Here is a 45,770-nt window from a genome sequence, read left to right as displayed (position 1 = left end):
GGATATCCCCTAAGTTGAAAGCCGGTGAGGCAAAAACAAGCGGCCATTGTAGCGACCAGACGCCGACTTATCCACACGTAGGTGGTTCATCGGCCAAGAAGAATCGCCGTGTTATACGCAAAAAAGACGACCAGTGGTCTGTGCATAAGCTCTGTGGATAACCGGGGTTAAAGTCATTGCACAAGTGGGGGCGAAACTCGGTGGATAACCAGCCTGTGGATAAACCAGCCTTCCACACACAGGTTATCCGACAGCGCAGCACAGGCTGAACACCGTTTTCCACTGTAGTTGTCATTCTCTGTACAGTAGGTAAAACATGGCCTGAATCGACTTATCCACAGAAGGGCGCGAGCCTAGCTTTTATAAGCTTTACAGAAAAGCTTTAAATACTTTCCTTTCTTATTTTTATATTTGCCGACGGTTCGTTCAGCGCAAAACGTCTGGAGATCTATTTATAAGGAAACGCTGGTTGGAAATTGACCTGAAGGCTTGCTTTCTCTAGAATCCCCGGTCTCTTAAAACGGGGGCCATTCCGGCCCGTTGTGGACGAACCAGGTAACACGACAATGAAACGTACTTTCCAACCAAGCACTATCAAACGCGCTCGTACCCACGGTTTCCGTGCTCGCATGGCTACCAAGAACGGCCGCGCAGTCCTGTCGCGTCGTCGCGCCAAAGGTCGTGCGCGTCTGGCAGTTTGATAAGCCGGCACTGGAGGTGAGTCAGGACTTCAGTCGGGAAAAGCGTCTGCTTACCCCCCGGCATTTCAAGGCAGTCTTTGACTCCCCTACCGGCAAGGTTCCGGGGAAAAATCTCCTGCTCCTTGCGCGCAACAACGATCTTGATCACCCCCGTCTCGGGTTGGTTATCGGGAAAAAGAGCGTAAAGCTCTCCGTCGAGCGCAATCGCCTCAAACGTCTGATGCGCGAATCGTTTCGCCTGAACCAGGATTCACTGGTCGGTTGGGACATCGTTATCGTCGCGCGCAAAGGTTTGGGTGACGTAGAAAACCCCGAATTGATTCAGCATTTCGGCAAACTCTGGAAACGTCTGGCTCGCAGTTCGCCGGTACCAGCAGTCAAAACCGAAACTGTAGGGGTAGACAGTCCAGATGCGTAAACTGGCACTCGTTCCGATCCAGTTTTATCGCTATGCCATTAGTCCTCTGATGGCCAGTCACTGTCGTTTCTACCCCAGTTGTTCCTGCTACGCGTTAGAAGCCATCGAAAATCATGGCCTTCTTCGCGGTGGCTGGCTGACCTTTCGTCGTTTAGGTCGCTGTCATCCGTGGAATCCCGGTGGTTATGACCCGGTTCCACCTATCCCTACCTCCCGTTCTTCTTCGATGGCCGAGTAATCATGGATATCAAACGCACGATCCTGATCGTCGCCCTGGCAATCGTGTCCTACGTTATGGTTCTTAAATGGAACCAGGACTATGGCCAGGCTGCCCTGCCGACTCAGAATGTTGCCACCAATACGACTGCATCGGGCCTGCCGGATACGGCTTCTGGCTCCAACGCTTCCGCCAGTGACGACATTCCACGTGCTGCAAGCGACACCAGCGCACCTGCCGAAACGCCGGTAGCTGTGAGCAAGGACCTCATCCAGATCAAAACGGATGTACTGGACCTGGCTATCGACCCACAAGGTGGCGATGTTGCCCAACTGACCCTGCCGCTGTATCCGCGTCGTCAGGATCACCCGGAAATTCCGTTCCAGCTGTTCGATAACGGCGGCGAACGTACTTATCTGGCGCAAAGTGGCCTGATCGGCAGCAACGGTCCGGATGCCAGTCCGGCCGGTCGCCCGGTTTACTCCGCGGAGAAGAAGGTTTTTCAACTGGCTGACGGTCAGGACCAATTGGTCGTGGACCTGAAGTTCAGCAAGGACGGCGTCAACTACATCAAGCGTTTCACCCTGAAACGCGGCCTGTACGACGTAACCGTTTCCTACCTGATCGACAACCAGAGCGCCCAGCCCTGGACTGGTGCGATGTTCGCCCAGTTGAAGCGTGACTCCAGCGCCGATCCTTCGTCGACCACGGCTACCGGCACCGCGACTTACCTGGGCGCTGCCCTGTGGACAAGTTCGGAGCCGTACAAGAAAGTGTCCATGAAGGACATGGACAAGGCACCGCTCAAAGAAACCGTCACCGGCGGTTGGGTTGCCTGGTTGCAGCACTACTTCGTGACCGCATGGATTCCGGCCAAGGGCGAAAACAACGTCGTCCAGACCCGTAAAGACAGCAAAGGCAACTACATCATCGGCTACACCGGCCCATCGATGAGTGTTGCGCCAGGTGCCAAGGCCGAGACCAGCGCTGTTCTGTACGCCGGTCCGAAAAGCCAGGCCGTGCTGAAACAGTTATCCCCAGGTCTGGAACTGACGGTCGACTACGGCATTCTGTGGTTTATCGCCCAACCGATCTTCTGGTTGCTGCAACACATCCACGCCATTGTGGGTAACTGGGGCTGGTCGATCATCTTCCTGACCATGCTGATCAAAGGGATCTTCTTCCCGCTGTCGGCTGCCAGCTACAAATCCATGGCGCGCATGCGTGCAGTGGCACCGAAACTGGCTGCGCTGAAAGAGCAACATGGCGATGACCGGCAGAAAATGTCGCAAGCCATGATGGAGCTGTACAAGAAAGAGAAGATCAATCCGCTGGGTGGTTGCTTGCCAATCCTCGTGCAGATGCCGGTTTTCCTCTCGCTGTACTGGGTTCTGCTGGAAAGCGTCGAGATGCGTCAGGCGCCGTTCATGCTGTGGATTACCGACCTGTCGATCAAGGATCCGTTCTTCATTCTGCCGATCATCATGGGTGCAACCATGTTCATCCAGCAGCAGTTGAACCCGACTCCACCGGATCCGATGCAGGCCAAGGTAATGAAGCTGATGCCAATCATCTTCACCTTCTTCTTCCTGTGGTTCCCGGCGGGTCTGGTGCTGTACTGGGTAGTGAACAACTGCCTGTCGATCGCCCAACAGTGGTACATCACTCGTAAGATCGAAGCGGCTACCAAAGCAGCTGCCTGATTTACACTGTGGATAACCACTCAAAACGCCCCCTAGTGGGGCGTTTTGCTATCTGTCACTTTTGTCTGGATACCGGTTTATGAGCGTTCCTCGTGAAACCATCGCCGCCGTCGCCACCGCTCAAGGTCGCGGTGGTGTAGGCATCGTGCGTATTTCCGGGCCGTTGGCCAGCGTTGCAGCCAAGGCCTTCAGTGGTCGCGAGCTCAAGCCGCGATTTGCCCACTATGGCCCGTTTCTCAGTGAAAACGACGAGGTGCTGGATCAGGGCATCGCACTGTATTTTCCTGGGCCAAACTCGTTCACCGGCGAAGATGTGCTGGAACTCCAGGGTCATGGCGGCCCGATCGTTCTGGATATGTTGCTCAAGCGCTGCCTGGAACTGGGTTGCCGTCTCGCCCGACCGGGGGAATTCAGTGAGCGCGCCTTCCTCAATGACAAACTGGACCTTGCTCAGGCCGAGGCGATTGCCGACCTGATTGAAGCCAGTTCCACCCAGGCTGCGCGAAACGCATTGCGCTCCCTGCAGGGGGCTTTTTCATCACGTGTGCATAACCTCACCGAGCAACTGATCGGCCTTCGAATCTATGTCGAAGCGGCCATCGACTTCCCGGAAGAGGAAATCGACTTCCTCGCCGATGGCCACGTCCTGAGCATGCTCGACAAAGTGCGCGACGAGTTATCCACCGTCATGCGCGAAGCCGGGCAGGGCGCCTTGCTGCGAGACGGTATGACCGTGGTCATTGCCGGTCGTCCGAATGCCGGTAAATCCAGCCTGCTCAATGCACTGGCCGGGCGTGAGGCGGCGATCGTGACCGAAATCGCCGGCACCACCCGGGATGTGCTTCGGGAACATATCCACATCGATGGCATGCCGCTGCACGTGGTGGATACCGCCGGTCTGCGCGATACCGATGACCATGTGGAAAAAATCGGCGTCGAGCGAGCCTTGAAAGCCATCGGCGAAGCGGATCGGGTGCTGCTGGTGGTCGACGCCACGGCACCGGAAGCCCTCGATCCGTTCGCACTCTGGCCGGAATTTCTCGAAATCCGTCCAGATCCCGCGAAAGTGACCCTGATCCGCAATAAGGCCGACCTTACGGGCGAAGCCATTGCCCTGGAGGTCAGCGACGATAGCCACGTCACCATCAGCCTGAGCGCCAAGTCCGGTGGTGTCGGCCTGGAGCTGCTGCGCGATCACCTGAAGGCCTGCATGGGCTACGAACAAACGTCCGAAAGCAGTTTCAGTGCTCGCCGGCGACACTTGGAGGCGCTAGGTCATGCCAGTGCCGCTCTCGAACATGGTCGCGCCCAATTGACCCTGGCTGGTGCTGGCGAATTGTTGGCCGAGGATTTGCGCCAGGCTCAGCAATCCCTGGGAGAAATCACCGGCGCCTTCAGCTCTGACGATCTGTTGGGGCGGATTTTCTCCAGCTTCTGCATCGGCAAGTAGCCCTCCAGTTGTTCACAGACAGGCCATTCGCGCCTGTCTGCTCCCTCCTTTTCTGAATAAACCTTCCAGTGCTGGGCGGACTTTGTCTGCCTGAGCGGAATTCCTGCACCTGAATTTCGCGCAAACGGGGCTTTTCTGTGGATTAAGCCCTGTGAATAACCACCGCTAAGGTCAGTTGATAACAGGGCCCGAAAACTGAACATAACCGCCTCTGTGGATAACAGCCCCTTTCATCCACAGGCTTACACCGGTTATCCAAGGGCCTCATTGGCACATGAACACAGGGTTTTGAATCTCTGTACACATTGAAAATAAAGGGCTGTGTTAATCTATCCACAGAAAGGCATGTGCATAGAAATAAACATAAAAACAAAGATTTAATAAATTTCTCTCTTTTTAATTTCTATAACTCCGACTTTTCCACAGCTGGTTAAATTTTGTGCAAAGGGTTCTTTAGGAAGGGCGAAGTCCCTATACTTGTCGACCAGGTCCGAAAACCTGAGCTCAAACTATTCCTGAATTACCTACTTAAGCAGGCACGAGGTGCGTGGTGGATTTCCCTTCCCGTTTTGAAGTGATCGTCATCGGCGGCGGTCATGCCGGTACCGAGGCAGCACTGGCCTCAGCACGTATGGGGGTTAAAACCCTGTTGCTGACGCATAACGTGGAAACCCTCGGTGCCATGAGTTGCAACCCGGCCATTGGCGGGATCGGCAAAAGCCACCTGGTCAAGGAAATCGACGCCCTCGGTGGCGCGATGGCCATCGCTACCGATAAAGGCGGTATCCAGTTTCGCGTGTTGAACAGCCGTAAAGGCCCCGCTGTGCGAGCAACCCGCGCACAGGCAGACCGGGTTCTGTACAAGGCCGCTGTCCGCGAAATCCTGGAAAACCAGCCGAACCTGTGGATATTTCAACAGGCTGCAGACGATCTGATCGTCGAGCAGGAACAAGTCCGTGGTGTTGTCACCCAAATGGGCCTGCGGTTCCTCGCGGATTCGGTGGTGTTGACCACCGGCACGTTCCTCGGTGGACTTATCCACATCGGTTTGCAGAATTTTTCTGGCGGTCGCGCCGGTGATCCACCATCGATAGCTCTGGCTCACCGTCTGCGTGAGCTGCCATTGCGTGTGGGTCGTTTGAAAACCGGTACTCCGCCGCGTATCGACAGCCGGTCTGTGGATTTCTCGGTGATGACCGAACAACCGGGCGATACGCCGATCCCGGTGATGTCGTTCATGGGCAACAAGGAACAGCATCCACAGCAGGTCAGTTGCTGGATTACCCACACGAATGCGCGCACCCACGAAATCATCGCCGCGAACCTCGACCGTTCGCCGATGTATTCCGCTGCCGGTGAGATCGAAGGCATCGGCCCGCGTTACTGCCCGTCAATCGAAGACAAGATCCATCGCTTTGCCGACAAGCAAAGCCACCAGGTCTTCATCGAACCGGAAGGCCTGACGACAAACGAGCTGTATCCGAACGGGATATCCACATCCCTGCCGTTCGACGTGCAACTGCAGATCGTGCAATCGATTCGCGGCATGGAAAACGCACACATCGTGCGACCGGGCTACGCCATCGAGTACGACTACTTCGACCCGCGTGACCTGAAGTACAGTCTGGAAACCAAAGTCATCGGCGGCCTGTTCTTCGCCGGGCAAATCAACGGCACCACCGGTTACGAAGAAGCCGGTGCCCAGGGTCTGCTGGCCGGAACCAACGCTGCACTGCGTGCACAGGGCAAAGAAGCCTGGTGCCCGCGTCGCGACGAGGCCTACATCGGCGTATTGGTCGACGACCTGATTACCCTCGGTACCCAAGAGCCGTACCGGATGTTCACGTCCCGTGCCGAATACCGTCTGATCCTGCGTGAAGACAACGCCGACCTGCGCCTGACCGAAAAAGGCCGCGAACTGGGCCTGGTGGATGACGTGCGCTGGGCGGCTTTCTGCAAAAAACGCGAAAGCATCGAACTGGAAGAGCAGCGTCTGAAAAGCACCTGGGTTCGCCCAGGTACAGAACAAGGCGATGCCATCTCCGAAAAATTCGGTACGCCGCTGACTCACGAATACAACCTGCTCAATCTCTTGAGCCGTCCGGAAATCGACTACGCTGGTCTGATCGAAGTGACCGGTGGCGGGGCAGAAGATCCACAGGTTGCCGAGCAGGTCGAGATCAAGACCAAGTACGCCGGTTACATCGATCGTCAACAGGACGAAATCGCCCGCTTGCGAGCCAGCGAGGACACCAAACTGCCTGTGGATATCGATTACACGAATATTTCCGGTCTCTCCAAAGAGATCCAGAGCAAGCTCGGTGCGACCCGTCCAGAGACTTTGGGCCAGGCCTCGCGTATCCCGGGCGTAACGCCGGCAGCCATTTCGCTGTTGATGATTCATTTGAAAAAACGCGGCGCGGGCCGTCAGTTGGAGCAAAGCGCTTGAGTTCGTTGGTCACTTCGCAACATGCAGAAGAGTTATCCACAGGTGCCCGCCAGCTTGGCGTCACGCTGACAGAAGCCCAGCACGCGCAATTGCTGGGTTATCTGGCCCTGTTGATCAAATGGAACAAGGCTTACAACCTCACCGCCGTGCGTGATCCGGACGAAATGGTGTCCCGTCATCTGCTCGACAGTCTGAGCGTGATGTCATTCATCGAAAACGGACGCTGGCTCGACGTCGGCAGCGGCGGCGGCATGCCTGGCATCCCGCTGGCCATCCTGTTTCCAGATTCCCAGGTGACATGCCTGGATAGCAACGGCAAGAAAACCCGCTTTCTGACTCAGGTCAAACTCGAACTCAAACTGGATAACCTGCAAGTTATCCACAGTCGCGTCGAAGCGTTCCAGCCTGCCCAGCCATTCAACGGGATCATTTCCCGTGCGTTCAGCAGCATGGAAAACTTCAGCAACTGGACTCGCCACCTCGGCGATAACGAAACACGCTGGCTGGCAATGAAGGGCGTTCATCCGGCCGATGAGCTGGTAGCATTGCCGGCAGACTTCCACCTCGATAGCGAACACGCCCTGGCCGTACCTGGTTGCCAAGGCCAACGCCATCTGCTGATACTGCGCCGCACGGCATGATTGGGAACACAAGCAAGAATGGCTAAGGTATTCGCGATAGCGAACCAAAAGGGTGGCGTGGGTAAAACCACCACCTGCATCAACCTCGCAGCATCCCTGGTCGCGACCAAGCGCCGGGTGCTGTTGATCGACCTTGATCCACAGGGCAACGCCACCATGGGTAGCGGTGTGGATAAACATGGCCTGGAAAACTCGGTCTACGACCTGCTGATCGGCGAATGTGATCTGGCCCAGGCCATGCACTTCTCTGAACACGGTGGTTACCAGTTGTTGCCGGCCAACCGCGACCTCACCGCGGCCGAAGTGGTGCTGCTGGAAATGCAGATGAAGGAAAGCCGTCTGCGCAGCGCGCTGGCGCCGATCCGGGAAAACTACGATTACATCCTGATCGACTGCCCGCCGTCGCTGTCGATGCTGACCCTCAATGCACTGGTTGCCGCCGACGGGGTAATTATCCCCATGCAGTGCGAGTACTTCGCACTCGAAGGCTTGAGCGACCTTGTGGATAACATCAAGCGTATCGCTGAACTGCTGAACCCGAACCTCAAGGTCGAAGGCCTGTTGCGTACGATGTACGACCCGCGCCTGAGCCTGATGAACGATGTCTCGGCGCAGCTCAAGGAACACTTCGGCGAGCAGCTCTACGACACCGTCATTCCGCGCAACATCCGTCTGGCCGAAGCACCAAGCTACGGCATGCCGGCGCTGGCGTACGACAAAGCATCGCGAGGCGCCGTTGCCTATCTGGCATTGGCGGGCGAAATGGTTCGTCGTCAACGAAAAAACTCACGCATCGCCGCAGCTCAGGCAACTTAAGGAATCCCCATGGCCGTCAAGAAACGAGGTCTCGGACGTGGACTGGATGCTCTGTTGAGTGGTCCGACTGTCAGCTCGCTGGAAGAACAAGCGGCGCAAGCCGATCAGCGTGAGCTGCAACACCTTCCCCTGGATCTGCTCCAGCGCGGCAAATACCAGCCGCGACGTGACATGGACCCACAGGCGCTCGAGGAGCTGGCGCAGTCGATCAAGGCCCAGGGCGTCATGCAGCCCATCGTGGTTCGCCCGATCGGCAGCGGCCGTTTTGAAATCATTGCCGGTGAACGCCGCTGGCGCGCCAGCCAGCAAGCCGGGAAGGAAACCATCCCGGCGATGGTGCGCGACGTACCCGATGAAACCGCGATCGCCATCGCCCTGATCGAGAACATCCAGCGCGAAGACCTGAATCCGATTGAAGAAGCGGTAGCCCTGCAGCGCTTGCAGCAGGAATTCCAGCTGACCCAGCAACAGGTTGCAGAAGCCGTGGGCAAGTCCCGGGTGACCGTGGCCAACCTGCTGCGCCTGATTTCCTTGCCGGAAGTCATCAAGACCATGTTGTCCCACGGCGACCTGGAAATGGGTCATGCCCGTGCTTTGCTCGGTTTGCCGGACAATCAACAGGTTGAAGGGGCGCGACATGTTGTCGCACGCGGGCTGACCGTGCGCCAAACCGAGGCACTCGTCCGCCAGTGGTTGAGTGGCAAACCGGAGCCTGTCGAACCGGCAAAACCAGACCCGGATATCGCCCGTCTCGAACAGCGCCTGGCCGAGCGCCTAGGCTCTGCGGTGCAGATTCGCCACGGTAAGAAGGGTAAAGGGCAGTTAGTGATTGGATATAACTCCCTGGATGAACTACAAGGTGTACTCGCACATATTCGCTGAAACATTTCCTCATGTAGCGCGCAATCGGAAATCACTACCTGACAGTTGAATAGGGGCCGAACCGCCCCTATACTCTGCGCGCATTTTGTCGGCACAAATTATGCCAAGTTATTGAATTTCGGCAGCCGGCCATTGGAGAGTAAAAGTGATGGAAACCCGCACGCCAAACCGCTTGCCATTCCATCGCCTGGCAGTTTTTCCGGTGTTAATGGCTCAATTTGTCGTTCTGCTCATTGCCGCTTTGGCGCTCTGGCAACGGTATGGAGTCGTTGCCGGGTACTCGGGACTTTGCGGAGGCCTGATAGCCTTGCTTCCCAATGTTTATTTCGCTCACAGGGCATTTCGGTTTTCCGGCGCCCGGGCAGCTCAAGCCATCGTCCGGTCATTTTATGCCGGCGAGGCGGGCAAACTGATTTTGACGGCGGTGCTTTTTGCATTGACGTTCGCAGGTGTGAAGCCATTGGCGCCGCTAGCTGTATTCGGCGTCTTCGTGCTGACCCAACTGGTCAGCTGGTTCGCTCCCCTGCTGATGAGAACAAGACTTTCGAGACCTTAGGGCGTTTGAGGCAACCATGGCAGAAACAACCGCTTCGGGCTATATCCAGCACCACTTGCAGAACCTGACCTTCGGTCAGCACCCTACCGGCGGCTGGGGCTTTGCCCACACCGCAGCAGAAGCCAAGGAAATGGGCTTCTGGGCTTTCCACGTCGATACTCTCGGCTGGTCGATCGCATTGGGTCTGATCTTCGTTCTTCTTTTCCGCATGGCGGCCAAGAAAGCGACTTCCGGTCAGCCAGGTGCTTTGCAGAACTTCGTTGAAGTTTTGGTCGAATTCGTCGATGGCAGCGTGAAAGACAGCTTCCATGGCCGTAGCCCGGTGATTGCACCGCTGGCACTGACCATCTTCGTCTGGGTGTTCCTGATGAACGCCGTCGACCTGGTACCGGTCGACTGGATTCCTCAGCTGGCCATCCTGATCTCCGGCGACCACCACATCCCGTTCCGCGCCGTGTCGACCACCGACCCGAACGCTACCCTGGCCATGGCCTTCACGGTGTTCGCGCTGATCATTTTCTACAGCATCAAGATCAAGGGCCTCGGCGGCTTCATCGGCGAGCTGACCCTGCACCCGTTCGGCAGCAAGAACATCTTCGTTCAAGCCCTGCTGATCCCGGTGAACTTCCTGCTGGAATTCGTGACCCTGATCGCCAAGCCGATCTCCCTGGCTCTGCGTCTGTTCGGCAACATGTATGCCGGTGAGCTGGTCTTCATTCTGATTGCTGTGATGTTCGGCAGCGGTCTGCTCTGGCTCAGCGGCCTGGGCGTTGTTCTGCAGTGGGCGTGGGCTGTGTTCCACATCCTGATCATCACCCTGCAGGCGTTCATCTTCATGATGCTGACCATCGTCTACCTGTCGATGGCACACGAAGAAAACCATTAAGACCAGTTTCGACTAGTCTGATGTCCCTCCCCGTTAAACGGGAGGGGGCTCTTAACGGGGCCTCTGAAACGATTTGTTTTACCGCTTTAAATTAAAAAAACCTAAACCATACGACGTAAAAGTCGGGAGGAAAGATGGAAACTGTAGTTGGTCTAACCGCTATCGCTGTTGCACTGTTGATCGGCCTGGGCGCACTGGGTACCGCAATTGGTTTCGGCCTGCTGGGCGGCAAGTTCCTGGAAGGCGCAGCGCGTCAGCCAGAAATGGTTCCAATGCTGCAAGTTAAAATGTTCATCGTTGCCGGTCTGCTCGACGCCGTAACCATGATCGGTGTTGGTATCGCTCTGTTCTTCACCTTTGCGAACCCGTTCGTTGGTCAAATCGCTGGCTAATTACTCGGATCTTCCGGGTAATTTGGTGTGATGGACAACGTAACTGCGAGGTGTTGGCGTGAACATTAATGCGACCCTGATTGGCCAGTCCGTTGCGTTCCTGATTTTTGTACTGTTCTGCATGAAGTTCGTATGGCCTCCGGTCATCACGGCACTGCACGAACGTCAAAAGAAGATCGCTGATGGTCTGGACGCTGCCAGCCGAGCAGCTCGCGACCTGGAGTTGGCCCAAGAGAAAGCGGGTCAGCAACTGCGCGAAGCGAAAGCTCAGGCAGCTGAAATCATCGAGCAAGCCAAGAAACGCGGTACCCAGATTGTCGACGAAGCCCGTGAACAGGCTCGCGTCGAAGCTGACCGTGTGAAGGCTCAGGCTCAGGCCGAGATCGAACAGGAACTGAACAGCGTCAAAGACGCGCTGCGCGCCCAAGTGGGTAGCCTGGCCGTTGGCGGTGCTTCGAAGATCCTGGGCAAGGCAATCGATCAAAACGCGCACGCAGAGCTGGTTAACCAACTGGCTGCTGAAATCTAAGCGAGGGCGATCATGGCAGAACTGACCACGTTGGCCCGACCTTACGCTAAGGCGGCCTTCGAGCACGCTCAGGCCCACCAGCAACTGGCCAATTGGTCAGCCATGCTCGGCCTGGCTGCAGCGGTGTCGGAAGACGACACCATGCAGAGCGTGCTCAAGGCCCCGCGACTGACGAGCGCAGAAAAGGCCGCCACGTTCATTGACGTGTGCGGCGACAAGTTCGATGCCAAGGCACAGAATTTCATCCACGTTGTTGCCGAAAACGAGCGCCTCCTGCTTCTGCCGGAGATCGCCGCTCTGTTCGACCTGTACAAGGCCGAGCAAGAGAAATCGGTAGACGTAGAAGTGACCAGTGCTTTCGCATTGAACCAAGAACAGCAAGACAAACTCGCCAAGGTTCTCAGTGCACGACTCAACCGGGAAGTGCGCCTGCAAGTCGAGGAAGATTCATCCCTTATTGGGGGTGTTGTCATCCGCGCCGGCGACCTGGTTATCGATGGCTCGATTCGCGGCAAAATCGCGAAACTTGCCGAAGCATTGAAATCTTGAGTTTGAAGGGGCAGCAGAGCAATGCAGCAACTCAATCCTTCCGAAATAAGTGAAATTATCAAGGGCCGCATCGACAAGCTCGATGTGACCTCCCAAGCCCGTAACGAAGGCACTGTCGTCAGCGTATCTGACGGCATCGTGCGGATTCACGGTCTGGCCGACGTTATGTCCGGCGAGATGATCGAGTTTCCGGGCGGCGTCTACGGTATGGCCCTCAACCTGGAGCAAGACTCCGTAGGTGCCGTTATTTTGGGCGCATACCAGTCTCTGGCTGAAGGCATGAGCGCCAAGTGCACCGGCCGTATCCTGGAAGTTCCGGTTGGTAAGGAACTGCTGGGTCGCGTAGTCGATGCACTGGGTAACCCGGTTGACGGCAAAGGTCCGCTGAACAACACCCAGACCGACGCGGTCGAGAAAGTTGCTCCAGGCGTGATCTGGCGTAAGTCGGTAGACCAGCCTGTACAGACTGGCTACAAGGCTGTCGATGCCATGATCCCTGTCGGCCGTGGCCAGCGTGAGCTGATCATCGGTGACCGTCAGATCGGTAAAACCGCTCTGGCGATCGACGCGATCATCAACCAGAAAGACAGCGGCATTTTCTGCGTCTACGTAGCCATCGGTCAGAAGCAATCGACCATCGCCAACGTGGTTCGCAAGCTGGAAGAAAACGGCGCACTGAAAAACACGATCATCGTGGCTGCCAGTGCTTCGGAATCTCCTGCGCTGCAATACCTGGCACCGTACGCCGGTTGCACCATGGGTGAATTCTTCCGCGACCGCGGTGAAGACGCGCTGATCGTTTATGACGATCTGTCCAAGCAGGCAGTGGCTTACCGCCAGATCTCCCTGCTGCTGCGCCGTCCACCAGGCCGTGAAGCTTACCCAGGCGACGTGTTCTATCTCCACTCCCGCCTGCTGGAGCGCGCATCCCGCGTTTCGGAAGAGTACGTAGAGAAGTTCACCAACGGCGCAGTGACCGGCAAAACCGGTTCCCTGACCGCACTGCCGATCATCGAAACCCAGGCTGGCGACGTTTCCGCGTTCGTTCCGACCAACGTGATTTCCATCACCGACGGTCAGATCTTCCTGGAATCGGCCATGTTCAACTCGGGCATCCGTCCTGCTGTGAACGCCGGTGTTTCGGTATCCCGTGTGGGTGGTGCCGCTCAGACCAAGATCATCAAGAAGCTGTCCGGTGGTATCCGTACCGCTCTGGCTCAGTACCGTGAACTGGCGGCATTCGCCCAGTTCGCTTCTGACCTGGACGAAGCGACCCGTAAGCAACTTGAGCATGGTCAGCGCGTTACCGAGCTGATGAAGCAGAAGCAATACGCGCCAATGTCGATCGCCGACATGTCGCTGTCGCTGTATGCCGCTGAGCGTGGGTTCCTGACTGACGTTGAAATCACCAAAGTCGGCAGCTTCGAGCAAGCGCTGATTGCTTACTTCAACCGCGATCACGCCGAATTGATGGCGAAGATCAACGTGAAGGGTGACTTCAATGACGAAATCGATGGCGGCCTGAAAGCCGGTATCGAGAAGTTCAAGGCCACCCAAACCTGGTAAGCCGCAGCGGGAGTCGCAAGGCTCCCGCTTGCTAACCTGATAGGTGTTACATGGCAGGCGCAAAAGAGATTCGCAGTAAGATTGCGAGCATCAAAAGCACGCAAAAGATTACCAGCGCCATGGAAAAAGTGGCGGTCAGCAAAATGCGCAAGGCACAAATGCGCATGGCTGCTAGCCGTCCTTATGCGGAGCGCATCCGCCAGGTTATTGGCCATCTGGCCAACGCTAACCCGGAATATCGCCACCCGTTCATGATCGACCGTGAAGTAAAGCGCGTCGGTTATGTCGTAGTGAGCAGTGACCGTGGTCTGTGTGGTGGCTTGAACACCAACCTGTTCAAGGCTTTGGTCAAGGACATGGCGGTAAACCGCGAAAACGGCGTCGAGATCGATCTGTGTGTAGTTGGTAGCAAGGGTGCGGCTTTCTTCCGCAACTTCGGCGGTAACGTCGTTGCAGCTATCAGCCACCTGGGTGAAGAGCCGTCGATCAATGATCTGATCGGCAGCGTCAAGGTGATGCTGGATGCCTACCTGGACGGCCGTATTGACCGCCTGTCCGTGGTGTCCAACAAGTTCATCAACACCATGACACAACAGCCTACCGTGGAGCAGTTGATTCCACTGGTGGCAACCCCGGATCAAGAACTCAAGCACCACTGGGACTATCTCTACGAACCGGATGCCAAGGAGCTGCTCGACGGCTTGATGGTCCGTTACGTGGAGTCGCAGGTCTACCAGGCGGTGGTCGAGAACAACGCGGCTGAGCAAGCTGCGCGGATGATCGCGATGAAGAACGCTACCGACAACGCCGGTGATTTGATCAGCGATTTGCAGCTGGTCTACAACAAGGCGCGTCAGGCTGCGATCACCCAAGAGATCTCGGAAATCGTCGGCGGCGCTGCCGCGGTTTAACGGTTCAAATATTCAGAGGATCCAGCTATGAGTAGCGGACGTATCGTTCAAATCATCGGCGCCGTTATCGACGTGGAATTTCCACGCGACAGCGTACCGAGCATCTACAACGCGCTGAAAGTACAAGGCGCGGACACTACCCTGGAAGTTCAGCAACAGCTGGGCGACGGCGTAGTTCGTACCATTGCGATGGGTTCCACCGAAGGCTTGAAGCGCGGTCTGGACGTTGTCGACTCTGGCGCTGCCATCTCCGTACCGGTCGGTAAAGCGACCCTGGGCCGGATCATGGACGTACTGGGCAACCCGATTGACGAAGCTGGTCCAATCGACACCGAAGAGCGCTGGGGCATTCACCGTCCTGCGCCATCCTTCGCTGAACAAGCGGGCGGCAACGACCTGCTGGAAACCGGCATCAAGGTTATCGACCTGGTTTGCCCGTTCGCCAAGGGCGGTAAAGTCGGTCTGTTCGGTGGTGCCGGTGTAGGCAAAACCGTAAACATGATGGAACTGATCCGTAACATCGCCATCGAGCACAGCGGTTATTCCGTGTTCGCCGGTGTGGGTGAGCGTACTCGTGAGGGTAACGACTTCTACCACGAGATGAAGGACTCCAACGTTCTGGACAAAGTGGCACTGGTTTACGGTCAGATGAACGAGCCGCCGGGAAACCGTCTGCGCGTAGCCCTGACTGGCCTGACCATGGCCGAGAAGTTCCGTGACGAAGGTAACGACGTTCTGCTGTTCGTCGACAACATCTATCGTTACACCCTGGCCGGTACCGAAGTATCCGCACTGCTGGGCCGTATGCCTTCGGCAGTAGGTTACCAGCCGACCCTGGCTGAAGAGATGGGCGTGCTGCAAGAGCGCATCACTTCGACCAAGCAAGGTTCGATTACTTCGATCCAGGCCGTATACGTACCAGCGGACGACTTGACTGACCCGTCGCCAGCGACCACGTTTGCTCACTTGGACGCCACCGTCGTTCTGTCCCGTGACATCGCTTCCCTGGGTATCTACCCGGCGGTAGACCCACTGGACTCGACTTCGCGTCAGCTGGACCCGAACGTGATCGGCAACGACCACTACGAAACCGCTCGCGGTGTTCAGTACGTGCTGCAGCGTTACAAAGAACTGAAGGACATCATTGCGATCCTGGGTATGGACGAGCTGTCGGAAGCCGACAAGCAGTTGGTAAACCGTGCTCGTAAGATCCAGCGTTTCTTGTCGCAGCCGTTCTTCGTGGCTGAAGTCTTCACCGGTGCATCGGGTAAATACGTTTCCCTGAAAGACACCATTGCTGGCTTCAAAGGCATCCTCAACGGTGACTACGACCACCTGCCAGAACAAGCGTTCTACATGGTTGGCGGCATCGAAGAAGCGATCGAGAAAGCCAAGAAACTGTAATCCCGGCGCCCGGCAACGGGCGCTAATTTAGGTTGAGGCAATCAGATGGCTATGACAGTCCATTGCGATATCGTCAGCGCGGAAGGAGAAATCTTTTCCGGTCTGGTCGAGATGGTGATTGCGCACGGTGCACTGGGTGATCTTGGTATCGCCCTGGGTCACGCGCCGCTGATCACTAATCTGAAGCCAGGTCCGATCCGCCTGGTCAAGCAGGGCGGGGAAGAGGAGGTGTATTACATCTCCGGTGGTTTCCTCGAGGTTCAGCCGAACATGGTCAAGGTTCTTGCCGACACCGTGCAACGTGCTGCCGACCTGGACGAAGCCGCAGCTTTGGAAGCCGTTAAGGCTGCCGAGAAAGCCCTGCATGAGCGAGGCGCGGAATTCGATTACGGTTCTGCTGCCGCACGTCTGGCCGAGGCTGCAGCTCAGCTGCGCACCGTCCAGCAGATCCGCAAAAAGTTCGGCCACTAAGGCCGCTCTTGTTGTGTGATTGATTAAAAAGGGTAGCCTCGGCTACCCTTTTTTCTTTTCCGATTTTTACAACCCGGTCGCAGCCGCTGACCACCCAGGATTGGTAGCCAGTCATGTCTCTCGAAATCGTTATTCTCGCTGCTGGCCAAGGCACGCGTATGCGTTCTGCTTTGCCGAAAGTTTTGCACCCGATTGCCGGCAACTCCATGCTCGGTCATGTTATCCACAGCGCCCGGCAACTTGATCCACAGCGCATTCATGTGGTGATCGGCCATGGCGCCGATGCCGTACGCGAACGCCTGGCGGCGGATGACCTGAACTTCGTCCTGCAGGATAAACAGCTGGGCACCGGTCACGCCGTTGCTCAGGCAGTGCCGTTCATTCAGTCCGACACCGTGCTGGTGCTCTACGGCGATGTGCCGTTGATCGAAGTCGAAACCCTGCAGCGCCTGCTCAAGCAGGTGGGGCCGCAGCAGTTGGGCTTGCTGACCGTCGAACTGGATGACCCGACCGGTTACGGCCGTATTGTTCGTGATGCCGCTGGCAAGGTTGCGGCCATCGTCGAACAGAAAGATGCCAATGACGCCGAACGCCAGATCACCGAAGGCAATACCGGCATTCTGGCGCTGCCTTTTGTCCGCCTTGGCGACTGGATGAGCCGTCTCTCCAACAACAACGCCCAGGGTGAGTACTACCTGACTGACATCATTGCTATGGCAGTGAGCGATGGTCTGGTGGTGGCCACCGAGCAACCGCACGACGCCATGGAAGTGCAGGGCGCCAACGACCGCAAGCAGCTTTCCGAACTGGAGCGGCATTATCAATTGCGCGCCGGTCGCCGTTTGATGGCTCAAGGTGTGACGCTGCGCGATCCGGCTCGTTTTGACATTCGTGGTGAAGTCACGGTCGGGCGCGACGTACTCATCGACATCAACGTGATTCTCGAAGGCAAGGTCGTCATTGAGGATGACGTGGTAATCGGCCCGAACTGCGTGATCAAGGACAGTACCCTGCGCAAAGGCGTGGTCATCAAGGCCAACAGCCATATCGAAGGTGCCATTCTGGGTGAAGCCAGCGATGCCGGTCCGTTCGCTCGTCTGCGTCCAGGTACAGTGCTCGAAGCCCGCGCGCATGTGGGTAACTTCGTCGAGCTGAAAAACGCCCACCTCGGCGAAGGCGCCAAGGCCGGTCACCTGACTTACCTGGGCGATGCCGAAGTGGGCGCGCGCACCAACATCGGTGCCGGCACCATCACCTGCAACTACGACGGCGCCAACAAGTGGAAAACCGTGTTGGGCGAGGATGTGTTCATTGGTTCCAACAACTCGTTGGTAGCGCCTGTGGATATCCAGTCCGGTGCTACCACAGCGGCCGGTTCGACCATTACCTCGACTGTGGATAAGTCCCAGTTGGCGATTGGGCGCGCTCGCCAGAAGAACATCGATGGCTGGAAGCGGCCGGAGAAGATCAAGAAGGGCTGAGTTATCCACAACTCCCTTGTGTAGGAGCGAGCTTGCTCGCGATGGACGTCAACGATGACGAGGTCAGTCTGAACAAAAGCAGCGTCCTTAAGTCCATCGCGAGCAAGCTCGCTCCTACAAAGGGTTATCCACAGCTCTTTTTATCGCATTGCGCTTGACGAAGTTTCGCTGATAGGTTTTGATTGCTTCCGCTATCTTTCGAATCGAAACTTACCAGCTCATGTCGAAGCGCAACACACCTCAACGTCGTCACAACATCCTCGCCTTGCTCAATCAGCAGGGCGAAGTCAGTGTGGATGAGTTGGCCAAGCGCTTCGAAACGTCGGAAGTTACGATCCGCAAGGATCTGGCGGCACTTGAAAGCAATGGTCTGTTGCTGCGTCGTTACGGCGGGGCGATCACCATGCCTCAGGAACTGGTGGCCGACCTCGGTCAGCCGGTTTCCAAGTACAAACAAGCCATCGCCCGTGCCGCCGTCGCGCGGATTCGCGAGCATGCGCGCATCATTATCGACAGTGGCAGCACCACCGCCTCCATGATCCCGGAACTCGGGCAGCAACCCGGTCTGGTGGTGATGACCAACTCGCTGCACGTCGCCAATGCCCTGAGCGAACTTGAGCACGAACCGGTGCTGTTGATGACCGGTGGCACCTGGGACCCGCATTCCGAGTCCTTTCAGGGGCAGGTCGCCGAGCAGGTACTACGCTCCTACGATTTCGACCAGCTGTTTATCGGCGCCGATGGCATCGATCTGCTTCGCGGTACAACCACCTTCAACGAACTGCTCGGACTGAGCCGGGTCATGGCCGAAGTCGCCCGCGAAGTGGTCGTGATGGTGGAGGCCGACAAGATCGGCCGCAAGATTCCCAACCTGGAACTGCCCTGGAGCAGCGTCCATACCCTTATTACCGATGAACGCCTGCCACTTGAGGCTCGCGATCAGATTCAGGCCCGCGGCATCACTTTGATTTGCGCGGCTGTCAGTCAGGAGAAATAGCATGTGTGGAATTGTCGGCGCAGTCGCAGAACGTAACATCACCGCCATCCTCGTCGAAGGCCTGAAACGCCTCGAATACCGTGGGTATGACAGCGCTGGCGTGGCGGTCTACACCAACGATGAAAAACTCGAGCGCCTGCGTCGTCCGGGCAAGGTCAGTGAGCTGGAGCAGGCATTGACCACCGAGCCGCTGGTCGGTCGTCTGGGCATCGCCCACACGCGCTGGGCCACCCACGGTGCACCGTGCGAACGCAATGCACACCCGCATTTCTCCGGTGACCTGTCAGTGGTGCACAACGGCATCATCGAAAACCACGAAGCCCTGCGTGAACAACTCAAGGCCCTGGGTTACGTGTTCACCTCGGACACCGACACCGAAGTCATTGCGCACCTGCTGAACCACAAACTCAAGGATCTGCGCGACCTGACCGTGGCCCTCAAGGCGACCGTCAAAGAGTTGCACGGTGCTTACGGCCTGGCAGTGATCAGCGCGCAGCAACCGGATCGCCTGGTTGCAGCCCGCAGCGGCAGCCCGCTGGTGATCGGCCTGGGTATGGGGGAAAACTTCCTGGCGTCCGACCAGTTGGCCCTGCGTCAAGTCACCGACCGTTTCATGTACCTGGAAGAAGGCGATATCGCTGAAATTCGCCGCGACAGCGTGCAAATCTGGGACGTTGACGGCAAGGCCGTCGAGCGCGAAGCCGTGCAATATCGCGACGGCGCCGAAGCCGCTGAAAAGGGCGAGTTCCGCCACTTCATGCTCAAGGAAATCCACGAGCAACCGTCCGTGGTGCAGCGCACCCTGGAAGGTCGCCTGAGCCAGAACCAGGTGCTGGTACAGGCATTCGGCCCACAGGCGGCCGAGCTGTTCGCCAAAGTGCGTAACGTACAGATCGTTGCGTGTGGCACCAGCTACCACGCAGGCATGGTCGCGCGTTACTGGCTTGAAGAGCTGGCCGGCATTCCGTGCCAGGTCGAAGTCGCCAGCGAATTCCGCTACCGCAAGGTGGTGGTGCAGCCAGACACCTTGTTCGTGACCATTTCCCAGTCCGGTGAAACCGCCGACACCCTGGCCGCGCTGCGCAACGCCAAGGAGCTGGGTTACCTCGCCAGCCTGGCGATCTGCAACGTCGGCATCAGCTCGCTGGTGCGTGAATCGGATCTGACCCTGTTGACCCAGGCCGGTCGCGAAATCGGTGTGGCATCTACCAAAGCTTTCACCACGCAATTGGTTGGCCTGTTGTTGCTGACGCTTTCCCTGGGCCAGGTTCGTGGCACCCTGGACAAAGGCGTCGAAGCGACGCTGGTCGAAGAACTGCGTCGTTTGCCAACCCGTCTGGGCGAGGCGCTGGCCATGGACAGCACCGTGGAAAAAATCTCCGAACTGTTCGCCGAGAAACACCACACGCTGTTCCTCGGCCGTGGCGCGCAGTTCCCGGTAGCGATGGAAGGGGCACTCAAGCTCAAGGAAATCTCCTACATCCACGCTGAAGCCTATCCGGCCGGCGAGCTGAAACACGGCCCGTTGGCGCTTGTGGATAACGACATGCCAGTGGTGACCGTGGCGCCGAACAACGAACTGCTGGAGAAGTTGAAGTCCAACCTCCAGGAAGTCCGCGCCCGCGGTGGCCAGTTGATCGTCTTCGCTGACGAGAAAGCCGGCATGACCAACGGTGAAGGCACCCACGTGGTGCACATGCCGCACATCCACGACATCCTGTCGCCGATTCTCTACACCATCCCGCTGCAGCTGCTGTCGTACTACGTTGCCGTACTCAAAGGCACCGACGTTGACCAGCCGCGTAACCTGGCGAAGTCGGTCACCGTGGAATAAGTTATCCACAATGAAAAACCCCCTTTTCAGGGGGTTTTTCTTTTTCTAGGCGGAAATAATGCGCCGTTGCCGCCGCGTGTCGAGCAAATGCACCATGGCGCAGGCGTACAAGGTCACCAGAATGAACAGGCCCATGCGAATGGCGAAGGCGGTGTAGACGTCCTTGCCCGCCGCACTGTCCTGTACCGATTGGCCGAGCAGAATGATCAGGGTTGCCAGACTGTTGAGCCAGAACCCTGGCGGCTGCCGGGTCCGGGCCAGGCCGTAGAGTTTTCTGGCCACCAGCAGGCCGAACAGCAACATCCACAGAAAAAACATCCACAGGTTGACGAACAGGCTCAGCGCGCACCAGAAAACAATCGCCATCAGGCCACCGAGCAGGGTCGAGCCGAGCAATTCCTGGCCAGCGGTGCGGGCACTGGTCGCGCAGCTTTGTTGGCCGAGGCTGACGGCTTTCATGATGATCGGCAGGTAGCTGGCCGGGTCGACCATGGCCAGCAGGAAAGTCGGCAGCACCACTAGCGTGGCACGCAGCGCCAGCCAACCGCTTTCGGCAGGAGTAAGGCTTGGGCCGGGTTTGGCCGCTGGGGCGCTGGCGGGGTCGGGAAACAGCCAATGGCTGACGGTCAGCGTCGAGACTGCCAGGAACAGGCCTTTGACCAGGGCCACGATCACCTCAAGCGCCAGGGCGAATTCAGCGGTTCCGGCCGCACTGATCAATGTCAGGCCCACCACCAGGAAAGTCGCCACCAGCGGGTTGCCGCCGCGCAGGCCATAACCGAATGCCAGGAACAGACACAGTCCGACCAGCAGCACGCCACTGAACGGGTAGTAACGCAGCAGGGGAATGAGCAGCAGGCCGCTCCCGGTGGTCAGCAACAGGATCAGGATCAGACCCAGGCTGGCCTTGAACGGCAACGGTCGGTTCATCGCTGCCAGCATCATCAACGCCAGCATCGGCGCGAGGAACGGGATAGGCAAGGCCAGGCCGAAGCTCGCCGCCAGGCACAGCGCCGTGCCGAAGCCAAGGCGCAGGGCGCGCTGAACACGGGCCGGGCGCTCAATACGCATAGGACATCCAGCTCATCAGGCGCAGGAACAGGCGACCCAGGAGGTTCAGCGGGTTACCTTCACTCGGGAACGCCATGACTTCGGCCTGGCCGCCGGCACGGATGCCCTGTGGACTGGTCAGCTCACCCGGTTCGAACTCGATGATGACCGGAAAGCGCTGGGCAGGACGCAGCCAATCGCGGCTGTTCTCCACTTTCGGCAGGCTGCCCGGCTGGGTGCTCTGACCGACTTCGACGCCATAGCCGACGCTGCGTACATGGCCTTTGAATATTCTCCCCGGCAGGGCGTCGAGGACGATGGACACCGGAGTTCCGGGCTGGACACTTCCCAGGTTGTTTTCAGTCATGTCGGCGCTGATCCACACATCGTGGATGGCGATCAGGGTCATCACCGGTGCACCGGCGGAGGCGAACTGGCCGACATCGGTGCGCAAATCGGTGATCAGGCCGGCCGAACGCGCGTGAACCTTTGTATTGCTCAAGTCCAGCTCGGCTTTTTCAAGGTTGCTGGCGGCGCTGAGCAACTGGGCGTTCTCTGCTTCGTTGCCACCCTGTTGTTCGCGTGCACGTTGCACTTCGGCCTTGGCCGCGGCGACCTGGCTGATGGACTCTTCCAGGGTGGCGCGGGATATTTCCAGGCGTCGCAGCGAGATGGTGCCCGGATCTTCGCGGTACAGGCGTTCGAGCCGCTGGATGTCCTGGCGTGCCTTGAGCTCATTGGCCTGGGACGCGCGCAGTGACGCTTGCTTGGACTCGACACCGGCAGTGTTGGCGCCTACCTGGCGACGGGTCGATTCGAGGTCGGCGCGGGCGCGATCGACGGCAATCCGGTACTGCTCCGGATTGACTTCAAACAGCAATTCGCCGGCCTTGACGTCCTGGTTGTTGCGCACGTGCACCTGGGTCACCCGGCCGGAAACCTCAGCCGCCACCGGCACAATGAAGGCCTGTACCCGTGCCTGTTGCGTGTAGGGCGTGTAACGGTCGGCCATCAGGTACCAGACCAGGCTCAGGATGATCAGCAGCACGACCCAGTTGATCGCTTTTCTGGCCGGGTCAGCGGCAGGTACCGAGGCGTTCTCGACCGGTTGTTGGCTGTCATTCATGGGCACTTTCCTTCGGTTCGTCGAGCAGATCGCCCCAATCGGTCCGTTGTTGCATCTGTTTGCGGGTGGCCGGGTCGAGCATCGGCTGGTCGCTGTACCAACCGCCGCCCAGGGCCTTGTACAGGGCGATCAAGCTGTTGACGGCGGTGCCACGGTTGACCAGGTAGATATCCTGTTGGGCAAACAGGGCGCGCTGGGCATCCAGCACGCGCTGGAAGTCCGAATAGCCTTCGCGGTATTGGGCATTGGCCAGGGTCACCGAACGTTCGGCGGCCACCGAGGCATCGCTGAGGATCCGGTCGCGCTCCAGTGCCTTGATCAGGCCGGTCGCGGCGTCGTCCGCCTCGCGTGCCGCCTGGCGCACGCTGTCCTGGTAGATAACGATCAACTGCTGCAAGCGCGCATCCTGCACGCGGACGTTGTTGGTGATCCGGCCATGGTCGAAGATGTCCCAGCGCAGGCTGGGGCCAGCCACCAGGTCGAGGGTATTGGATGCACCGTTGAGCGAGCTGGCGGACCAGACGATGCTGCCCAGCAGGCTGATGGATGGGTACAGATCGGTCTCGGCCACACCGATCAACGCCGATTGCGCCGCCACTTGCAGCTCGGCAGCGCGAACATCGGGGCGCCGCACCAGCAGGTTGGCCGGTACATCCTGCAAGACCGCGGTGTCGAGCAGTGGTACCAGGCCGGTGTTGCGATCCAGGTCAGGGATCGAGCCGGGTGGCTGGCCGATCAGGGTGGACAACGCGTTGCGCAAACTCGCCACCTGACTCTCGAAATCCGGGATGGTGCTCAGGGTGCCCAGGTACTGGGTCTTGGCCTGTTGCAGATCGAGTTCGGCTTCGGCCCCGCTTTTGAACAGGCGCTCGGTGATCTGGTAGCTGCGTTTTTGCAAGGTGGCGTTACTGCGGGCGATGTGCAGGCGCGCCTCGGCGGTACGCAGGGCGTAGTAGGTTTGCGCCAGTTGTGCGTGCAACAGCACCAGTACATTTTCATAGTTGGCCTGGGCGGCAAACCAGGACGCGTCGGCTGACTCGATGGCACGGCTGAAGCGCCCCCAGAAATCCAGCTCCCAACCGATATCGAAGCCGGCGCTGTATTGCCAGAAATGCGTGTCCTGAGGGTTGGCACCGCCCGATTGCCGACGGTTCACGTACAGGCTGTCGGCGCTGGCCTGCTGCAATTGCGGGTAGCGTCCACTCAGGGCAATGCCCAATTGCGCGCGGGACTCCATGACCCGCAGGCCAGCGACCTGCAGGTCGGCGTTGTGGGCATCGGCTTCGGCAATCAAGTGGTCCAGGACCGGGTCGTCGAACACATGCCACCATTGGCGGCTATCCGGTTGTGGGCGCTTTTGCCCGGCGATTTCCAGGGCCGGGCTGTTCCAGTGTTCGACCCAGGGCTGGGCCGGTGACTGGAAATCCGGACCCAGTTGCACGCAGCCCCCCAGGACGACGGTCCCGCAGATCAGCAGCCGGCTGATGCGAGCAGGGCGTGGCATCAGGCGCAAACTCCTCAGAGGGGACGCTGATCGTCGATTGCCTCGATTTGCGGTGTCTCGTTCTGTACCTCGGCAGACGGTTGGTCCTGGACCCATTGCCAGAACAGTTGGTAGCCCACCGCCAGCGCAACCGGCCCGATGAACAAACCGATGAAGCCGCCGCTCACCATGCCGCCCAGGGCACCGATCAGAATCACCGGCATCGGGACATCGACGCCACGACCGAGCATCAATGGCTTGAGGACGTTGTCGGCCATCCCGGCAATCAGGCTGTAGATGCAAAACACGATGGTGGCCAGGCTGGTCCCTTCGGTGGCGAAGACATAGGCGATCACCGGAAGGGTCACCAGCAGTACTGGCAATTGCATGATCCCCATCAACAGCGCAACCATCGCCAGCAGGCCGGCACCGGGGACGCCCATGAGCACGAAGCCCACGCCCACCAGCAGCATCTGGATAAACGCGATGCCCACCACGCCTTGGGCGACCGCGCGGATGGTTGCCGTGCACAGCTCGGTGATGCGTGGGCCGCGCTCAGGTCCGGAAAGGCGCGAGGTGATGGCCAGTGCGCTTCTTTCGCCGTTTTCGCCATAGGCCATGAGCACACCGGCAATGATCAGCGCACCGATGAACAACAGGAAGCCCACGCCAACGTCGGCCATTTTGCCCAACAAGGTCAGGCCGACGGACTTGATGTACGGCATCAGTTTCATCAGCACGCTGCCCATATCGGTGGCGGCTTGCATCCAGTAGCCATAGAGCGGCTTGCCAATGAGCGGCAGGGAAGCGATTTTTTCGCTGGGGAGCGGCACCTGCAGCGTATCGGACTTGAGGATCGCCAAAGTACCTTGTACCGACTCACTGATCGAAGTGCCCAGCAGGTAGATCGGCACCATCAGCAAGGCCAGGGCGACCACCACGATCAGGGTGGCGGCATGCCCGTCCTTGTTGACCAGCTTGCGCTTGATGAGTGCATGCAGCGGATACAGGGTGATGGCCAGTATCATCGCCCAGAGCATGAGGTTGAGGAATGGGTGGAAGATCTGGAAGCAAAACAGCACCAGCACAGTAATCAGCCCGGCGCGTATCAGTACATCGAGCAAACCACCGGACAGTGCTCTTGCGGAAATGTTTGTGCGCAACATTTTCGAACTCCCTGCGTTGTCACCAGGTTAGCCAGCTAGTTGAAGTTCACTCTTCCCTACTCGGCGAATCTTGAAAGCAGAATCGATGGGCCGCTGTCCAGGCGTTATCAACTAACGCCGTATTTCACGTAGGGAAAATTCAACGAGGTACCTACTAAGACTCAATAGGTAACAGGGTGGCTTGTAGTATAGGAGCAGTCGTATATTCCGCCTGTTTGCACAGGCTGGAATTGCGCTGCAGTGGATGGAGTCCGCTGACGAGCCCTTGCCTGGAAACGCGTGGGGAGCCGAGCCAATGGCGCTTTTTCCCTGTCAGGCATTAGTCGTTGCAGCGGGCTGGGCCGGATAATTGCGAACTGTCGCTGCCGTCGCAAGAAAATAATCCTCAATAATTATCAATAATCCCCAGGCCGCTCTTTGAGGTTTGTGACACGCTTCGTTTTTACAGTGGAGGCGCTAGAGTGCAGTAGCCCATTGATTTACTTGATGGTCGGGTGCCCAACTAAATGGTTGAACGCCTGCGCTTAACATTCCGGCCTTCGATTGCGATTTATCTATCTGAAATGAGGACATGCCCATGGACCGCTTCCAGGAAATGCAGGTCTTCGCTGCCGTCGCCCAGGAACAGGGTTTTTCGGCGGCGGCGCGGCGTTTGGGTCTGTCGGCGGCCAGTGTCACCCGAGCGGTGGCGGCGCTGGAGAAGCGCATTGGCACCCAACTGCTTACGCGCACGACGCGCAGCGTGTATTTGAGTGAGGCTGGTCAGCGATATCTGGAGGACTGTCGGAGAATTCTCGCCGAGGTGCAGGAAGCCGAGGACTCGGCTGCAGGCAGCCACATCCATCCACGTGGGCAACTGACCATTACCGCCCCGGTTTTGTTTGGCGAACTGTTTGTCACGCCGCTGATGGTGAGTTACCTGACGCAATTCCCCGAAGTCTGCATCAACGCGCTGCTGGTGGACCGGATCGTGAGCGTGGTCGAGGAGGGCGTCGATGTGGCCATCCGCATTGGCGAACTTCCTGACAGCAATCAGCATGCGATCCGTGTGGGGGACGTGCGGCGGGTGATCTGCGCCTCGCCACAGTTTCTCGCCAGTCATGGTCGGCCCAGACATCCGCAGGAACTGGCCCAGGCGCCGATCATCGCGACATCGGCCATAGGCCAGTTGCGGAGTTGGCCATTCATGGAGGACGGCGAAACCTTGAGCGTGCGGGCTGAACCGCGGCTGGTGGTGACGGCGAATCAGGCAGCCATCACGGCAGCCAGCCTGGGGTTGGGCTTCACGCGGGTGCTGTCTTATCAAGTCGCGAGCAAAGTGGCTGCCGGAGAGCTGGAAATCATTCTGGCGGACTTCGAACTGCCGCCGTTACCCATCCATGTGGTCTATCAGGGCGGACGTAAAGCACCGGCCCGGGTGCGCAGTTTTGTTGACTTTGCGGTGAACACGCTGCGCGAGCATCCGGCGCTCAAGCGTTGAGTTATTTCACCCGGTGAAATAATGGATTGCGTTTGCTGGTGATTCTGTTGTTTTGGTTGAGGGTAGAAGATACGACCCATCTTTCCCCTGAACAGCACCACTCACCCGAGGTGTCGACCATGCAAGCGATCAAACTCTACAACTTCCCACGTTCCGGCCACGCTCATCGTGTCGAGCTGATGCTGTCCCTGCTGAAATTGCCGACCGAGTTGATCTTCGTTGACCTCGCCAAGGGCGAACACAAGCAATCGGCGTTCCTGGCGCTCAACGCTTTCGGCCAGGTTCCGGTGATTGATGACCAGGGCGTGGTGCTGGCCGACTCGAACGCGATCCTGGTTTATCTGGCGCAAAAGTACGGCAACGGTCGCTGGCTGCCGACTGATCCGGTGGGCGCCGCCAAGGTCCAGCGCTGGTTGTCGGTGGCTGCCGGTCCGATTGCCTTCGGTCCTGCCCGGGCAAGACTGATCACGGTGTTTGGCGCGCCTTACAACGCTGAAGAAGTGATTGCCTACGCCCACACCGTGCTCAAAGTGATCGATCACGAACTGGCCGATACGCCGTATCTGGCTGGCAGCGAGCCGACGGTGGCCGACGTCGCGGCCTACAGCTACATCGCCCATGCGCCGGAGGGCAATGTGTCGCTGGACGAGTACGCCAACATTCGCGCCTGGCTGGCCCGCATCGAAGCCCTGCCAGGTTTTGTCGGCATGCCGCGCACCATCGCCGGTTTGCAAAAAACTGCCTGATGCCCGCGGCCCGGAATTGCCGGGCCGCCCCGTTCTGCGCCAGTGGCGCAGGGGAGAAGCCGTATGGACCGTTCACCCTGGCATGCCGGCGAGAAACAATTGCAGGCCCATGTGGGCGTTGCCGAGCGAATGGAGGCGTTCGGTCGCAAGGTGATTCGCAGCGAGATGCCGGATCAGCACCGCACGTTCTATCAGCAATTGCCGTTCATGCTGTACGGAGCGGTGGATGCCGACGGTCATCCGTGGGCCAGTATCCTTGAAGGCCAGCCCGGTTTCGCACAATCACCAGAACCGGGCCTGCTGCAATTTCACAGCCTGCCTGCCCTTGATGATCCTGCGCAGTTGAGCGACGGCTCGGCGATCGGCCTGTTGGGCATCGAGTTGCATACCCGCCGTCGCAACCGCATCAATGGGCATGTTCGTGCCCTGACAACCGATGGTTTCGCGGTGACGGTGGATCAGTCCTTCGGCAATTGCCCGCAGTACATTCAGTTGCGCCAGTTTCACTCGGTGCCACTGGCCGACCCTTCGACGCGTATCGCGCAACATTTCAGTGAACTGGATGACGCGGCCATGGCCACGATCGCCGAAGCGGACACGTTCTTCGTTGCCAGTTATGTGGATGTCGATGGCGAGCGCTCGGTGGATGTATCTCACCGTGGCGGCCAGAGCGGTTTTGTACACGTGGAAGGCAATCGCCTGACCATTCCGGACTTCGCCGGCAACCTGCATTTCAACACCTTGGGCAACCTGCTGCTCAACCCCCGGGCCGGGTTGTTATTCATCGATTTCAATAGCGGTGATTTGCTGCAGCTCAGCGGGCGGACCGAAATCATCCTGGAGGGCCCGCAGGTAGAGGCGTTCCAGGGAGCCGAGCGTCTGTGGACAATCGATGTCGAGCAAGTCGTACGGCGCCCGGCCGCCCTGGCGTTGCGCTGGCGCTTCGACGGTGTGTCACCCACCAGTTTGCTCACTGGTACATGGGAGCAGGCCACCGCGCGTTTGCAGGCCAAGGCCCTGGGCGATCAATGGCGGCCGTTGCGGGTGGTGCGGATTGAAGCGCAAAGCCACAACATTCGCTCGATTTACCTGGAGCCCGCTGACGGAGCCGGGTTGCCACTGTTTCAGGCCGGGCAGCATTTGCCCCTGCGCTTCAACATTGACGGTGACGTGCACATTCGCACGTACAGTTTATCGAGCGCACCGTCCGATGATTTTTTCCGCATCAGCGTGAAGCGTGACGGGCGGGTGTCTACGCATTTGCATGAGCAGATTCGTGTCGGCGACCTGTTGGAGGCGCGGGCGCCGCAAGGGCATTTCACCGTGGCGCCCCATGAGCGTCGGCCATTGGTGTTGCTGGCGGCCGGGGTGGGCATCACACCGCTGTTGTCGATGCTGCGGGAGGTGGTTTACCAGGGATTGCGCACCCGCCGTATCCGCCCGACATGGTTTATCCAGAGTTCGCGCACGCTGGCCGACCAACCGTTTCACCGTGAACTGGATCGCTTGCTCGAAGACGCCGGTGACGCGGTGCGGGTAGTGCGGTTGCTCAGCCAACCGGAAGCCGAGGCGAAGCAAGGAGAGGACTTCGACCTCCGTGGACGGATCGACGTCGAGCTGCTCAAGGAACTGTTGACAATCGAGGACTACGATCAGCCGGATTTTGTCGTCTGTGGCCCCGGAAGTTTTACCCAGGCGCTGTACGACGGCCTGCGCGAACTGGACATTCGCGATTCGCGGATTCACGCCGAAACCTTCGGCCCGTCCACCTTGCGCCGGCGCCCGGACCCCGATGCAGTGGTCATCGAGCAACCGCCAGCCGCTACCACGTCCATACCCGTGGTGTTCCAACGCTCGGCCAAGGAAGCGCGCTGGCAGCCGGAGGGCGGCAGCTTGCTGGAGTTGGCGGAAAGCCGTGGCCTGCGTCCGGAATTCAGTTGTCGCGGCGGCTCATGCGGCACCTGCAAGACGCGCTTGATCAGCGGTCAGGTGCATTACCCACTGCCGCCAGCGGAAGTACCGGATGACGGACAAGTGCTGATTTGCTGTGCGATTCCGGCGCAGGGAACGCAGCCGCTGGTGCTCGATATCTGAAGGAGGATTGCAGGCGAACATTGCCCGTCGGTCGATGGCTGGGTAGGGTAGGGGCAGAACCAACAAGGGCCGCACAGGCCCTTTCTGCATTTCAGGAACAGGCGTTTTAATGGTTTTTTTCACTCGCTCGATCGCCTTGCTGATGGCGCTGGCGCTGACCACCGGTTGCGAAAGACAGGAAGCACCGCCGCTGGATCAGCAACTCTACGTCTGGCAGCGGCAGTGGACGCCGGCCCACGACGCCGCCCTCAGGGACAGCCGTGCAGACTTTTCGACGTTGCGGGTGCTGGCCTTGCAGGCCTTCCCCAAGGCGGGCTGGAGCCGAGCCCGAGTGGATTCGCAGATGCTCAAGCGCGACGGCCGGCCAGTGATTGCGGTGGTTCGCCTGGATGGGCAACTCAAGGCGCTGGATCAGGAAGAAATTACAGCGCAAATCCGCCAGGTGATCAGCGATTGGCAGGGACAAGGGTTGAACCTCGCCGGCGTGGAAATCGACCATGATGCGGGTAATGCCCGGCTACCGGCGTACCGCGAATTTCTTGTGCATTTGCGTGAAGCGTTGCCGACTTCGCTGCCGCTGAGCATCACCGCATTGCCGTCCTGGCTCGACAGTCGCGAACTGCCGGCGTTGTTATCCACAGTCGACAGCAGCGTGTTGCAGGTGCACGCGGTGAGCGATCCGCGTCGCGGTTTGTTTGATGCCGATCAGGCCCGGCATTGGGCGAAGGCCTGGAGCCGCGTTACGACAAAACCTTTCTATCTGGCGCTGCCGGCCTATGGCGTGGCGTTGCTGCCGTCGGCGGGCGGCGCGCCTGTTGTGGAAAGCGAAGTGAACGTGGAACGCGAAGGCCTGCGCCGGGAATTACTGGCCGATCCGCAGTCATTGCGCACCCTCGGCAGCGAACTGCGGGTCGATCCTCCGAAGCATCTGGCGGGCCTGATCTGGTTTCGCCTGCCATTGGCCAACGACCGTCGGGCCTGGAGTCTGACCACCTTGCGCGCCGTGGCTCGCGGTGATGTCCTCGACAGTCGATTGACGCTGAAACTCTCCGCCGACAATGGCCTCTATGACATCGGCATCAGCAACCAGGGCAATCTCGACAGCGCCTGGCCCGAACGCCTGACACTGGCCGTCAGTGCTTGTGAGGGGGCTGATGCCCTGGCCGGTTACGCGTTGCAACAGCGTCCGGATCTGCTTACCTTCACCCGCTTGCGCGACGGTCGAATACCGGCCGGCGGACAGCGTGCCATTGGTTGGGCTCGCTGCGCACACATTGATCAAGGAGGTTCGAATGTTCACCCGTAACTGGCCGCGTCATTTGCTTTGCCTGAGCCTCAGCCTGCCGCTGGGTTCGGCGCTGGCGTGCGGCCCGGACTTTCCCATGCGTCTGCTGGACAACCGAGGTCAGTCGCTGACGGAACTGCCGGAAGGCAACTTCGGCTTCGAAATCAACCGCCTCGGCCACGCCATCAAAGGATTGAAGAACGTCACCGCTGGCTCCCACTACAGCGATGAACCTGACCTTGCAGCGCAGCGGGATCAGGCCGAGCAGGCGGGACTTTCCGCTGAGCAACAAGTGTTGGTGAAACACCTGCGCAGCCTGACCAATGCCCGTCAGGTTGAAACCGAAGGGGCGCAACTGCCGCCCGAGCTCGGGTTGTACCTGGCGGGCGCCGTGGCATTTGGCGCGGGTGATACGGCCCTGGCCGCCGGGTATTTCAAGCAAGTGCTGGCCTTGCCCGCAGAACAACGGGCTTCGCGCAGCACCTGGGCGGCTTACTCGCTGGGGCGCGCGTTGTTCGCCATGAGCGCCGAAGCCAATGCGGGTCCGGATCTGCTCGAACAATCCCGCAAGGCCTTTGAGCAAACCCGGCAACTGAGCATCGACGGCTTCAGCGATCCACTGGAACTGGGTGTCGCCAGCCTTGGCGAAGAAGCCCGGGTGGTGCGCACCGCCGGCGACTGGAACCGCGCCATCGAGCTGTACGCCACGCAAAATCTGCACGGCTCCACGGTGGGCTACGACTCGCTGAAGCTGTTGATGACGGACTTGATGACGCTGCCGGATGATCAAGTGGCCGAGTTGCTCAAGGGCCAGCCCGTGCAGCAATTGGTGACCGCATCGCTGATCAGCCGGTTGGGCTGGTCGTTCGGTGAGCAACCCGCCAATGAACAGAAGATGATCAAGCTGCTGCAAAACAGCACCCGTGGCAGTCTCGAAAACGCCGACCGCCTGGCGGCGATGAATTATCAACAGGGCGATTACGCCAGTGCCAAGGCTTTCCTCGAACATGCCGGCGATGGCGGTTTGGCCTGGTGGCTGCGGGCAAAACTGGCGGTGCGCGAGGGCAATAAAACCGCGGCCGCCGCAGCCTATGCCAAAGCGGCCCAGGCCTTTCCGCAGAATGAGTCCTGGGGCGAGCGACGGACCCCGGACTTCGATTACGAAACACTGCAGCCCAAATGCCGTGTCGAGGGTGAAAGTGCGATCCTGGCCTTGCAACGCGGGGATTACCTGCAGGCCTTCGATCAGTTATATCGCAGCCAAAGCATTTACTGGTTCGACGCCGCCACCGTGGCCGAGCGCGTGTTGACCCTCGAAGAACTCAAGCACTACGTCGACACCCAAGTGCCGGCTCCGCCGCCGCTCAGCCAGCAGGACCGCGACAACTACGTGCCCTTGCCGGTGGCGGCGAGCCTGCGCAATTTGTTGGGGCGGCGTTTGTTGCGCGAAGGGCATTACGAGCAAGCGCTGGCTTACTTCGACAATGACGGCTTGCGGCACAAGGCCAAGCTGTATGGCGAGCAGCGTCTGGCGGCTGATTCGGCCTGGTGGCCGACCCGTCGCGCCGCAGCGCTGTTCAATGCAGCCTGGACGGCGCGCGAGTGGGGCATGGACATTCTGGGCTATGAAATGGCGCCGGATTACGCCACGTTCGGCGGTAACTACGTTCTCGAAAACGCCGAACTCAAGGTCGGTCCTTTGGTGGCCGATGACGAAGTGAAGCGTCAGCAGGCCAGCGCTGCCCGGCCTGATCAGCGTTACCACTATCGCTTCGTGGCCACGGCGTTGGCGAGCAAGGCGGCGGATAACTTGCCTCACACCAGCCAGGCGTTTGCGGCGGTGCTGTGCGAGGCGTCGGGGTGGAACAGCAGCCTCGAGGAGCAAAGTGCGATTTATCAGCGCTATGTCAAAGAAGGGCCTTACGTGGAATGGGCCGCCGATTTCGGCCACCAGTGTCCGTATCCCGACTTCGAGAACGCCGACAAGCGCTACGTGACCCAAGTCACCGACGCTACGCGTTCGGCCTTGCGCCCGTACAAGACGCCGTTACAGGTCGGTGGCGTACTGGTGGTCGCGGCAGCCGCGCTGTTGTTGTTCAATCGCCGCCGCAAGGCGCAGTGAGGTTCAAGCCTGTTGCACAAAGGTCAGCCGGACGGCGAAACCAATCAACAGGCTGCCGAACAACCATTGTTGCAGGCGCTGGGCTGAGGGGCTGCGTTGCAGCCAACGGCCGAGCGCTGCACCAACCAGGGCGTAGGCGCTGTCGAACAGAAAACCGACACCGACCAGCACCACGCCCAACGTCGCAAATTGCCCGAGCACCGGCCCGGCCTGTGGGTTGATGAATTGCGGTAGCAGTACCGAACAGAACAACAGTGCCTTGGGGTTGAGCAGGTTGGTCAGCAGTCCGCGTCGAATGGCTGCGCCCCAGCGCGGTTTTTCGCCGGTTGTGTCGGCGCTGGTCAAGCTCGGCAGCATCGTGGTTCGCAGGCATTGAATGCCGATCCACAGCAAGTACGCGGCGCCTGCCAGGCGCACCACATCGAAGGTCCAGGGCGCAGCCTTGAACAGTGCCGCCAGCCCCAGCGCCGCCAATGCCACATGGCAACCCCGGGCGATGCCCAACCCCACGGCCGTCGCCAGCGCGGCGCCTTTGCCTTGGCGGGCACCGGTCTGCAACAGCAGGATCATGTCAGGCCCCGGCAACAGATAGACCACCGCCAGCGCCATGAAAAACAGCCAGAGCCCCTGCATGTTGCACCCCATTCGTTGTCGATTCGGTCGTGCCAGTCTAGGGCTGGAGGGCGGGGCAGGTGCTTGCGTTGTTAGCTTCTTTCGGTTTCTGTATTGGCATAATCTGCCATGTATTCACACTTGAACCATCAGGATCTGCCAAACCATGAAACTCGATGCCTACGACCGCAAGATTCTCGCCGCGCTGCAACGGGATGGCCGCCTGAGCAATGTGCAACTGGCAGACGAGATCGGCCTGTCTGCATCGCCTTGCCTGCGCCGGGTGCGGATGCTTGAAGAGGCGGGGGTTATTCGCGGCTACCAGGCCAATCTGGATCGCGATGAGGTGGGGTTGGGGCTGACGGTGTTTGTCGGGGTCAAGGTCGAGCGTCATAACGACGAACAAGCCGAAGCCTTTCGCCTGGCGGTGACGGCATTGCCCGAGGTCATTTCGGCGTTTTTGGTGTCAGGGGAGTCGGATTTTCTGCTGCAGGTGGTGGTGCCGGACTTGCGTGCCTATGACCGGTTTCTCACCGGGCGCTTGTTGAAGCTGCCGGGTGTGAGCGACATCCGCAGCAACTTTGCGATTCACACGGTGAAGGCGCCGGGGGCGTTGCCGTTGGAGCATTTGCCGCTTTAGACCGAGTTGCCTTCCTTCGCGAGCAAGCCTGCTCCCACAAGGTTTACGCTGTACCTGTGGGAGCGGGCTTGCTCGCGAAGGCGATAAATCAGTCACTGCAACTCTTCAAGTCTTACATCTGTGTCGCCATCCCCTCCACATTCATCGCCGCCTGACGCAAGGCCTCGGAGCGGGTCGGGTGTGGGTGGCAGGTCAGGGCGATGTCCTCGGCCGAGGCACTGAACTCCATGGCCACGCAATACTCACCAATCATTTCACTGACGCTCGGGCCGACCAGATGCACACCGAGGACTTCGTCGGTGCGCTCATCGGCCAGCACTTTGGCGAAGCCTTCGGTTTCGTGGTTGATCTTCGCCCGACTGTTGGCGGTAAAGGGAAACTTGCCGACCTTGTACGCCCGGCCTTCAGCCTTGAGTTGCTCTTCGGTCTTGCCGACGCTGGCCAGCTCCGGTTTGGTGTAAACCACACTGGGGATCAGGTTGTAATTGACCTCGCCAGCCTTGCCGACCATCTGCTCGACGCAGGCCATGGCTTCGTCCTCGGCCTTGTGGGCGAGCATGGGGCCGGAGGTCACGTCACCAATCACCCAGACCCCGACGGCTTCGGTGCGATGCCCCTTGTTGGCGAGCATGCCGCGCTTGTCCGTGGCGAGGCCGACGTTCTCCAGGCCCAGGCCTTTTGTATAAGGTCGGCGCCCGATGGCCACCAGCACGTAATCGGCTTCAAGCAATTCGGCGGCACCGCCCGCGGCAGGCTCGATGCTGAGCTGCACGCCGGTGGCGGAGGTGGTGGCGCTGGTCACTTTTGAACTCAGTTTGAAACTCAAGCCTTGTTTGCTCAGGGAGCGCTGCAGGGTTTTACCGGCTTCGATATCCACACCGGGGCAGATCCGGTCGAGAAACTCGACCACCGTTACCTGCGCCCCAAGGCGCCGCCATACCGAACCCAGCTCCAGGCCGATCACGCCGGCGCCGATCACCACCAGATGCTTGGGCACCTCGGTCAGCGCGAGGGCACCGGTGGAGTCGAGGATGCGTTTGTTATCGATGTCCACGCCAGGCAGGGGAGTGGGCTCGGAACCGGTGGCGATGATGATGTCCCTGGCGCTCAGTTCGGTCTTGCCGCCGGCACTATCGGTCACCGTGACTTTGCCCGGTCCGTCGATGTGGCCCCAGCCTCTGATCCAGTCGACTTTGTTTTTGCGGAAAAGAAACTCGATGCCCTTGGTCAGCCCGGTAACGCTTTCATCCTTTTGCTTCATCATCTGGGCGAGGTTGAGCACGGGTTTGACCTCGATCCCCAGATTGGCGAATTCTGCGCCCATGGCCGCGTCGTACAGTTCGGAGGCATGCAGCAACGCCTTGGATGGCATGCAGCCGACGTTCAGGCAGGTGCCGCCGAGTGTGGCGCGTCCTTCCACGCAGGCAGCTTTCAGACCCAGTTGTCCGGCGCGGATCGCCGCGTTGTAACCGCCGGGGCCACCGCCGAGTATCACGACGTCATAAGTGCTCATGGATGTACTCCTGGATCGAAAGGGAAAGAGATCGGTAAAAGTAGTTCCTGAATAAAATTACGAACGTAATATGTGCGTTCTGCAGCATTTCGGTCAAGGCTTCAGGTAAGCGACAGGTTGGGCATTTTTAGATAGCGCGCTTGAATACGGAAATTTCACCATTTTCGTTATATCGTAACGAATTGCCATGTAAACGAAGACACTCTGGGGTGGTATGCAAGTCGATCTCGATGTTGATGAAACGCCGTTAGCCGGGTTGCCGCGCTTTCAGCAGGCGTTCATTCAAGGGCGGCGTTTGCGCCAGTTCGCCATCGGTGCGGGCGTACTCGCGACGGTGGGTGTGCTGCTGGCGCTTTTTGCCGGGCTGTTTACGTCGCAAACATTGTGGCCAGCGTTGCTGCTGAACCTGAGCATGGCGTTTGTCGTGTTGATGGCGGGTGCGCAATCGGCCTGGTGGGTGGCCCAGTGGCGTGCCCGCGCCATGAATCCCGTGGTGCCGGTGGTCGTTGTCGACGAACCTGCCGCCCCTGCCGGGTGGTATGAACGCTTGCTGGACCGGATCGGCCAGCAATCCCGGCACTTGCTCGGGCAAATCGGCGCGCCGACGCTGTGGCTTGGCGGTTGGGCATTGTTGGCGGTATTGGGCGTCGAACAGGCCTGGAACCTTGCGTTACCCCCGGCAGCACTGGGCCTGGCGGCCACCGTCGGTGCCGCGTGCTCCTTGCTGTTGGCCTTCGGCCTGTTGGTGATGGAGCGTCATCTGGCGCAGGAAAACACCGCGCAATGGCCTGAAGCCGCCACGTTGGCTCAATTGATTCGTGTGGTGATCATCAGCCTGGTGCTCGGTGCTTTTTGTCTGCTGTTTGCCGATGAAACCTCGGTATGGCCTGTACGCCTGGCGGTGTTGATCGGACTGCTGCCGGGGCTGGTGGCGGCAGAACTGTTGCTGCGCGCGGTGTTGTCGTTGTTCAGCCCGCGCCGCGAAGGTCTTGAGCCGGAGTTGCTGGCGCGCAGTTTTGTCGCTGACATGCTGCGCTGGCCACCGCAGCCATTGCTGGCGTTGCAGCACGAATTGCATAACCGCTTCGGCATCGATCTACGGCAGATCTGGGCCTTCACTTATATACGTCGGGCGTTCCTGCCGGTGCTGGCGGTGGTTTCGCTGGTTGGCTGGTCGCTGACCGGGATTCACGAAATTGCACTGCAAGGACGTGGCATCTACGAGCGATTCGGCAAGCCAGTTGAGGTGTTTGGCCCAGGTTTGCATATGGGTTTGCCGTGGCCATTGGGCCGCGTATTGAACATCGAGAATGGCGTGGTTCACGAATTGGCCACCAGTGTTGGCGAAACCTCGGCCCCCGCTCAGGCTGACCCCGCCGAAGGCCCGGCTCCGGCGATTGCCAACCGCTTGTGGGATGCCAGCCATGTGAATGACAAATCGCAGGTGATCGCCAGCAGCCGAGCCGACAAGCAGAGCTTTCAGATCGTCAACATGGACGTGCGCTTCGTCTATCGCATTGGCCTCAGCGATGAGGCGGCGTTGGCCGCGACCTATAACAGTGCCGATGTGCCGATGTTGATTCGCAGCACCGCCAGCCGAATCCTGGTCCACGACTTCGCCTCCCGCACCCTCGACGGTTTGCTTGGCGAGGACAGGGTAGGGCTGGCCGAAGAAATCGGCCGCGCCGTCCAGGCTGACCTGCAAAAACTCGACAGCGGCGTGGAAATTCTCGCCACGGTGGTCGAGGCGATTCACCCGCCGGCCGGTGCAGCCAATGCCTATCACGGCGTGCAAGCAGCGCAGATTGCTGCGCAAGCCCTGATCGCCCGGGAACGCGGCGCCGCTGCCGAGGCCACCAACCAGGCGCAATTGCAGGCCAGCATCGCCCGCGATCAGGCGACGGCCAGTGCTCGTGAAATCAATGCTGGCGCCCAAGCGGCAGACCTGAAATTCAACGCCGAACAGAAAGCCTACGCCAGCGCTGGTCAGGCCTTTGTGCTGGAGCAGTATTTCAGTCAATTGTCCCAGGGTTTGGCCAACGCCAAGTTGCTGGTTCTTGATCATCGCCTGGGCGGCAGCAGCAATGCGCCAACCATCGACCTCCGTACGTTCACGCTGCCGGTTGACTCTGCGCCGTCGCGTAAAACCGCTCAGCCAGGAGCTGCCAATTGAGCCAGTCCCATACTCACGATCACGATGACCACGCTGGCCACGATCACGGCCATGGCGGGCATCACCACCACGGCCATCACCATCATCACCACGGCGATCCGCAGGAGGCCGGTCCATTCCCGTGGCGTCGCATGGGTTGGGCTGCATTGCTGGTAGCGTTTGCGGTCGCTGCCGCAAGCCTGGTGCAGGTGCGTTCGGGTGAGGCCACGGTGATCACACGCTTCGGCAACCCTTCACGCGTCTTACTGGAACCGGGGCTGGGCTGGCGCTGGCCGGCACCGTTCGAGGCGGCGATCCCGGTGGATCTGCGGTTGCGCACCACGTCCAGCGGTTTGCAGGATGTCGGTACCCGGGACGGTTTGCGCATCATCGTCCAGGCCTACGTGGCGTGGCAGGTACAGGGCGATCCCGACAACGTGCAACGTTTCATGCGCGCGGTGCAGAACCAGCCCGATGAAGCCGCGCGACAGATTCGGACCTTTGTCGGCTCCGCACTGGAAACCACCGCCAGCAGTTTTGATCTGGCGAATTTGGTGAATACCGATGCCAGCCAGGTGCGCATCGCCGATTTCGAAGCACAACTGCGCAAGCAGATCGATCAGCAACTGCTCACCACTTATGGCGTGCGCGTGTTGCAGGTCGGTATCGAACGGTTGACGCTGCCTTCGGTGACGCTCACCGCGACCGTCGACCGGATGCGCGCCGAGCGTGAAACCATCGCCACTGAACGCACGGCCATCGGCAAGCGTGAAGCCGCGCAAATTCGTTCTGCCGCCGAGCGTGATGCGCGAATTGTGCAGGCAGATGCCACCGTGAAAGCGGCGGATATCGAAGCGCAATCACGGGTCGAAGCGGCGCAAATTTATGGGCGTGCCTATGCTGGATCGCCACAGCTCTACAACCTGCTGCGCTCGCTCGACACCTTGGGCACGGTGGTGACGCCGGGAACCAAGCTGATTCTGCGCACAGACGCCGCCCCGTTCCGGGTGTTGGTAGACGGGCCGCCGAGCCTCGACAACAAGTCGGGATCACAGCCATGAGTTTGGTTCCACGTGGAACAAATGAGTTGAGCAGCCCCTGGATTCAGGCCGGGCGATTGGCGTTTATTGCCCTGTACGCGGTGACGGTGTTGGCGGCGTTGGCGTGGGCGTTTTCCAATGTGCGGCAGATCGATCCGCAAAATCGCGCCGTGGTTTTGCATTTCGGCGCGCTGGATCGCATTCAGAATGCCGGGCTGTTATTGGCTTGGCCGCAACCGTTCGAACAGGTGATTTTGTTGCCGGCGGCGGATCGGGTGATCGAGCGGCGAGTGGACAGTCTGTTGCGCAGTGGTGCCGCGATGCAGGCAGATCGCGTGGCCAGTTTTGCCACGCCCATCAGCGATGCCCTCGCAGGTTCCGGCTATCTGTTAACCGGTGATGCCGGAGTGGTTCAACTCGATGTGCGGGTTTTTTACAAAGTCACCGAGCCTTATGCGTTTGTGCTTCAGGGCGAACACGTGTTGCCGGCTCTGGATCGTCTGGTGACCCGCAGCGCGCTAGCGCTCACGGCCGCGCGGGATCTGGACACCATTCTGGTCGCTCGTCCGGAATTGATCGGCGCCGATAGCCAGGCGGCGGAACGTCGTGAGCGCTTGCGTGGTGATCTGGTGCAGGGCATCAATCAACGGCTGGCCGAACTCACGACAACAGGACAAGGCTTGGGGATCGAAGTGGCGCGAGTGGATGTGCAATCGAGTTTGCCCAGCCCTGCGGTGAACGCCTTCAACGCGGTACTCACGGCCAGCCAGCAAGCCGATAAAGCCGTCGCCAATGCGCGCACCGAAGCCGAGAAGTTGACGCAGACCGCCAACGAGCAAGCCGACCGTACGCTGCAAGTGGCCCATGCCCAGGCGAGCGAACGACTGGCCAAAGCCTCGGCTGATACCGCCACGGTGTTGAGCCTGGCCAAGGCACAACAGCAGGGGACTGACCCGCAAATGCTGCTGCGCATTTATCGCGAGCGGATGCCGAAAATTCTCGGCCAGGCCGGCTCGGTCACGACTGTCGATCCCCAAGACGATTCCCGCCTGATCATTCAGGGAGCAGCACAATGACCGCTCAAACCGCCACCGCGCCGAGCATGTTGTCTTCGGCAGAACAACGTAGCGCCGCGCGCCAGTTGACCCTGGCCATGCTCGCCTTGGGCCTGCTTGCGCTGGGCCTGATCTGGCGATGGCTGGCGCCGGAGCAGACTGGTGTCAGCCAGCTGCTGCTGGGTTTTGCCTCGTTGCTGGTCGCCGTGCCGGTCATGCGCTCGGCCTGGTACAGCTTGCGTTATCCGAGCCTGCACGGCATCACCGATCAATTGATTGCCCTGGCCATGCTGGGTGCCTGGGCCACCGGCGATCTGCTGACCGCAGCGTTGTTGCCGATCATCATGATTTTCGGCCACGTGCTGGAAGAGCGCAGCGTGATCGGCTCCCAGGAGGCGATTCACGCCCTCGGCAAACTGACCCGCAGCCACGCGCGCAAGGTGCAGGCGGATGGCTCCATCATCGAAGTCGACAACGGCACGCTCAAGGCTGGTGATCTGGTCGAGGTGCGCGCCGGGGACCGGGTGCCGGCGGATGGCCGGGTGCTATCCGGGCAGGCCAGTCTGGACACCGCCTCCATTACCGGCGAATCGGTACCGATGGAGGCGGGCGTCGGCATGTCGGTGTTCGGTGGCGCGATCAACCTCGACGGCCTGCTGCGAATCGAAGTGACCCGCACCGGCCAGGAATCGACCCTCGGCAAAGTCATCGCCCTGATGCAAAACGCCGAGCGTTCGAAGCCGCCGATCACTCGTCTGCTGGAGCGTTACGCCGGCAGCTATATGGTACTGGTGTTGCTGCTGGCCGCCGTGACCTGGTTCATTACCAACAACGCTCAAGCGATGCTCGCGGTGTTGGTCGCGGCCTGTCCTTGCGCTCTGGTGTTGTCGGCACCGGCCACGGCGATTGCCGGGGTGGCAGTGGCGGCACGTCACGGGATTTTGATCCGCAGTTCCGCGTTCCTTGAAGAGTTGGCGGACCTCACCTCCCTGGTGGTCGATAAAACCGGCACGCTGACCTTCGGCACCTTGCGCCTGCAATCCATCGACAGTCCGCTTGAGGATCGCAGCCATGTCCTGAAGCTGGCTGCCAGCCTCGGCTCGGCCAGCAGTCACCCGGTCAGCCGTGCGTTGGCGGGGCTGGTGACCCAGGAGCATTTCCTGCTGCTTTCCGACATTCATGAGCGCCAAGGCCTGGGCGTGGTGGCGATGACCGGGCAGGGCGAAGCGGCACTCGGCCGGCCAGAGTTGTTCGCGCAACTGGGCATCAGCACAACAACGGTTCCCGATCATGACGGCCCGATTGCTGGGCTGGCACTCAACGGTGAGTTCCTCGCGTGGCTGTTGCTGGCAGACAGCGTTAAACCCGAGGCGCAGTTTGCCTTGAGCGAGTTGCGTGACCTGGGGTTGGGCCGTCAGTTGTTGCTCACCGGTGACCGACACAGCGTCGCGCAAACGCTCGCCCGGGATGTCGGGATCAGTGACGTCGAAGCGCAGGCGCTGCCCGAAGACAAACTCAACCGCGTGCTCAAGGAGATCGATAGCGGCTTTCGGCCAATGGTGGTCGGCGATGGCATCAACGACTCACTGGCCCTCAAGGCCGGTGTGGTCGGTGTGGCCATGGGCGCCGGTGGCGCAGACATCGCCCTGGCATCGGCGGACATCGTGCTGATCGGCAGTGACTTGCGCCGCCTCGGCACCTGTGTGCGTCTGAGTCGTCAGTGCCGTCAGACGTTGCAGGTGAATGTAATCATCGGACTGGGCTGGACCCTGGCGATCGTGGCCTTCGCCGCGTTCGGCTGGCTTGGCGCTGCCGGGGCGATGATTGCGGCGTTGCTGCATAACCTCAGCACCCTGTTGGTGTTGGGCAATGCCGGTCGTTTGCTGCGGTTCCAGGAGCCACTGCTCAAACTCAAGGACGAAGCCTGAAGGCGATTGCTCTAAACCGGGTAGTCGCGAGGACTTCAATTTTTTAGAACTGTGCGCGCGGTTCGTAGTCATTGAAGATGAGGGCACATCATTTTGTGCGTTCGCGGCGGCAGGTGTAGGCGTCGCGAATCATTGAAAACGGCTATTAATTAGATAGCCAGCTATTTTTCAAAGATGGTCTACCCTCTGTTTAGACGTCTGAAACAAGGGGGATTCTCCATGCTCGCGCATCTTCCACCGGCCTTACAGAATCTGCAATTACCGCTTCGCCTGAGACTCTGGGATGGCCATGAATTCAATCTGGGGCCGACGCCCAGTGTCACGATTGTGGTCAAGGACCCACAAATGGTCACCCAGTTTACCCATCCAAGCCTGGACGCCCTTGGCGCTGCATTTGTCGAAGGCAAACTTGAGCTTGAAGGCTCCATCAGCGATGTGATCCGCGTCTGCGATGAATGGAGCCAGGCGTTGCTGGATGAAGGCGACGACAATCAGCCGGTTCGTAGCGCCCACGACAAAGAGATGGATGCCAAGGCGATTTCCTACCACTACGACCTTTCCAACGCGTTCTATCAGCTGTGGCTCGACAGCGACATGGCGTATTCCTGCGCTTACTTCGAGACTGGCAGCGAAAGCCTCGAGCAGGCCCAGCAGGCCAAATTCCGTCATTTGTGCCGCAAACTGCGCCTGCAACCCGGCGAATATCTGCTGGATGTGGGTTGCGGTTGGGGCGGATTGGCGCGTTACGCGGCGCGAGAATTTGGCGCGAAAGTGTTCGGTATCACCCTCAGCAAGGAGCAGTTGGCCCTGGCCCGGGAACGCGTAAAAGCGGAAGGCCTGGAGGACCTGGTCGAACTGCAACTGCTCGACTATCGCGATCTGCCGCAGGATGGCCGTTTCGATAAAGTGGTCAGCGTCGGCATGTTCGAACACGTCGGCCACGCCAATCTTGCCGAGTACTGCAAGACCCTGTTCGGCGCGGTGAAAGACGGCGGCCTGGTGATGAACCACGGGATCACCGCCAAATACACCGATGGCCGTCCGGTCGGACGCGGTGCCGGTGACTTCATTGGAAAATATGTGTTCCCCAATGGCGAGCTGCCACACCTGTCGATGATCTCTGCCGAGATCAGTGAGGCCGGGCTGGAAATCGTTGACGTCGAGAGCTTGCGCCTGCACTACGCGCGCACGCTCGATCACTGGAGCGAACGCCTGGAAGACAACCTCGAAGCGGCCTCCAGACTCGTACCGGAACAAGTCCTGCGCATCTGGCGGCTCTACCTGGCCGGTTGCGCTTACGCGTTCGCCCGCGGCTGGATCAACCTGCACCAGATTCTCGCCGTGAAGGCCCACGCCGATGGCAGTCATGAACTGCCATGGACCCGGGACGATATCTACCTCTAGAGAATCGGTGAAATAAGCCGGGCGACCCGCATGCCGAGCTGTTGGACGCGGTGGGTCTCCCGGCTTTCTTCTTTGGCGATTTCGTGGGCGTTGGCAAAGTCATCGTTGAGCATCTGTTCCACCTCGGCGGCGAACGCGCTGTCGACGGTCAGCAACATCACTTCGAAATTCAGCCGGAACGAACGGTTGTCCATGTTGGCGCTGCCGATGGCGCTGATTTCGCTGTCGATCAACACCACTTTCTGGTGCAGGAACCCGGGTTCGTAACGGAATACCCGCACACCGGCGCGCACTGCTTCGAAGGCGTAGAGGCTGGAGGCAGCGTAGACGATTCGGTGGTCGGGCCGGGACGGTAACAGCAGGCGCACATCCACTCCGCGCAGTACCGCCAGGCGCAACGCCGCGAACACGGCTTCGTCGGGGATGAAATACGGGCTGGTAATCCAGACCCGCTCGGTCGCCGCGTGGATGGCCTCGACAAAGAACAATGAGCAGGTTTCGCAGGCATCGGCCGGGCCGCTGGCGAGTAACTGGCACAGCACGCCGCCTTCCGGATAAACCTCGGGCAGGATCAGCGGCGGCAATGCACGAGCCGCCCAGAACCAGTCTTCGGCGAAAGACTCCTGCATGCACGCCACCACTGGCCCGCGCACTTGTACGTGGGTATCGCGCCAAGGGGCCAGGGGCGGCTTCTCGCCCATGTATTCGTCACCGACGTTGTGCCCGCCGACGAAGCCGAGAATGCCGTCCACCACCACGATCTTGCGGTGGTTGCGAAAGTTCACCTGAAAGCGGTTGAGCCAGCCACTTCGGGTGGCGAAGGCTTTGACCTCGACCCCGCCATCACGCAAGGCCTGCACGTAGCCGTGGGGCAGGGAGTGGCTGCCGATTCGGTCATATAGCAGGTAAATCGCCACGCCTTCGGCGGCTTTCTTCAACAGCAGGGATTGCAGGCGTTGGCCGAGCCGGTCGTCGTGAACGATGAAGAACTGGATCAGCACGGCTTCCTTCGCCCGGCTGATGGCATCGAAAATGGCCTCGAATGTCGACTGACCGTTGATCAACAGGCGCATCTCGTTATTGGCCAGGCAAGGCATGGTTCCGAGCTTGGGCATTGCTCTGAGTGAGGCGTATGCGGCCGAAGCGCGGGCGGTGAGTGCTTCTTCCACCCAGGGGCGCCAGTTGAGTTCGGAGACGGCCTTGCGCATTTCCTCGTTGGCCTGTCGCCGGGCCTTGATGTAACCATCAAAGGTGCTGCGGCCGAACACCAGGTACGGGATCAGCGTGAAGTAAGGGATGAAAAACAGCGACAGGGCCCAGGCGATCGAGCCTTGGGCGGTACGGACGGTCAACACCGCGTGTATGGCCGCGATCATGCCCAGCGAGTGCAGCAGGGCGATGGTATAACCGAAAATATGCGGTCCGAAATAATCCATGGGGGCTGCCTTGCTCCTGGAGATTCAGTGCTTAACAGACCATGTTCCGTGCAGAATGTCGCTAATTAATTGACCCATGAACCGAAGCGCGTGGCCGACGTCTAACGGCCACAACTGATCAGGAGTTACTCGATGAACGTTCGTCTGCTGGGTTTGGCCATGGCACTGGGTTTGGCACTTCCTGTGGCGGCTCACGCGCAAATGCTGCAACCAGGATTGTGGGAGCTGACCACGAGCAACATGAAGGTCGATGAGCAGAATATGCCGGACCTGCAATTGATCCTGGGTCAGCTTCAGAGCCAGATGACCCCTGAGCAGCGCGCACAGCTGGAAAAGCAGGGCATCACCATGGGGGGCAAAGGGATCCGGGCGTGCCTGACCCCAGAGCAGGTCAGGACCGATAACATTCCGTTGACCGATCCGCAGTCGGGCTGCAAGCAGGAAATCACCGACCGCTCCGGCAATCAGTGGAAATTCCGCTTCAGTTGCCCGAGAGCCCAGGGTGCCGGCGTGGCGACATTCGTCAGTGATCGCGAATTCACCACCAAGGTCAACGGGACGTTCAACGCCACCGGCATTCAGCAG

40 protein-coding genes (1 of these 40 only partly in view) are annotated in these 45,770 nt (G+C 59.6%); 33 read left to right on the top strand and 7 right to left on the bottom strand.

What is annotated here, in order from left to right; all coding sequences use genetic code 11:
* The first annotated feature begins 566 nt into the window (after window positions 1-566).
* From rpmH to glmS, 21 genes are all read left to right on the top strand, one after another.
* Window positions 567-701 (top strand): 50S ribosomal protein L34, encoded by a 135-nt coding sequence (gene rpmH / locus AC06G5_RS30250; RefSeq protein ID WP_003213577.1) that lies wholly within the window; start codon window positions 567-569, stop codon window positions 699-701.
* A gap of 16 nt (window positions 702-717) precedes the next feature.
* Entirely contained in the window at window positions 718-1,119 is a 402-nt protein-coding gene (rnpA, locus tag AC06G5_RS30245; protein WP_015097448.1) for a ribonuclease P protein component, read from the top strand.
* Window positions 1,112-1,357 (top strand): membrane protein insertion efficiency factor YidD, encoded by a 246-nt coding sequence (gene yidD, locus AC06G5_RS30240; protein ID WP_010207715.1) that lies wholly within the window; start codon window positions 1,112-1,114, stop codon window positions 1,355-1,357. Before rnpA ends, yidD begins: the two co-directional genes overlap by 8 nt.
* Before the next feature lie 2 nt (window positions 1,358-1,359).
* Entirely contained in the window at window positions 1,360-3,039 is a 1,680-nt protein-coding gene (gene yidC, locus AC06G5_RS30235; RefSeq protein WP_413422951.1) for a membrane protein insertase YidC, read from the top strand.
* Between the two features lie 79 nt (window positions 3,040-3,118).
* Complete coding sequence (mnmE, locus tag AC06G5_RS30230; RefSeq protein ID WP_480458763.1) at window positions 3,119-4,489, top strand: tRNA uridine-5-carboxymethylaminomethyl(34) synthesis GTPase MnmE; 1,371 nt, start codon at window positions 3,119-3,121, stop codon at window positions 4,487-4,489.
* A gap of 550 nt (window positions 4,490-5,039) precedes the next feature.
* Window positions 5,040-6,938: a tRNA uridine-5-carboxymethylaminomethyl(34) synthesis enzyme MnmG gene (gene mnmG / locus AC06G5_RS30225; RefSeq protein ID WP_413422947.1), complete on the top strand. Its 1,899-nt coding sequence runs from the start codon at window positions 5,040-5,042 to the stop codon at window positions 6,936-6,938.
* Window positions 6,935-7,579, top strand: coding sequence for a 16S rRNA (guanine(527)-N(7))-methyltransferase RsmG (gene rsmG, locus AC06G5_RS30220; RefSeq protein ID WP_413703792.1), 645 nt, complete (start codon window positions 6,935-6,937; stop codon window positions 7,577-7,579). Before mnmG ends, rsmG begins: the two co-directional genes overlap by 4 nt.
* An 18-nt stretch (window positions 7,580-7,597) precedes the next feature.
* Window positions 7,598-8,395, top strand: a complete 798-nt coding sequence (locus AC06G5_RS30215; RefSeq protein WP_007969897.1) for a ParA family protein — start codon at window positions 7,598-7,600, stop codon at window positions 8,393-8,395.
* Between the two features lie 9 nt (window positions 8,396-8,404).
* Window positions 8,405-9,277, top strand: coding sequence for a ParB/RepB/Spo0J family partition protein (locus tag AC06G5_RS30210; protein ID WP_057397318.1), 873 nt, complete (start codon window positions 8,405-8,407; stop codon window positions 9,275-9,277).
* Between the two features lie 148 nt (window positions 9,278-9,425).
* Window positions 9,426-9,833, top strand: a complete 408-nt coding sequence (locus AC06G5_RS30205) for a F0F1 ATP synthase subunit I (protein WP_007985054.1) — start codon at window positions 9,426-9,428, stop codon at window positions 9,831-9,833.
* A gap of 16 nt (window positions 9,834-9,849) precedes the next feature.
* Complete coding sequence (gene atpB / locus AC06G5_RS30200; RefSeq protein WP_008018368.1) at window positions 9,850-10,719, top strand: F0F1 ATP synthase subunit A; 870 nt, start codon at window positions 9,850-9,852, stop codon at window positions 10,717-10,719.
* A 134-nt stretch (window positions 10,720-10,853) separates the two neighbouring features.
* Window positions 10,854-11,111 carry a F0F1 ATP synthase subunit C gene (atpE, locus tag AC06G5_RS30195; RefSeq protein ID WP_003097235.1) on the top strand — a complete coding sequence of 86 codons (258 nt, stop codon included), beginning with the start codon at window positions 10,854-10,856 and terminating at the stop codon, window positions 11,109-11,111.
* 58 nt (window positions 11,112-11,169) lie between these two features.
* A complete protein-coding gene (locus AC06G5_RS30190; RefSeq protein WP_007969903.1) occupies window positions 11,170-11,640 on the top strand; it encodes a F0F1 ATP synthase subunit B in 471 nt (156 codons plus the stop codon).
* A gap of 12 nt (window positions 11,641-11,652) precedes the next feature.
* Complete coding sequence (locus AC06G5_RS30185) at window positions 11,653-12,189, top strand: F0F1 ATP synthase subunit delta (RefSeq protein ID WP_008018367.1); 537 nt, start codon at window positions 11,653-11,655, stop codon at window positions 12,187-12,189.
* A 21-nt stretch (window positions 12,190-12,210) separates the two neighbouring features.
* The gene (atpA, locus tag AC06G5_RS30180) at window positions 12,211-13,755 is read left to right on the top strand and encodes a F0F1 ATP synthase subunit alpha (protein WP_111283167.1); all 1,545 of its coding nucleotides are present in this window, start codon (window positions 12,211-12,213) and stop codon (window positions 13,753-13,755) included.
* A gap of 50 nt (window positions 13,756-13,805) precedes the next feature.
* Window positions 13,806-14,666, top strand: a complete 861-nt coding sequence (atpG, locus tag AC06G5_RS30175) for a F0F1 ATP synthase subunit gamma (protein WP_007934344.1) — start codon at window positions 13,806-13,808, stop codon at window positions 14,664-14,666.
* Window positions 14,667-14,693: 27 nt separating this feature from the next.
* Window positions 14,694-16,070, top strand: coding sequence for a F0F1 ATP synthase subunit beta (gene atpD, locus AC06G5_RS30170; RefSeq protein ID WP_008018365.1), 1,377 nt, complete (start codon window positions 14,694-14,696; stop codon window positions 16,068-16,070).
* A 45-nt stretch (window positions 16,071-16,115) separates the two neighbouring features.
* Window positions 16,116-16,541 (top strand): F0F1 ATP synthase subunit epsilon, encoded by a 426-nt coding sequence (locus AC06G5_RS30165; protein ID WP_007985046.1) that lies wholly within the window; start codon window positions 16,116-16,118, stop codon window positions 16,539-16,541.
* Window positions 16,542-16,654: 113 nt separating this feature from the next.
* Window positions 16,655-18,022 (top strand): bifunctional UDP-N-acetylglucosamine diphosphorylase/glucosamine-1-phosphate N-acetyltransferase GlmU, encoded by a 1,368-nt coding sequence (glmU, locus tag AC06G5_RS30160; protein ID WP_480458756.1) that lies wholly within the window; start codon window positions 16,655-16,657, stop codon window positions 18,020-18,022.
* A 220-nt stretch (window positions 18,023-18,242) separates the two neighbouring features.
* Window positions 18,243-19,019 carry a DeoR family transcriptional regulator gene (locus AC06G5_RS30155; protein WP_413422938.1) on the top strand — a complete coding sequence of 259 codons (777 nt, stop codon included), beginning with the start codon at window positions 18,243-18,245 and terminating at the stop codon, window positions 19,017-19,019.
* A 1-nt stretch (window position 19,020) separates the two neighbouring features.
* Window positions 19,021-20,853, top strand: a complete 1,833-nt coding sequence (gene glmS, locus AC06G5_RS30150; protein ID WP_413422936.1) for a glutamine--fructose-6-phosphate transaminase (isomerizing) — start codon at window positions 19,021-19,023, stop codon at window positions 20,851-20,853.
* A gap of 45 nt (window positions 20,854-20,898) precedes the next feature.
* On the opposite strand, the gene AC06G5_RS30145 is transcribed toward glmS, so the two are convergent.
* The 4 genes from AC06G5_RS30145 to AC06G5_RS30130 are packed head-to-tail and all read right to left on the bottom strand — an operon-like array spanning window position 20,899 to window position 25,678.
* Entirely contained in the window at window positions 20,899-21,924 is a 1,026-nt protein-coding gene (locus tag AC06G5_RS30145) for a DUF2955 domain-containing protein (RefSeq protein WP_480458753.1), read from the bottom strand.
* Window positions 21,914-23,029 (bottom strand): HlyD family secretion protein, encoded by a 1,116-nt coding sequence (locus tag AC06G5_RS30140; protein ID WP_413422932.1) that lies wholly within the window; start codon window positions 23,027-23,029, stop codon window positions 21,914-21,916. The genes AC06G5_RS30145 and AC06G5_RS30140 overlap by 11 nt, the downstream gene beginning before the upstream one ends.
* Window positions 23,022-24,533 (bottom strand): efflux transporter outer membrane subunit, encoded by a 1,512-nt coding sequence (locus AC06G5_RS30135; protein ID WP_480458751.1) that lies wholly within the window; start codon window positions 24,531-24,533, stop codon window positions 23,022-23,024. Before AC06G5_RS30135 ends, AC06G5_RS30140 begins: the two co-directional genes overlap by 8 nt.
* Before the next feature lie 14 nt (window positions 24,534-24,547).
* Complete coding sequence (locus AC06G5_RS30130) at window positions 24,548-25,678, bottom strand: AI-2E family transporter (RefSeq protein ID WP_413422928.1); 1,131 nt, start codon at window positions 25,676-25,678, stop codon at window positions 24,548-24,550.
* 577 nt (window positions 25,679-26,255) lie between these two features.
* Here AC06G5_RS30130 and AC06G5_RS30125 point away from each other — a divergent pair.
* The 5 genes from AC06G5_RS30125 (at window position 26,256) to AC06G5_RS30105 (ending at window position 33,405) form a co-directional block, all read left to right on the top strand.
* Window positions 26,256-27,158 (top strand): LysR family transcriptional regulator, encoded by a 903-nt coding sequence (locus AC06G5_RS30125; RefSeq protein ID WP_413422926.1) that lies wholly within the window; start codon window positions 26,256-26,258, stop codon window positions 27,156-27,158.
* 119 nt (window positions 27,159-27,277) lie between these two features.
* Window positions 27,278-27,904, top strand: coding sequence for a glutathione S-transferase family protein (locus tag AC06G5_RS30120; protein ID WP_413422924.1), 627 nt, complete (start codon window positions 27,278-27,280; stop codon window positions 27,902-27,904).
* Window positions 27,905-27,967: 63 nt separating this feature from the next.
* The gene (locus tag AC06G5_RS30115; protein ID WP_413422922.1) at window positions 27,968-29,998 is read left to right on the top strand and encodes a 2Fe-2S iron-sulfur cluster-binding protein; all 2,031 of its coding nucleotides are present in this window, start codon (window positions 27,968-27,970) and stop codon (window positions 29,996-29,998) included.
* 109 nt (window positions 29,999-30,107) lie between these two features.
* Window positions 30,108-31,304: a DUF3142 domain-containing protein gene (locus tag AC06G5_RS30110; RefSeq protein WP_480458748.1), complete on the top strand. Its 1,197-nt coding sequence runs from the start codon at window positions 30,108-30,110 to the stop codon at window positions 31,302-31,304.
* Window positions 31,291-33,405: a hypothetical protein gene (locus AC06G5_RS30105; protein ID WP_480458746.1), complete on the top strand. Its 2,115-nt coding sequence runs from the start codon at window positions 31,291-31,293 to the stop codon at window positions 33,403-33,405. The genes AC06G5_RS30110 and AC06G5_RS30105 overlap by 14 nt, the downstream gene beginning before the upstream one ends.
* Before the next feature lie 3 nt (window positions 33,406-33,408).
* Here the strand turns inward: AC06G5_RS30105 and AC06G5_RS30100 are convergent, their stop codons facing one another.
* Window positions 33,409-34,038 (bottom strand): LysE family translocator, encoded by a 630-nt coding sequence (locus AC06G5_RS30100; RefSeq protein ID WP_413422916.1) that lies wholly within the window; start codon window positions 34,036-34,038, stop codon window positions 33,409-33,411.
* Between the two features lie 145 nt (window positions 34,039-34,183).
* On the opposite strand from AC06G5_RS30100, the gene AC06G5_RS30095 reads away from it, so the two are divergent.
* The gene (locus AC06G5_RS30095) at window positions 34,184-34,657 is read left to right on the top strand and encodes an Lrp/AsnC family transcriptional regulator (RefSeq protein ID WP_007969928.1); all 474 of its coding nucleotides are present in this window, start codon (window positions 34,184-34,186) and stop codon (window positions 34,655-34,657) included.
* A gap of 112 nt (window positions 34,658-34,769) precedes the next feature.
* On the opposite strand, the gene lpdA is transcribed toward AC06G5_RS30095, so the two are convergent.
* Window positions 34,770-36,170: a dihydrolipoyl dehydrogenase gene (lpdA, locus tag AC06G5_RS30090; protein WP_413422913.1), complete on the bottom strand. Its 1,401-nt coding sequence runs from the start codon at window positions 36,168-36,170 to the stop codon at window positions 34,770-34,772.
* Between the two features lie 214 nt (window positions 36,171-36,384).
* On the opposite strand from lpdA, the gene AC06G5_RS30085 reads away from it, so the two are divergent.
* The 5 genes from AC06G5_RS30085 (at window position 36,385) to cfaB (ending at window position 43,749) form a co-directional block, all read left to right on the top strand.
* Window positions 36,385-38,343, top strand: coding sequence for an SPFH domain-containing protein (locus tag AC06G5_RS30085; protein ID WP_480458743.1), 1,959 nt, complete (start codon window positions 36,385-36,387; stop codon window positions 38,341-38,343).
* Window positions 38,340-39,383, top strand: coding sequence for a protease modulator HflC (gene hflC / locus AC06G5_RS30080; RefSeq protein ID WP_413422909.1), 1,044 nt, complete (start codon window positions 38,340-38,342; stop codon window positions 39,381-39,383). The genes AC06G5_RS30085 and hflC overlap by 4 nt, the downstream gene beginning before the upstream one ends.
* Window positions 39,380-40,438: a protease modulator HflK gene (hflK, locus tag AC06G5_RS30075; protein WP_480458741.1), complete on the top strand. Its 1,059-nt coding sequence runs from the start codon at window positions 39,380-39,382 to the stop codon at window positions 40,436-40,438. Before hflC ends, hflK begins: the two co-directional genes overlap by 4 nt.
* A complete protein-coding gene (locus AC06G5_RS30070) occupies window positions 40,435-42,345 on the top strand; it encodes a cation-translocating P-type ATPase (RefSeq protein WP_413703801.1) in 1,911 nt (636 codons plus the stop codon). The genes hflK and AC06G5_RS30070 overlap by 4 nt, the downstream gene beginning before the upstream one ends.
* Before the next feature lie 219 nt (window positions 42,346-42,564).
* Window positions 42,565-43,749 carry a C17 cyclopropane fatty acid synthase CfaB gene (gene cfaB / locus AC06G5_RS30065; RefSeq protein ID WP_413422903.1) on the top strand — a complete coding sequence of 395 codons (1,185 nt, stop codon included), beginning with the start codon at window positions 42,565-42,567 and terminating at the stop codon, window positions 43,747-43,749.
* Here the strand turns inward: cfaB and cls are convergent.
* The gene (gene cls / locus AC06G5_RS30060; protein ID WP_413422901.1) at window positions 43,746-45,185 is read right to left on the bottom strand and encodes a cardiolipin synthase; all 1,440 of its coding nucleotides are present in this window, start codon (window positions 45,183-45,185) and stop codon (window positions 43,746-43,748) included. The genes cfaB and cls overlap by 4 nt on opposite strands.
* Before the next feature lie 132 nt (window positions 45,186-45,317).
* Between cls and AC06G5_RS30055 the strand changes: the two genes are divergently transcribed.
* Window positions 45,318-45,770, top strand: partial view of a DUF3617 domain-containing protein gene (locus AC06G5_RS30055; protein ID WP_413422899.1) — the 5' portion only. Its footprint extends 69 nt past the window's final position; 453 of the gene's 522 nt are visible here — the first part of the coding sequence; it begins with the start codon at window positions 45,318-45,320; its stop codon lies beyond the right edge, outside the window.

The sequence above is a fragment of the Pseudomonas sp. WT-JTC genome (assembly GCF_056711565.1).
Note: the sequence above shows the minus strand (reverse complement) of the source record. Positions and strands in the feature narration are given on the sequence as shown.

What these genes read in the sequence shown, in the direction of transcription:
- rpmH (WP_003213577.1), top strand. Translation starts at nt 567, where the DNA reads ATGAAACGTACTTTCCAACCAAGCACTATCAAACGCGCTCGTACCCAC.
- yidD (WP_010207715.1), top strand. Translation starts at nt 1,112, where the DNA reads ATGCGTAAACTGGCACTCGTTCCGATCCAGTTTTATCGCTATGCCATT.
- yidC (WP_413422951.1), top strand. Translation starts at nt 1,360, where the DNA reads ATGGATATCAAACGCACGATCCTGATCGTCGCCCTGGCAATCGTGTCC.
- mnmE (WP_480458763.1), top strand. Translation starts at nt 3,119, where the DNA reads ATGAGCGTTCCTCGTGAAACCATCGCCGCCGTCGCCACCGCTCAAGGT.
- AC06G5_RS30215 (WP_007969897.1), top strand. Translation starts at nt 7,598, where the DNA reads ATGGCTAAGGTATTCGCGATAGCGAACCAAAAGGGTGGCGTGGGTAAA.
- AC06G5_RS30210 (WP_057397318.1), top strand. Translation starts at nt 8,405, where the DNA reads ATGGCCGTCAAGAAACGAGGTCTCGGACGTGGACTGGATGCTCTGTTG.
- AC06G5_RS30205 (WP_007985054.1), top strand. Translation starts at nt 9,426, where the DNA reads ATGGAAACCCGCACGCCAAACCGCTTGCCATTCCATCGCCTGGCAGTT.
- atpB (WP_008018368.1), top strand. Translation starts at nt 9,850, where the DNA reads ATGGCAGAAACAACCGCTTCGGGCTATATCCAGCACCACTTGCAGAAC.
- atpE (WP_003097235.1), top strand. Translation starts at nt 10,854, where the DNA reads ATGGAAACTGTAGTTGGTCTAACCGCTATCGCTGTTGCACTGTTGATC.
- AC06G5_RS30185 (WP_008018367.1), top strand. Translation starts at nt 11,653, where the DNA reads ATGGCAGAACTGACCACGTTGGCCCGACCTTACGCTAAGGCGGCCTTC.
- atpA (WP_111283167.1), top strand. Translation starts at nt 12,211, where the DNA reads ATGCAGCAACTCAATCCTTCCGAAATAAGTGAAATTATCAAGGGCCGC.
- atpG (WP_007934344.1), top strand. Translation starts at nt 13,806, where the DNA reads ATGGCAGGCGCAAAAGAGATTCGCAGTAAGATTGCGAGCATCAAAAGC.
- atpD (WP_008018365.1), top strand. Translation starts at nt 14,694, where the DNA reads ATGAGTAGCGGACGTATCGTTCAAATCATCGGCGCCGTTATCGACGTG.
- AC06G5_RS30165 (WP_007985046.1), top strand. Translation starts at nt 16,116, where the DNA reads ATGGCTATGACAGTCCATTGCGATATCGTCAGCGCGGAAGGAGAAATC.
- glmU (WP_480458756.1), top strand. Translation starts at nt 16,655, where the DNA reads ATGTCTCTCGAAATCGTTATTCTCGCTGCTGGCCAAGGCACGCGTATG.
- AC06G5_RS30155 (WP_413422938.1), top strand. Translation starts at nt 18,243, where the DNA reads ATGTCGAAGCGCAACACACCTCAACGTCGTCACAACATCCTCGCCTTG.
- glmS (WP_413422936.1), top strand. Translation starts at nt 19,021, where the DNA reads ATGTGTGGAATTGTCGGCGCAGTCGCAGAACGTAACATCACCGCCATC.
- AC06G5_RS30145 (WP_480458753.1), bottom strand. Translation starts at nt 21,924, where the DNA reads ATGCGTATTGAGCGCCCGGCCCGTGTTCAGCGCGCCCTGCGCCTTGGC.
- AC06G5_RS30140 (WP_413422932.1), bottom strand. Translation starts at nt 23,029, where the DNA reads ATGAATGACAGCCAACAACCGGTCGAGAACGCCTCGGTACCTGCCGCT.
- AC06G5_RS30135 (WP_480458751.1), bottom strand. Translation starts at nt 24,533, where the DNA reads ATGCCACGCCCTGCTCGCATCAGCCGGCTGCTGATCTGCGGGACCGTC.
- AC06G5_RS30130 (WP_413422928.1), bottom strand. Translation starts at nt 25,678, where the DNA reads ATGTTGCGCACAAACATTTCCGCAAGAGCACTGTCCGGTGGTTTGCTC.
- AC06G5_RS30125 (WP_413422926.1), top strand. Translation starts at nt 26,256, where the DNA reads ATGGACCGCTTCCAGGAAATGCAGGTCTTCGCTGCCGTCGCCCAGGAA.
- AC06G5_RS30120 (WP_413422924.1), top strand. Translation starts at nt 27,278, where the DNA reads ATGCAAGCGATCAAACTCTACAACTTCCCACGTTCCGGCCACGCTCAT.
- AC06G5_RS30115 (WP_413422922.1), top strand. Translation starts at nt 27,968, where the DNA reads ATGGACCGTTCACCCTGGCATGCCGGCGAGAAACAATTGCAGGCCCAT.
- AC06G5_RS30110 (WP_480458748.1), top strand. Translation starts at nt 30,108, where the DNA reads ATGGTTTTTTTCACTCGCTCGATCGCCTTGCTGATGGCGCTGGCGCTG.
- AC06G5_RS30105 (WP_480458746.1), top strand. Translation starts at nt 31,291, where the DNA reads ATGTTCACCCGTAACTGGCCGCGTCATTTGCTTTGCCTGAGCCTCAGC.
- AC06G5_RS30100 (WP_413422916.1), bottom strand. Translation starts at nt 34,038, where the DNA reads ATGCAGGGGCTCTGGCTGTTTTTCATGGCGCTGGCGGTGGTCTATCTG.
- AC06G5_RS30095 (WP_007969928.1), top strand. Translation starts at nt 34,184, where the DNA reads ATGAAACTCGATGCCTACGACCGCAAGATTCTCGCCGCGCTGCAACGG.
- lpdA (WP_413422913.1), bottom strand. Translation starts at nt 36,170, where the DNA reads ATGAGCACTTATGACGTCGTGATACTCGGCGGTGGCCCCGGCGGTTAC.
- AC06G5_RS30085 (WP_480458743.1), top strand. Translation starts at nt 36,385, where the DNA reads ATGCAAGTCGATCTCGATGTTGATGAAACGCCGTTAGCCGGGTTGCCG.
- hflK (WP_480458741.1), top strand. Translation starts at nt 39,380, where the DNA reads ATGAGTTTGGTTCCACGTGGAACAAATGAGTTGAGCAGCCCCTGGATT.
- AC06G5_RS30070 (WP_413703801.1), top strand. Translation starts at nt 40,435, where the DNA reads ATGACCGCTCAAACCGCCACCGCGCCGAGCATGTTGTCTTCGGCAGAA.
- cfaB (WP_413422903.1), top strand. Translation starts at nt 42,565, where the DNA reads ATGCTCGCGCATCTTCCACCGGCCTTACAGAATCTGCAATTACCGCTT.
- cls (WP_413422901.1), bottom strand. Translation starts at nt 45,185, where the DNA reads ATGGATTATTTCGGACCGCATATTTTCGGTTATACCATCGCCCTGCTG.